Below are 56,531 nucleotides of genomic sequence, written 5' to 3'. Positions count from 1 at the left end.
CCGCGCCCACAGCCACGACGAGCCGTCCGGCTGACAGGTGGTCGATGGAGGCCAGCTCCTGCGCGGCGGTGACCGGGCGGCGGAAGGCGGGCAGCAGAGCCGCGGTGCCGAGCGTGACGCGTTCGGTGGCGGGGGCGAGGGCGGCGAGCATGGCCAGCGGCTCGATCCGCGCGCCGAGAAGGGTGTCATTGGCCCAGACGGAGTCGTACCCGAGCCGCTCGGCCCGGACGGCGAAGTCGACCAGGTGCCGGGCGTCGTTCCACTGGGTGCGGTTGGTGGGGAGCAGGACTCCCAGCCGTGCACGAGTATCGGTCACTGCTTCTCCTTGGTACGCGTTCGACCTTGAGAAGCCTGGGAGACGGGCCGCGGTCCGGCAATTCCTCGGAAGGTATGCCGCCACACTCGGTAACCCATTTGTTACATACTGCCCCTTGCTGGGATTTCTTGTGATATGTACGGTCCTTTCATTGCCACTTAACAACCTGTTCAGTGCAACCGATCAAGGGGTTCGATGACGGAGGCGGAGACCGAACACCTGGGCGTACGCATCCGGGCCTACCGGAACATGCGCCAGATGACCGTGCGCGGCCTGGCCGGCCAGGCCAAGGCGAGCGCCAGCTTCATCAGCCAGTTGGAGCGAGGGCAGACCAGCGCGAGCATCGGGATGTTGCGGCGGATCGCCGGAGCTCTCGGGATCACGGTGGCCGACCTGTTCAACGAACAGGACGAGGTCGGACACCGGGTGGTACGCCGCGCCGACCGTCCGGAATTACCCACGAAATCCGGCACCCGCAAGTACCTGATCTCCCAGCGCCCCCTGCAGAACCTGGAGATGTACGCCGGGGAATTAGACCCGGGCGCGTCCACCGGGGACGAGCCGTACACCCACGGCGACTCCCAGGAGATCTTCCTCATCCTGCGCGGCCAGGTCACGCTCTGGCTCGGGCCCGCCGATTCGGCCGCCCCGCACGTCCTCGGGCCGGGCGACAGCGTGGAATACCGCACATCGATGCCCCATCGCGTCGTCAACGACGGCGACGAGACGGCCGAGGTGCTCTGGACGATCAGCCCGCCTACGCCCGCCTGACTTACACCCACCCTTATCAAGGGGGTTCAACCATGCCGAACTATCCCAAACGACTGCCCGGTATGGCCGCTATCGCGGCTTCGCTACTGCTCTCCGCCGCATGTGGCGCCGGTTCCGCGGCGCCCGCGAGCATCGACCTCGGCTCCGGCCCCGCCAAGTCCGGCACCATCAAGAAGGACGCGCTCAGCGGCCTGAACATGACGTTCGTCTCCTATGGCGGCGCGTATCAGGAGGGCCAGCAGAAGGCGGCGGTCGATCCCTTCGCCCAGGAGTCGGGCGCGAAGATCCTCGAGGACGGCCCGACCGACTACGCCAAGATCAAGGCCCAGGTCGACTCCTCGAACGTCACCTGGGACGTGATCGACACGGACTCGATCTGGGCCCAGGCGCAGTGCGGCAAGCTGCTGCAACCGCTCGACTACACGATCATCGACAAGTCGAAGGTCCCCGAGGGCCTCACCACCGAGTGCAGCGTCCCCGCGATGCAGTACGGCATGGTGCTGGCGTACAACAAGGACAAGTTCGGCGCGAACCCGCCCAAGGGCTGGAAGGACTTCTTCGACACCGCGAAGTTCCCCGGCAAGCGCGGTATTTCCGGCAACCCCGGCGACTCGGCGCCCGGGCCGTTCGAGGGCGCGCTGATCGCCGACGGCGTCGCCCCGGACCAGCTGTATCCCCTGGACGTGGACCGCGCGACCAAGAAGCTGCAGTCGGTCCGCTCGAACCTGGTGTTCTGGAAGACCGGCGCGGAGTCGCAGCAGTTGCTGGAGTCCGGCGAGGTCGACATGGCGATGCTCTGGAGCGGCCGCGCGTACGCCGCCGTCAAGAACGGCGCGCCGTTCGACGTCTCCTTCGACCAGTGGATGCCGATCATGGACTCCCTGACCGTGCCGAAGAACGCCAAGAACCCCAAGGCGTCGATGGCGCTGATCAACTACTACCTGGGCGCGCAACAGCAGGCCAAGCTCACCGAGCTGACCTCGTACTCGCCGATCAACACCGACGCCAAGCCCAAGCTGGACGAGAAGGGGCGGTCGTTCCTGACGACCAGGCCCGAGGTGGCGGACAAGGCACTCAAGATCGACTCGAAGTGGTGGGCGGAACACCAGCCCGAGATGATCGAGAAGTGGTCGGCCTGGCTCGGCGGCTGATCCGAGATGGCCTCGACGCTCCAAGCGGTGTCCCTGCCGGCGACGGCGGGCAGGGATGACCGCGACCGCCGGCCGGCGCTGCTCATCCTGCCCGCGCTGATCGCGCTCGCTGTCTTCTTCCTCTACCCGCTGGTCTCCATGGTGGTCAGCGCGTTCACCGATCCCACGCCCGGGCTCGGGAACTTCGCCTGGTTCTTCGGTGAGCCGCAGAACCTGAGGGTGCTCGGCCGTACGTTCACCACGGGCCTGTGGGTGACGGTGATCGCGCTGGTCGTGTCATATCCGTACGCCTACGCCATGACGATCGCCGGGCCGCGGGCGCGCAACGTGCTGACGCTGCTCGTGCTCGTACCGTTCTGGACCAGCCTGATGGTGCGCACGTTCGCGTGGGTGATCCTGCTGCAGGACACCGGCGTGATCAACGGCGCGCTGCAGGCGATCGGGCTCGGGCCGTTCAACCTGATCCGCACCCAGACGGGGGTGGTCATCGGGATGGTGCAGTTGCTGATGCCGTTCATGGTGCTCCCGCTGTACGCGGTGATGAACGGGATCGACCGGCGGCTGCTGACCGCGGCGGGGAGCCTGGGGGCGCATCCGATCAAGGCGTTCGTGAAGGTGTATCTGCCGCTGTCGCTGCCGGGCGTCTCGGCGGGGTGCCTGACCGTGTTCATCAGCGCGCTCGGTTTCTACGTCACGCCCGCGTTGCTCGGTTCGCCCACCGACGCGCTGATCTCGCAGCAGATCTTCACGCAGGTCAACGGGCTGCTCAAGTGGGGACGAGGTGGCGCGATGGGCGTGGTCCTGCTCGGGCTGACGCTGGCGATGATCGCGCTGCTCGCGCTCACGCTGCGTCGTACCGGAAGGAAGGTGGCCGGATGACCGCCCGCCTCGGCCGCGCCGTGCTGTGGGCGTTCTGCGCGCTCGTGGGCGTGTGGCTGGTCGCGCCGGCGCTGATCGTGGTGCCGCTCAGCTTCACCTCGAAGGCTTCGCTGAAGTTCCCGCCCGACGGCTACTCGTTCCGCTGGTACGAGCACTTCTTCAGCGATCCGGCCTGGGTGTCGGCGCTGCTGACCTCGGTCGAGGTGGCGCTGCTCGTCACGGTCGTGGCCACAGTACTCGGCACGGCCGCCGCGATCGGGCTGACCAGGGCGCGGATGCGCGGCCTGGCGCTCGCGCAGGGGGCGATGCTGGCCCCGATGATCGTGCCCGGTGTGGTGCTGGCCGTCGGGACCTACGCCGTGTTCCTGAAGTTGCAGCTCGTGGGCACGCTGGCCGGGTTCGTCATGGCGCACACCGTACTGGCGCTGCCGTTCGTGATGATCCCGGTGGCCGCTTCGCTGCGCGGGTTCGACCGGCGGCTGGAGAGCGCGGCGGCCAGTCTGGGCGCCGGGCGGTGGGCCACCTTCCGGAGCGTGACGCTGCCCCTGGTCGCGCCCGGCGTCGCCTCCGGCGCGCTGTTCGCGTTCGTCACGAGCTTCGACGAGGTGGTCGTCTCGCTGTTCATCCAGAGCCCCTACCTGCAGACCCTGCCGGTCAAGATGTACGCGAGCGTCACCCGCGAGATCGACCCGACCATCGCCGCGGCGGCCACGATGATCCTCGTGCTGACCACGACCCTCGTGCTCGCCGCCACCTTCTTCGTCGCCAGGAGGTCCCGTGCCGCCGACCAGTAACGACCTCGCCGCCCGCGGCGGGGGCATCGAGCTCACCGGCCTGACCAAACGCTACGGGGACTTCGTCGCCGTGGACGACGTCTCGCTGTCGATCAACCCGGGCGAGTTCATCACGCTGCTCGGACCGAGCGGCTCGGGCAAGACGACCACGCTGAACGTCATCGCCGGCTTCACCAAGGCGACCTCGGGCGAGCTGACCGTGGACGGCACCGCCATCGCCGCCACCCCGGCCCACAAGCGGGACATGGGCATGGTCTTCCAGCACTACGCCCTGTTCCCGCACATGACGGTCGCCGAGAACATCGCCTTCCCGCTGAAGCAACGCAAGATCCCCAAGGCGCGCAGAACCGAGCTGGTCCAGGCGGCGCTGGCCACCGTCCACCTCGGCGAGTACGGCCACCGCTACCCGCGCGAGCTGTCCGGCGGGCAGCAGCAGCGGGTCGCGGTGGCCAGAGCGATCGTCTACAGCCCGCGGGTACTGCTGATGGACGAGCCCCTCGGCGCGCTCGACAAGAAGCTGCGCGACTGGCTCCAACTGGAGATCAAGCGCATCCACGGCGAGCTCGGCATCACGTTCGTCTACGTCACGCATGACCAGGACGAGGCTCTGGTGCTGTCGGACCGCATCGCGGTCTTCAACCAGGGCCGCATCGAGCAGCTCGGCCCGGCCGACGAGCTCTACGAGCGCCCCGCCACGCTGTTCGTGGCCCGCTTCCTGGGCGAGTCGACGATCCTGCGCGGCGACGTCTCAGCTGACGGCATCGGCGTCTGCGCGCGGCTGATGCGGGCGCCCGGTTCACTGCCCGACGGGCCCGGCGCGCTCGTCGTACGGCCCGAGCGGCTGGCCGTACGGCAGGCGGACCACTCCCCCGAGACCGGCTGGAACGCGCTGCCCGCCACCGTCACCAGCGAGATCTACCTCGGCTCCAGTCGCAAACTGGAACTGAGACTGCCGGACGGCTCGCCGGCGCTGGTCCGCGAACAGGCGGGCAGCCTCAGCGACGCCCGCCGCGGCGACGAGGTCACGCTCACCTGGCGCGTGTCCGACTCCGTACTCCTGGCTGATGAAAGTGATGTGGAGGCAGTTCTCACGTGAAAGGCATCCCGCTGACCACGGACTTCGCCAACGGCGGCGTCTCGTTCTGGTACCGGCAGATCGGCGTGCCGGATCGCCGGGCCGCGCTGCCCGGTCCCCGCTCGTATGACGTGGTGATCGTCGGCGGCGGCTACACGGGCCTGTGGACCGCGTACTACCTGAAGAAGGAGCAGCCCGATCTGCGGATCGCGATCCTGGAGCGGGAGTTCGCCGGGTTCGGCGCGTCCGGGCGCAACGGCGGCTGGCTGTCGGCCGAGTTCGCGGGGTCGCGGAAGCGGTATGCGGCGGCTCGGGGGCGTGAGGCGATGGTCTCCCTGCAGCATGCCATGTTCCGGTCCGTTGACGAGGTCATCCGCGTGACCCGGGAAGAGGGCATCGAGGCCGACATCCACAAGGGTGGCCTGATCCACGTCGCGACCAACCCCGCCCAGCGCCGCCGCCTGCGCGAGGAGCTGTCCGAGCTGCGTACCTGGGGGTACGGGGAGGACGACCTCAGGCTGATGTCCCGGGACGAGCAGCGGGAACGCGTGCAGGTGGCCGGGACCCTGGAAGCCACGTACTCGCCGCACTGCGCGCGCATCCAGCCCGCGAAACTGGCCGTCGGGCTCGCTTCAGTGGTCGCCTCGCTGGGCGTGGACATCTTCGAGAACACCACCGTGACCGAGATCCGCCCCCGCTCTACCGGCGGCAAGGCTTCAGCGGTCACCTCGCGTGGCGTCGTCTCGGCCGAGTACGTCATCCGCGCCACCGAGGGCTTCACCGCCAGCCTCGCCGGGCAGCACCGGCAGTGGCTGCCGATGAACAGCTCCATGATCGTCACCGAGCCGCTGCCCGCCGAGGTGTGGAAGCACATCGGCTGGTCGGGCAACGAGCTGCTCGGCGACGAGGCGCACGCCTACATCTACGCCCAGCGGACCGCGGACGACCGGATCGCGATCGGCGGGCGCGGCGTGCCGTACCGGTACGGCTCGCGGACCGACGACCGGGGCGCCACACAGGCACAGACGGTGGCACTGCTCTGGCGGATGCTGGTCAAGCTGTTCCCCGCCGCGGCCGACGCCCATGTCCAGCACTCGTGGTGCGGGGTGCTCGGCGTGCCGCGGGACTGGTGCTCGACCGTGCACCTCGACCACGCGACCGGGCTCGGCTGGGCTGGGGGTTACGTGGGCAGCGGCGTCACCACCACGAACCTGGCCGGCCGCACGCTGCGCGACCTGGTGCTGCGCCGCGACACCGAGCTGACGGCGCTGCCGTGGGTGGGCCGCCAGGTCAGGCAGTGGGAGCCGGAGCCGCTGCGGTGGACCGGGGTGCAGCTCATCTACGCGCTCTTCAGGACCGCCGACCGGCACGAGAACGACCGGGGCACCACCACCTCGGCCTACGCCCGCCTCGCCAATCTCATCTCCGGCCGCTGACTGCCGTTACTTCTCCTGTTAGGACGACTCTTGATCCAGCTCTCCCACCTGGCGCACGCCCCGTCGGTCTCCCTGCCCGCTGCCGAGCCCAAGCCGACCAGCTTGACCGGCCAGTCGGAGTCCACCTTGGAGGTGTGGGCCGACTCTCTGGCGGAGACGGGTGTCTGGGAGTGCGGGCCCGGCTCGTTCACGGCGGTCAGGGACGGCTTTCACGAGATCTGTCAGATCCTGGCGGGGCGGGCGACGTTGACGGGTGAGGACGGGCAGACCGTTGAACTGGCGCCGGGCTCGACGGTCGTGCTGCCGGACGGCTGGCGGGGGACCTGGGACGTGCACGAGACGATCCGCAAGACGTACGTGACCATCCGTACCACTCATTAGCCGCCTTCTATAAGAAATGCCCTCAGGGATAATTTCCCGATTTCCGCTATGGGCTCATTTCTTTAGACATGATCGGAATATGAACGCAGCGGCGCGGGCGGCGCTCGTCGGGGCGGTGGTCGGACTGGCCCAGTTCGTCATCTTCTACTGGCGGGGAGACGACCTGGGGTTCCTCGACGTCTTGGCGCTGATCCTCCTGCCCTATGGGCTGGGGTTCTTCCTGTCCTGGTGGGGCAAGTTACCGCGCTGGTGGGGGGTGGCCACGGCGGGCCCGGCCATCACCGCGGCGTTCCTCCTCGCCAACATTTTCGCCCTGCTCATGCCCAAGAGCGTGGACTTGACCGACTGGCAGACAGCACTGTGCCTCATGGCCCTGGGTGCGACCGCCTATCTGGCCGCGGGCGGCATATTCATGCCGGTGCACTCGGGACTTCGCGTCCTGCTGATCGCCGGCGTCGCCGTGGTGTACCTGGCCGTGTGGTCGGCATCGAACGTCATCGCCGACCCGACTCCGGCCAACCAGCCGGCCCGCGCCAAGGTTCCGCTCATCGCACCCACCCTGCCGGACCATCGGCTCTCGGATGTGCTCTATGTGGATGACTGGCTCGAGCTCTGGTACGAGGGTCAGGATGGTGACTCCCGCGTTGGCGTCACCGTCAGGCCAAGGAGTACGGCGAGCCCCAAGGCTGCCTGCAGAAATCCCGATCCGCGGGACGAGATCATGGAGCACACGGAGTGCCGCCAGGCGTCACCCGGCATATGGCTCCGTAGCGGTAAGCACGGGAAGATCATCTTCACAACGCACAGCACCGCCTTGGTGCGGATCGAAAGCCCAACGATGTCCATGAAAGAGCTGATCGCCGTACTGGACACGTTCCACCCCATCGACGCCGAGGAACTGGCCAGACTCGACGAGGAGTGAAGTCCCTCAGCCTCCGATGCAACAGTTCGCCACGTAAGTCCATCTGGGAGGTGACACGGACGACGAAAGGCGAAGGCTGTTGGAAGCAGACACCCGGTTCGCCGGGTTCGCCGCCGAACGTGGCGATGCGCTGTTGCGTTATGGCTACGTCCTGGCCGGGAACCCGCACGACGCGGCCGACCTGGTGCAGGAGGCGCTGCTGAAGTTACGCGCCTCCTGGCCGAGACTGCGCGCCAAGGACAATCCGGAAAGTTACGTACGTACCACCATGGCCAGGCTGCACATAGCGGCCTGGCGGTTGCGGCGGCGCGAGCTGCTCGCCTGGGACCCACCGGAGCACGGCTACCACGACGCACTGCCCAGCGAAGACGAGCAGGCGATGTGGGAGTCCCTGGCCGGGTTGCCCCGCAAGCAGCGGGTGGTGCTGGTGTTGCGCTACTACGAGGGGCTGAGCGACGAGGAGATCGCGGCGACCCTGGGGATCTCCCGTGGAACCGTGCGGAGCCAGGCGTCACGGGCGCTCGGCAAGCTCCGTTCCGCCGTGAGCGAGCACATCGAGTCAGGCGTCGGGTCGGATCGCGGGGAGCGGCGATGAGCGGTATCGAGGAGCTGTTGAGCAGGACCCTGGGACACGCGGCCGAGCAGGCGCCGCGGCTGGCCGCCCCGGCGGCGGAACGGCTGGAGACCGGCTACCGACAGCGCAGGCACAGGTCCCAGGCGCTGCTCGCGGCGGCGGCCGTGGTGGTGCTCGCCGGCGGGGTCGTCGTGGGCCTGCGGGCGGTCGGCGGCGGGAAGCCGCTGCCCGCTATCGGCCCGTCTGAAGTGCCGTCCGCGATGATCAGTGCCGCCACCACCGCGAAACCCATCGAGAAGCTGTGGCCGCAGGCTGTATGGAAGATTCCCATCGGGGACTCTCAGGGCAGGGAACTACACCCCGTCGCACTGACCGACGATGGGAAGCTGCTGGTCAAGGCATGGCGCGAGGTCGAGGAGCCCGAGGTGCTCTACCTCTACGACCTGGCCGGAGGGGATCTGCGAAAGATCGCGGACCTACCCACGTCGAAGAAGACCGGGATCGCCGCGAACTTCAGCATGGGTGAGGGCGTGGTGGCGTGGTGGACCTCGACGAAGACCTCCGTACGCCTCTGGACCGCGCCACTGACCGGCGGCGAGGCCAGACAGGTGGCCGAGCACAAGACCAGAGGCGACATGATCGACAGCCTCGCCGTGGCGAAGGGCACGATCGTGTTCTCCTTGGGGAAGGGCGGGGTGTTCAGCGTTCCTGTGGGCGGGGGCCAGGTGACGCCGATCGACCGCGGGACCGATCTGCACCTGCTGTCCTGGCCATGGGCGGGCTCGCCGAGCTCGTGGAGCCCCAAGGACGGAGCCCCGTTCACTCATCTGGTCAACCTGGAGACCGGGCAGACCAGCGACGCGGCCCCTGCCAGCCAGGGAGCGACGTTGCTCGCCTGCGGTGTGCGGTCTTGCCTCTCGACGATGAGCAACGGCGGCAGGGCGTTCACCCGGGCGCGTGACGGCTCGGAAGAGCAGGAGGTGCCGACCGGCTACCAGATCCCGGAGCCGCCCAGCCAGAGTCGCTTCTACGTGCGCAACCTCAGAAGCGACGCTCCGGGTCTAGGGCTCTACGACCTGAAGACCGGGGCGTTGGCGGACCTGGGCATCGGAGATGAAGCCAGTCAGGGCGAGGTGCCGGTCGCCGACCGGGCCGGACGGATGATGACGTACCGGATCAAGAGCGGCAGGTATGTGATCGACCTGTCCAGGATCCCCTGACGGGGCGGGCTCGGTAGTGAAGCGTGGCCCGAGTGGCGGGGACGGCGGGCAAGAACAGCCCTCAGGCCGCACACCCGCCGCGCGGCTCGCAAGCTCGGGCCATGCGGCGGGCGTGCAGCGCCGCCCTTGATCCTCATGAGAACAATTCGGGAAGATGTGGACCGATTTGAGCACCGGGCCGGCTCGGCGAGACTTGCGCCGGGCATCTCTCCGAAGGGCACCATGAGCGACACGCCTTCCACCGAAGATTGCAAACGAAGCGCTTCGTTCCCCGAGTCCATCGGCGAGTTCCTCGTCGTTTTGGTGATTCTCCTGCTGATGTGGGCAACCGGCTCATGGCTGGCCAAGAAGTACGACTGGGCCGATCACGGCTATTTCCAGGCGCCTCTCGGTCATCTCATGGGCACCTTCGCGGGTGGCGCGATGCGCACATTCGCCGTGTTCTCCTTACCGATGCTCCTGTGGCGATTAGGGCGGTCGATCCCCCGTCGTGCGTACATCCGCCTGAGCGCCGGACTCCTGCTCTGCGGACCGGCCAGTTTGATCTTCTTGCTCTGGATGTCCGACGGCGGTGGCCCGGTGCAGACCTGGCCTCAGTGGCTCTTGGTCGGGGTAGTGGTCGGGCTGACGTTTTGCGGCCTCGCGGGTCTCGGACACTGTGCCTTCCTTGCCCGCAGGGCGCGTGGGTCGGCCGGCTAGGCCGCGACCCGCTTGGTCACTGAACCGCGTATTGTGCCGACGTGGTCGCGCCGCAGTGCTCCCGGTAGCTGCGGCGCCATCTCGCCTGACGTAATCAAAGCTGCTCGCGCAAGCGACGGGGAAACTCTCTCTCCGACGAGAGTATTCAACGATCTTAATGAAACGGTGGCAGATGGCTACACTTGCTGATCTGGAGAGTCTCATTGGCCCTCCAGTCAGGCCTGCGCCTGCGAATGACTGGAATATGATTGAAGCGGATCTTGGGTTGCTGCTTCCAAGCGACTACAAGGAGCTGATGGATCGGTACGCCAGTCTGACGCTCGATGCGTTCCTGGGTCTGTTCATACCAAATCCGGGTGATCACCCAGGCGAGTCGATGCGTGACGGCATACTGGGCCTCTTGCATGACGTCGCACCGGATGACGACGAAGCACAAGAAGTGGTTGACGACGCCGGAAACGTTGTCGAAAAGCGCTACTTCTCGCACTATCCTGAGCCAGGTGGAATTATTCCATGGGGTTCCACGCAGAATGGGCATCTATGCCTGTGGGAGGCCGACGGTCATCCCGATTCGTGGAAAGTTCTCATCTCTTCGGATGGGGCGTTCATGTGGAGACACAATGGCGGCATTCTAGATTTCCTGATCAAAGCAAACCAGGGGCGCCTTCGTTGCCCTCTCATAAACAATGAGGGAAATTTGGACCGAACCTTCGATGATAATCTTCCGGGGCGGGCTTCCATATAGCTGCCGACGGTTCCGGGCCGCCCCCGGAAGCTGCGGCGCGCATGATGGATTCTTCACCATCGACCCCTCAGGCATTGCGGTTCGGTCCCCAGCGAAAGGGAGCGGCCCACGGGCGTAGCATATTGTCCGGAGCATGATCGATCTTGGCAGGCGCCGCTCAGCCGACAAATCCACTGCCATCTGGCGAGGAGCGACTCTCTGATCGCCTGTGCACCGGACGCGCCTGCCTCCGCCAGTTCGTGCGCGGCACGTCGGAGCTCGGCCACGGCGTAAGCGTTGACCGCCGCAGCGTCCGGGACCACGTTCAAGGCGAGGGCGGTTGCGGCCTCGGCATCGCCCCGCATGATGTGGGCTCGCGCCAGGCAGGCCCCGAAGGACCAGAGTCTGATCGGCGTACTGGAAGCAGGCACCGGGGTCGTGGTGGATGGAAAGGCAACCGACTCAGCAAACTTCGTGAGCAGCAACAATGAACTGCCTGCTCTGCCGAAGCTCCGGTCGTGGGGTTGCGCGCCGAAGGCGTGCCCAAGGAGGCAGTCCCAGCGAAGCGAGGCCCTCCAGGGGTCGCGGCTCCGGCGCGACTGGAAGCAGCGCCTGAGCTCCGAAAGCGCGAAGCGCACCCATAATGAAGCCCTTTTGTGCAGGAGCATGCGAAAAGGCCCTCCAGGATTATCCTGAAGGGCCTTTTCGACTTGGTAGCGGGGGCAGGATTTGAACCTGCGACCTCTGGGTTATGAGCCCAGCGAGCTACCGAACTGCTCCACCCCGCGTCGGTGTGTGTCTAAAGACTATAGGTGGCGCGGGGTGGACGCAAATCGAGGAACCTACGAGCTGGCCGTCGGTGTCGCCGTCGGAGTGCCTGATGCCGACGGCGACACCGAGGGTGACGACGACGGTGCAGCCGACGGAGAGGCCGTTGGTGACGGCGTCGGAGTGGTGGTGGTGCTCGGCAGAGCGCCCAGCCCCTCCAGAGCCTTCAGCGCCTCTTCCAGCTGCTTCTGCGCCTTGCCGTACGCCTCCCAGTTGGGCGGGTTGGCCTGCAGGGCCTTCTGGGCCTCGGTGTAGGCGTTCTGGGCGTTGTCGATCGCCGCCTTCAGAGCCGTGGTGTTCTGGTTGGGTTTTACTTGCTCGTTGTTGGGTGGCGTCTGCTGCTGCTGGCCGTCGCCGAAGACCTGTTTCAGAGCTTCAGGAAGGGTCCGGGCAACACCGATCTTGCTGCCGAACGACACCAGGACGCGCTGCAGGATCGGGTACGGCTCCTGCCCGCCACCGGCGGCGACCTGGATGTACACCGGCTCGATGTACACCAGCCCGCCCGCATAGGGCAGAGTCAGCAGATTTCCGTAGCGGACCGAGGAGGCGCCGACGCCCAGGAGGTTCAGTTCGCCGGCGAATCGGCTCTGGAAGGCGTTCTGTGCCTGGCCGGGGCCCGGGATGGGGGTGTTGGACGGCATTCGCAGGATGCGTAGCTTGCCGTAGTTGGGGCCGGCCACCGAGTCGACCGCCATGAAGGCCGCCAGGTTGGGCCCCTGTTTCGGGACGAACGTCGTCGTCAGCGAGAACGTCGGCGCCTGGTTCTGGACGGGCATCGTGGTCGTCACGTAGTAGGGCGGCTGCTTGGTGTTCTCGCCCTGTGACGGGTCGCTCGGGATGTTCCAGAAGTCCTGGCCGCTGTAGAAGGCGGCCGGGTTGGTGATGTGGTAGCGCGACAGGGTGTAGCGCTGCACCTTGAACAGGTCTTCCGGGTAACGCACGTGGGCCTGGAGGTCGGCGCTCATCTTCGACTTCGGCTGGATGATGCCGGGGAAGGCCTTGCTCCACGTCTTGAGCACCGGGTCGTTCTCGTCCCAGCCGTACAGGGTGACCGTGCCGTCGTAGGCGTCGACGGTGGCCTTGACCGAGTTGCGGATGTAGTTGATCTTGTCTTGCGGTTGCTGGGCGACCACGCCGCTTTTGGTGGTCGTGTCGCTGGTCATGTTGCCCAGGCTCTCGCTCTGCGCGTACGGGTATTCGTTGGAGGTCGTGTAACCGTCGATGATCCAGGTGATCCGCCCGTCGACGATCGACGGATAGGCGTTGCCGTCGAGGGTCAGGAACGGTGCGACCTTCTCGACCCGTTCGCGCGGGTTGCGCACGTACAGGATCTTGGAGTTGTCGTTGACGTCACCCGAGAGCAGGATGTTCTTCTCGCCGTACTTGGCCGCGTAGACGAGCCGGTTGAGGAACGAGCCGACCGGGACGCCGCCCTTGCCGGTGTATGTGGTGTTCTTCTGGCCGGTGCCACCCGTTTCCGGGTAGTCGAGCTCCTGCGGGTTGTTCGGGTTGCCACCGGCGATGACGTACTCGGAGGACGCCGGGCTCTCGCCGAAGTAGACCCGCGACTCCTTCAGCTTGGTCGTGTTGACCAGCGGGCCCATGACCGGCATGTCCTTGGCGTCGTAGTCGGGCAGACCGCCCGAGTCGACCTCGTTGCCGGGCGCCGCCACGATGCCGTAACCGTGGGTGTAGACGAGGGCGTTGTTGATCCAGTTGTTCTGGCCCTCGGGCACCCCGAGCAGTTCGCGTACACCGACGACGTGGTCGACCGACTTGCCGTTGGCGTCGGGGTAGCGGTCGACGTCGAGCTGGCCGGAGAAGCCGTAGAAGCCGCGGATGCGCTGAGTCTGCTCGTACGTCGCGGAGACCAGCGCCGGGTCGAGCAGCCGGACGCCGGACACCGAGGCGTCGCCGTTGGTCTCGACCTTGGTCGGGTCGGCCTCCGCGGTGTAGGGCAGGATCTCCGTCTTGTCGACGTCGTACGAGGCCCGCGTCGCGTCGATGTTGCGCTGGATGTAGGCCGTCTCCTTGAGCTGCTGGTTCGGCTTGACCTGGAACTGCTCGACCAGCGCCGGGTAGACGCCGCCGATCAGGATGGCCGAGAGCACGAGCAGGCCGAAGGAGACACCGGGCAGCATGCCGCCGGGCCGTATGACACCCGCGAAGAACAGCGCGGCGCAGATCAACGCGATGATCGCCAGGATGGTCTTCGCCGGGAGCACCGCGTTGACGTCCGTGTAGGAGGCGCCGTGCACGAAGCCGCGGTCGGAGAAGACCAGCCCGAAGCGGTCGATCCAGTAGGCGATGGCCTTGAGCAGCACGAACACGCCGAGCAGCACCGACAGGTGGGCACGCGCCGCGCGCGAGGCGTGCACGCCGGGTGACTGCAGCCGGAAGCCGCCGTAGAGGTAGTGCGTGATCCCCGCCAGGATGATCGAGATGATCACGGCGGTGAACAGGAAGTTCAGGACCATCCGAATGAACGGGTAGTCGAACATGAAGAACGAGATGTCCATCCCGAACAGGGGCTCGGTCTTGCCGAAGGGCACCCCGTTGATGAACTCCAGCCAGGTCTTCCACTGCCCGGCGAACGACGAGCCCGCGAAGAGCGCGAGCAGGCCCATGCCGACGATGAAGATCAGCTTACGATGGGGGTCGAGCGCCATCCGGTAACGGTCGGCGCCGCTGCCGCCGCCGAACATCGCGGGGCCGAACATCGGCCTCATCCGGAAGGCCAGCAGCATGTTGCCGCCGGCGATGCCGATCATCAGCACCGCTCCGACCAGGAACAGCACGATCTCCGTCAGCAGGACGCCCGAAAAGACGGACGTGTAGTCGACGGAAGGGTCGACCGTGTCGAACCACAAAAAATCGGTATAAATACCGGAAAATAGGAAAAATAGCGCCACAATCGCCACGAGTGCGATCGCGACCGGAAGAAGCAGTCGCGGTCGGCGGGGCAAACGCATTGCCCTGCCGCCGGCTCCTGGGGTCCGGAAGCTCAAGGCCAACCCCTCGTCGTGATGAACAAACGGTCCGTGTCTGGCAACCTACACCGCTGTGCCAGCCGTACGGCTAACGCATGGCGATCGCCAGAAGTTTCATCCAGCAGCGCAAGAGGGCACATCGCCTTTACCGGTGCGCAACGCGTCGAGCGCGCCGACCGCGGCGTGCAGCGTCTCGGCCTTGACCAGGCGGAGCCCGTTGGGGACTGCCTTCATGGCCTCGGCGCAGTTGTCGGCCGGGGTCAGGAACACCGTCGCGCCGGACTTGCGGGCGCCGACCATCTTCTGGGCGATGCCGCCGATGGGCCCGACCTCGCCCGATGGCTGGATCGTGCCGGTGCCGGCGATGTCCTTGCCCCCGGTGATCTCGCCGGGGGTCAGCTTGTCGAGGATGCCCAGCGAGAACATCAGCCCGGCGCTCGGCCCGCCGACGTCACCCACGTTGATGTCGACCTTGAACGGGAACTTGTAGCTCTCCTGCATGACCACGCCCACGACGGCCTGGCCCGAGGGACCCGCCACGGTCGGCAGGCTGATATCGGTCTTGTCCTTGCCCCTGATGACGGTAAATGCCACGTTTTCGCCAGTTTTGTGCGCCTTGACCGCGTCGCTGATGATCTTGACGTTCGCGGCTGGTTTGCCATCGACCGTACTGATCTCGTCGCCCTTGCGCAGCTTGCCGTCGGCCGGCTTGCCCTTCTCCGTGGACGCGACCGTCACGATCATGCTGAAGGGAATCTTGAGCTCGGTCAGCGCGGCCGCCGTGGCGAAGTCCTGGGAGTTGGTCATCTCGACCGTGTTCTCCTCCTCGACCTCTTTGGGCGAGCGGGACTTGGGGAAGATGGTCTCCTCGGGGACGACCGCGACCGTCGGATCGACCCAGCCGCGCAACGCGGTCAGCAGATCGATCCTGCTGCTCGGCCCGCCCTGGTAAGCCACCGTGACCAGCCTCAGCGCACCGTTCGTCGGGTAGGTCTGGTGCCCGCTGATCGTGATCACGGGCTTCTTCTCGACCTCGCCGATGGTGTTCTCGGTCGGTCCGGGACTCAGTACGACGTACGGAACGGGCAGGAAGGCCCCTGCGACACCGAGCGCTAGCACGAGGAAACCCGCAACCAGCAGGGTCAAGGCGCGTCGCGACATGAGGACGAGCTTATTGGCAGGCACCGACCCACTCGGCCGAGCCGTCGGCGAAGATCTGGTGTTTCCAGACCGGGACCTGCGATTTGAGGTCGTCGATCAGCCTGCGTGACGCCTCGAAAGCCTCGCCTCGGTGGGGGCAGGCGACCGCGACGATCACGGCGATGTCGCCGAGCTCCAGATCGCCGACCCTGTGGACGGCGGCGAGCGCGGTGACCGGGAAGTCGGCGGCCACCTTCTCCGCCACCTGGCGCAGCGCGTCGAGGGCAGAGGGGTGCGCCGAGTAGGAGAGCCTGGTCACGGGCTTGCCGTGATCCTGCTCTCGTACGGTACCGACGAAGAGGGTGGTGCCCCCTGCCGCGTGGTCCCCCACGGCGGCCAGCACCTCGTCGACGGAGAGCGAGGTCTCGCGAATCCCGAGCAACCGGATGACGTCCACGAAAAGAGCCTACATATTCAGAGTCGGCGCTTCTTGCGCACCTGGCGGACGATGGCGGCGGTGCCGATGACCGCGACCGTGGCACCGGCGGCCGTGAGTGTGGCCTCCTTGACCGGCAGTCGCCTGCCGACCACGGTGGTCCTGTTCTCGCGCAGCTCAAGGAGCTGCTCGAACGCGGCCTCGTTGGTCCAGACAGGCTTCCAGCCCGCCTCACGCAGCGCCGTGCAGTCGACGACCCACGGGTAGACGACGTAGTGCAGGTCCGTCGCGGGAGCTGGGGTGATGCCCAGCCGGTGCAGCCGCTGCGCCGTACCGAAGGTGAGGCCCGCGGGCAGCTCGAAGCGCCGCAGACCGGACAGCTCCTCGACCTGCTCCTGCTCCAGCCAGCCGTCGGAGCCGACGGCGGCCACACCGGTGACCACGCCGCGCGCGGCCAGTTCCAGCGCCGAGACCAGGTCGTCGACGTGGCAGAACTGCCAGCGCGGCGAGCAGCCCTTGACCGTGAGCAGCCTGGGTGACTCGAAATGGCGGGTGATGACCGTGTCGATGCCGGGACCGACCACGGCCGCGGGCCTCAGGACGGTCACTTCCAGGCCGGGGTGGCTCCGCGACGATCTGCGTACGAGCGCCTCGATCTCCAGATAGTCGCCCACGACCCCCGTGTCGGGCTCGGCGGCGACCGGGGCCGCCTCGGGCAGGGGCACGTCGTTCTCGGGGGCGGCGCCGTACACCATCGCGCTCGTGACGAGCACCACACGCCGGACGCGCGCGGCGGCGCTCGCGGTGAGCACCGTTTGCGCAGCTCGCAGATTGTACGCGCGCCGCTCTGCGGGGTCCGCGTCGACGGCGTAGTCACCGGCCAGGTGGACCAGGACGTCGATATCGGAAATGCGGTTCGCCAAGAGCGGATCCCGCACGTCGATCACTCTCCAGGTGGCCTCCTGGACGTCACCGCGCTCCTCGTCAATGGCCACCACCCTGCGGAAATCCGCGGAGGACACGAGCTTTGCGAGCAGCTCCCGGCCTATGCCTGAGGCGGCCCCGGTGACGGCGACGACGGGGTGGCGCGGGCGTTTCGAGGTAGGCACCAGGTCCTCACTTTGCACTGATCCGCCGTAGGACGACTAACGTGGCGGATGTGGACTCCTCCATCCTGCACGAGGTAGAGCGGTGACTGACCTGCCAGGTCGCGAAAACGACCCCAACGAGAACCCGTTCGCCATGTTCGGCAACCCTGAGCAGATGGCTCAGGCGATGCGCCAGTTCGCCGACATGCTGTCGGCGCCCCAGGGCTCCGGCCCTGTCAACTGGGACATGGCCAAGAACATCGCCCGTCACGCCGTGGTCGCCGAGAGCGATCCGAGCGTCATGGAAGGCGAGCGCCGCCAGATCGTGGAGGCGCTGCGCCTGGCCGACCTGTGGCTGAACGAGGCGACGACACTGCCCAGCGGCGTGTCCAACCCGCAGGCGTGGAGCCGGTCCGAGTGGATCGAGAACACCGTCCCCGTGTGGCGCACGCTCTGCGAGCCGATCGCCGCACGCATGGTCGAGACCATGGGCGGCGCGCTCGGCGGCGCGGGCCTGCCTCCGGAGGCCCAGCAGATGGCCGGGCCGCTGATGGGCATGCTCAAGCAGATGGGCGGCATGATGGTCGGTCAGCAGATCGGCCAGGCCCTCGGCTCGCTCGCCCGCGAGGTGATCGGCACCACCGACATCGGCCTGCCGCTGTCCGACACCGCCGCGCTGCTGCCCGGCGGCATCGCGTCGTTCAGCGAGGGCCTGGAGCATCCCGCCGACGAGATCCGGCTCTATCTGGCGCTGCGCGAGGCCGCGCACCACCGGCTGTTCCAGCACGTGCCGTGGCTGCGGGCCAACCTGCTCGGCGCCGTCGAGGAGTACGCCAGGGGCATCACGGTCGACACCTCGGCGCTCGAAGAGCAGATCCGCGGGCTCGACATCAACAACCCGGAGGCTATCCAGGAGGCGTTGAGCGGCGGCGCGCTGCTCAAGCCCGAGGAGACCGAGCGGCAGAAGGCCGCGCTGGCCCGCCTGGAGACCATGCTCGCCCTGGTCGAGGGCTGGGTGGCCACCGTGGTGGACGACGCCGCGGACGGCAAGCTGCCCTCGGCCGTCGCCCTGGCCGAGACCGTACGACGGCGCCGCGCGACCGGGGGCCCGGCCGAGTTGACCTTCGGCACGCTCGTCGGGCTGGAGCTGCGGCCCAGGCGGCTGCGCGAGGCGGCGACGCTGTGGCGGGCGCTGAAGGAGGCGCGCGGCATCGACGGGCGCGACGCGCTGTGGGGCCACCCCGACCTGCTGCCGCAGGCCGACGACCTCGACGACCCCGACGCGTTCATCCGCGGCGAGGCCGCCTGGGACATCTCCCAGCTGGACGCCAAACCCGACGAGGACGACCAGAGTTGAGCCTGCGCCACGACGCGGTGGCCGTGCTCTCCGGCTGGGCCGCGCCCACGCCCGGCGAGGAGTCACTGCGCACCGAGTTCCTCGATCACCTGCGTACGCACGACGACGCGATGCTGCGCGAGTGCGTGCCGGGGCATCTCACCGCGACGACCGCGGTGCTGTCGCACGACGGCGAGCGGGTGCTGCTGACGCTGCACCCCAAGGCAGGCATGTGGCTGCCGATGGGCGGTCACTGCGAAATTTCCGACACCTCCCTGGCGGGGGCCGCGTTGCGCGAGGCGGTGGAGGAGTCGGGCATTTCCGGCCTGGAGCTGTTGCCCGGCCCGCTGGCCGTCGACAAGCACCAGGTCTGGTGCCATCCCCCGTACAGCTGGCATCTCGACGTGGAGTACGCGGCCGTGGCGCCCGCGGACGCCGAGGCGGTGATCAGCGAGGAGTCCCTCGACCTGCGCTGGTTCCCGCTCGACGAGATCCCGGAGCTCTCCGATGAGGCGACCCGCCGGTTGGCGGCACGTGGCCGCGTGGCGCTTACGGCGAATACACGCGCGCTCGGTTAGAGTCCGCCTGGGCTTGTACCGTTCCAAGGGGGCAATGTGCACACCTCAGCCGAAGACTCGGTCGGCGGCACGATCGTTACGCCCCCTCGGAAACGGCGCAAGTTCCCCACCACCACGCTGGCCTGGCTGGCCGTGACCCCGTTCGCGGCCTGGGCGGTGACCAGGGTGGCGGGCCTCGAACGCGGCTCGCTGGCCACCCAGCTCATGACCGCCACACCATACGCCGCCGCGGGCTCGGTGGTCCCCCTGATGTTCGCCGCGCTCACCCGCAAGCGCGCCGCAACCGCGGTGGCGCTGCTCACGACGACCGCTCTCGGCTTCGCGGTCCTCCCCCGGGCCCTCGGTACGGCGGACGCCACGGTGGGCCGGCCGTTCCGGGTGCTCACCATCAACATGCTGTTCGGCAGGGCCGACCCGGAGACGATCGTCGGCCTGGTGCGCCGGTTCGACCCGGACGTGCTGAGCACTCAGGAGCTCACGCCCCCCGGCGTCGAAGCGCTCGACGCGGCCGGGCTGTCCAGCCTGATGCCGCACCGGGTGCTCCAGGATGAATGGTCCGCGAGCGGCAGCGGGCTCTACTCCAAGCATCCGCTCAAGCCGCTCTACAACCTGGTGCCGCCGATCGGGCACAACATGCCCGCGGCGATGGTCTCGCTGCCCGGCGGCAAGCCGGTCGAGTTCGTGGACATCCATCCGTTTCCGCCGCTCGGCCCCCAGGTGACGAACTGGATCGAGGCCCTGGACGACCTCCCCGCCGCCTCTGGCGACACCGTGCGGATCCTGGCGGGCGACTTCAACGCCACGCTCGACCACACGCCCATGCGCCGACTGCTCTCGCGCGGCTACAAGGACGCTGCCGACCAGGTCGGGGCCGGGCTCCTCCCGACCTGGCCGGCCAACAAGCGGGTGCCGCCGATCATCACGATCGACCATGTGCTGGTGGACCAGCGGGTGGGCGTGAAGGAGGTCAGCGTGCACACCGTGCCCGACACCGACCATCGGGCGGTGTTCGCGGAGCTCAGTGTGCCTTGAGCAATGCCCTGAGGTTGTCCCAGCCCTCCAGTCCGGGATCGAGGCGGGTGACGTCTTCGGGGGTGCGCAGGCGGTGCCAGCCGGGGCCGGTGGCCACCATGCGGCGACCGGGCGCCTGGGCGCGCAGGGTCGTCACCGGGTCGGGGTCGTCGAGATCGGGATCGGCCCATCCGGGCATGGGCAGGCCGCAGGCCAGCGCCACGGCTCCGCCGTCCTCGGCCGGGCAGAGCGTGATCTGGGCCCGGCCGAGCTCGCGGAAGAGCTTGCCGACCAGCAGGGGCGGCAGGTCGGGCGCGTCGGCGCCGATCACCACGGCCTGGTCGCCGGCGAACCGGCCCATGATGGCCTTGAGCGGCTCGCCCTCGTCGATCATGATCACTTCGGTGCCGGGCCAGACGATCTCGTCGAGGCCGGGAACGCTGGTGACCAGGACGGGGGTGACGAGTTCGAGGCCGGCGACCATCTCGTAGGTGTCCTCGGCCATGGCCTCCAGGAACTCGTCCGGGTCCACGCCCTCAGGGGCCGCCTGCGCCATGCTCTGCCGTACGAGAACCGCGGCGATGCGCGTCAACACTCCTCCGGTGCCGTGTGGGCTGCGGCGGAGAATCCTTCGAGGAACCCGCGCGCCCGTTCTGCTTTGGGATACTGTTCGACCAGCGCCCAGAACCTGGCGCCGTGACTGGGAACGAGCAGATGAACGAGCTCGTGGATGATCACGTAGTTGATGACCCACTCAGGGAGACCCTTGAGGCGGGTCGAGATCCGGATCGTGCCGTTCTCCGGGGTGCATGATCCCCATCGATGCTGCTGATTGTCCACCCAGCGCACGCTGTCCGGCATGGCCCTGCCGTTGAGATACTTCGCCGACAGCTCCTTGGCCCGCTCCAGGAGGATTTCGTCGGTCGGTCTTCGCCGGCTCTCCTTGGCCGCGAGCCGATCGAGCATCCGGCTCACCCATTCATCAGCGTCTTCGCCGCTCAGCCAGGCGGGCAGGAGCACGATCGTCTTGTCGCCGTCGCGGTAGGCGGAGACCGTACGCCGGCGACGAGAACTGCGACGGACCTCGACTGTCTCGGGGGGCACATATGCACGGTAGCCGAGACTGGCGGAATTCCACAGAGGGGGAGACGTTGTTTCTGCTGGTCAGATGATTAAGACCCGGTGAATTTGGGCATGCGCCTTTCCCGATGCGCGGCCAGCCCCTCGATCATGTCGGCGGATGCCATGGTCACCGGCTGGGCGAGGGACTCCCAGCGCAGCGCGGCTTCCAGGTGTGGATGATCCTGGTTCAAGGCGACCTTGGTGAGTCTTGTGGCAATCGGGGCGTTCTGTGCAATCGCCTGGGCGAGGGCCTCTACTTCCGCCAGCAGGTCATCTTTCGGGAAAGATTGATTTACCAGACCTTTAATCGCGGCTTCCCGTCCCGTGACCGTGCGGCCGGTGAGCAGCATCTCCCTGCCGAGGGCGCCCGCCCGCTTCGGCAGCAGGTACGTGGCCGCCATCCCGGGGTGCAGACCGAGCTTCGTGAACGGGACCAGCAGCTTGGCGTCGTCGGCGGCGTACACGAGATCGCAGGCCAGCGCCACGCACAGGCCCGCCCCCACCGCCGGGCCGTTGACGGCGGCGATGGTCGGCACCTCCAACTCGGTGATGGCCAGCCAGGTGCGGTAGAAGGCAAGCATCCGGTCGCGCAGCTTCGGCACGGTCTCCGCGCCGCGTTCGCCTAGCCAGGACAGATCGCCGCCGGCGGAGAACGCGGTGCCGGCGCCCGTGACGATCACGCAGCGGACACCGGTGTCGCTGGCCAGGTCGGCCATGGTCTCGCGCCATTCGCCGGTCATGCCGTCCGTCATGGCGTTGCGCCTGTCGGGGCGGTTGAGGGTGATCAGTACGGTCCCGTCGTCTCTGCGGTCCACCAGGAGTTCGTTCATGAAGGGAGCGTAACGGCGGAGAGTTATCCACAGGCGGCTCATAAGGTGCTCGGGATCTTGGATCGGGGTGGCAGGCTTGCGCGCCATGAGGCCACGTGTGAAACCCGCGCTCCGGCGGATCGTCCGTGACGAGCAGACCTTGCAGTTGGGGGCGCATCCCCTGCGTTCCGTCCTGGTGACGGGCTCGGAGCACCAGTGGGTGGCGGGGCTCGACGGGACGCGCGATCTGGGGCAGGTTCTGCATGACGGCGCCGCCGTTGGACTGGGCGAGGCGGCCTGCCGGGCGCTGCTGGATCGGCTCGCCGAGCGGGGGGTGCTGGATGACGCGGCGGTCCCGCCCGTCCGTCTTTCCCTCGGTGAGCGCGATCGTCTGGCTCCCGATCTGGATGTCCTCGATCTGGCCGGTGGCGGGGCCGAGGTGTTCGCGCGGCGGCGGCGGGCGCGGGTCCGGGTCCACGGGGCCGGGCGGGTGGGTGCGCAGGTGGTGGGGCTGCTGGCGGCGAGCGGGATCGGGGCGATCCGCGTCTTCGACGAGGGTCCGGTGCGGCCGTGTGATCTCGCGCCTGGTGGGCTGACGTGGTCGGAGCTGGGGATGAGCCGCCAGGACGGGGCGGTGGCGCTCGCCCGACGCCTCACCTCCGGCGGCCCGCCGCCCCAGGACACTCCGGCCGGCGACTCCGCGATTCCCGGGACGGCCTTGATGCCGGCGACGAACGCGCAGGCCGGTGGCCCTTACCTGGGCGACGGCTACGACCGTCCCGATCTGGTGGTCCTGGCACCGGTCGCCCCGCTGGACGGTGTGCTGGTCAACGAGTTGACCGCTCTGGGCATCCCCCACCTGCTCGTGTCCGCCTTCGAGGGCCACGGTTCCGTGGGGCCGCTCGTCCTTCCGGGCGAGAGCGCCTGCCTGCACTGCCTCGACCTGACCAGGCGCGATGCCGACCCCGGGTGGCCCATCGTCACCGCGCGGCTGGGCGGCTATCCGCCCGGCGAGATCGCCTGCGACACGACCATGGCCACGCTGGTGGCGGCCTCGGCCACGGGCCACGCGCTCGCTCACCTCGACGGACGCGACCCCGTTGTGACCAATGGCACATTGGACATCATGCCTGATTGGCGATGGAAAACCAGGTCATGGACACAGCATCCGCAATGTCGTTGTATGCGAAACCATCCTTATCGCCCAGAATGGTCATGTCAGTCACCAGCAATGGGCACTGACGATGGGTCTGGGGAACCTCGAAGGGGGGAAGCGGTGTCTCAGCCAGGATGCCGCGCATCAGTGTGAGCGATCTGCCGCGCCGCGCCGTAACGCGTTCCGCCAAGCTTGCCACCCTTCCACTCGGCTTCGCCGGCCGTGCCGCCCTGGGGCTCGGCAAGCGGATCGGCGGCAAGCCCGCCGAGATCGTCGCCCAGGAGATCCAGCAGCGCACGGCCGAGCAGATCTTCAAGGTCCTCGGCGAGCTCAAGGGCGGCGCGATGAAGGTCGGGCAGGCGCTGTCCATCTTCGAGGCGGCCCTTCCTCAGGAGATCGTCGGGCCCTATCGCGCCACGCTCACCAAGCTGCAGGAATCGGCCCCGCCACTGCCGGTCGCCACGGTCCACAAGGTGCTCACCGAGCAGCTCGGTGACGGCTGGCGAGACTACTTCGAGTCCTTCGACGACCGGCCGACCGCCGCCGCCTCGATCGGACAGGTGCACCGGGCGGTCTGGCACGACGGCCGCGACGTGGCGGTGAAGATCCAATATCCGGGTGCGGGCAAGGCCCTGCTCGGTGACTTCACCCAGCTGGCGCGGCTGGGCAAGCTCTTCGGCGTGATGCTGCCCGGCCTCGACATCAAGGCGGTGCTGGCCGAGCTCCGTGAGCGCATCGCCGAGGAGCTCGACTACCTGCGCGAGGCCGAGGCCCAGCACGCCTTCGCGGTAGGTTTCCAGGACGACCCCGACTTCCACGTCCCCGACGTGGTCGCCGCCAACGAGATGGTGCTGGTCACGGAGTGGATGGACGGCACTCCCCTGTCCCGCATCATCGCCGACGGCACCAAGGAGCAGCGCGACCGCGCGGGCCTGCTCTTCGTCCGCTTCCTGTTCTGCTCACCGGCCCGGGTCGGCATGCTGCACGCCGACCCGCACCCCGGCAACTTCCGCATGCTCGACAACGGCAAGCTGGGCATCCTCGACTTCGGCGCCGTCAACCGCCTGCCGGACGGCTATCCCCGGTCCTTCGGCCAGCTGACCCGCATCTTCAACCAGGGCGACATGGACAGCGTGGTCGCGGGGCTGCGTGCCGAGGGCTTCATCCGTCCCGACATCGAGGTGGACGGCGACGCCCTGCGCTCGTTCCTCTCTCCCTACGTCGAGCCGACGGCGGTCGAGGAGTTCACCTTCAGCCGCGAATGGTTCCAGGCTCAGGCGGCCAGCGTCACCGACCTTCGCCCCACGAACGTGGTCCGCCAGCTCAACCTGCCGGTCTCGTACGTGCTCATCCACCGCGTACACGCGGCGGGGGTCGGCGTCCTCTGCCAGCTGGGCACCACGGCGCGTTTCCGCGACGAGGCGATCCGCTGGGTTCCGGGCTTCGCCGACGACCCCGAGGACGAGGCACTGCCGGTGAGCTGAGCTGGGAGCGGGGCCCGCCGTCGTGATCCACGACGGCGGGCGCCGGTCACACGTAGCCGGTCGAGCCGTCGGGGCGGATGGGCAGGACGCGTCCCCAATGGACGTAGTCGTCCGCCTTCAGCGCCGACTCGTCGATCTCCACTCCCCAGCCGGGCCGATCCGGGCGCAGTTCCAGATACCCGTCCACAGGCAGGTACGGATCCGGGCACCAGGTCGTCTCGTCGGGTTTGTACTCCAGCAACTTGAGCCCGTGATGCGTGGCGGCGAAGTGCGCGTTCACCGCGGTCGCCAGCGGGCCCATCGGGTTGTGCGGGGCCACGCTCACGAAGTGCGCCTCGGCGATGGCCGCGATCCTGCGCATCTGCGCGAGGCCGCCGACCACGCAGATGTCCGGCTGGACGATGTCGGCGCCACCCGCCGTCAGCAGGGCGAGGAAGTCCTGCGGCAGGAAGAGCGACTCGCCGGTGGCCAGCGGCACGTCGAGCTGGGAGCGCAAGTGACCCCAGGCGGGGATGTACTCCGGCCGGATGGGCTCCTCGAACCACAGCGGGTCGTACGGGGCCAGCGCGTTCCCGAGCTGGATCGCCTGGCGCGGCTCGAAGATCCGGGCGTGCCCCTCGAAGGCGAACTCCCACTCGGGCGGACTGATCGAGCGGATCTCGGCGAAGTAGTCCGCCGCCTCCCGGCAGAGGTTGCCCCAGCGCCCGGCGTACAGGTCGCGGCGGTACGGGCTGAGTTTGAAGGCGGTGAACCCGTACCGCTCGTTCAGCGACTGGGTCAGGTCGCGGCAGGCCGGCGGATCGGGGGCGGTGTAGACGCCGCAGTAGACCGGGACGCGGTCGCGTACCTGCCCGCCGAGCAGCATGTACACCGGCAGCCCCGCGGCCTTGCCGGAGATGTCCCACAACGCCTGGTCGATGGCCGCGATCGCGGCCAGCCCGATCGCGCCCGGCGGGAACCGGGCCTCCTGGATCAGCCTGCGCACCACGTATTCGACCCGCCGCGGATCGACGCCCTCGATCTGCTGGAACATGTACTCCAGCACCGGGATCAGCGCGTGGTCGGGGCCGTGGTTGTACGCCTCACCCCAGCCGGACACCCCCTCGTCGGTATCGATCTTCACGAGCAGGCGCGGGCGCTCTCCGACGCGCTGCATGTAGGTCTTCAATGCGGTGATCTTCATGTCTGCCCTCCCCAGGTCGCCAGCACCGAGGCCACTTCCTCCCGTACGGCGGGCGGCAGCAGGCGGCTCGGCGGGCGCACGTCGCGGCGGCACAGGCCGAGCTGAGCCAGCGCCTCCTTGACGACCGACACGTTGTCGGCCGAGGCGTCCGCGCCGCGCAGTTCCTCGAACCTCCTGATCAGTTCCCATACCTCCATGGCGGCCGGGAAGTCGCCCGCGCGCAGTGCGTCGCGCATCCGCAGCGTCAGCTCCGGTGCCGCGGTGACCAGGCCGGAGGTGAAACCGCGCGCGCCGACCGCCCAGTACGCCGGTGTGTACGGCTCGGCCAGCCCGCACAGCCAGGCGAACCGGTCCAATCCGCCATCACGGGCGACCGAGGCGAAGCGCACCGGGTCGGGGACGGCGTACTTGACGCCGATCACGTTCGGGCACACCTCGCCGAGGCGCGCCACCTGCGCCCCGGCGACGCGCGGGCTGCGGATGTAGGGGACCACACCCATGTCCGGGACCGCGTTCGCGATCTCGCGGTGGTAGTCCACCCAGCCCTCCGCCGACAGGTACGGGTGGACGGGCTGGTGCACCATCACCATGCGTACGCCGTGGTCACGAGCGTGCCGGGCGGCCTCGACGGCACTCCCGACGTCGAGGCCGACCCCGGCGAGCACGGCGGCGTCGTCCCCGGTGGCGGCCACGGTGGACTCCAGCACCCGGCGCCGCTCGTCCGGGGTGAGGGCGTAGAACTCGCCGGTGTTGCCGTTGGGCGTGACCACGTTGACGCCCGCCTCGACGATCCTCCGTATCAGCTTGGCGTTCGTGTCGAGGTCGACGGAGCCGTCCGCGTCGAAGGGCGTCACGGTGACGGCCACGACGTCGGCCAGCTTCTCGGTCAGGTCGAGCATCGATCAACCCCTGCTCTCTGCGGGCCCAACCGGAACCGCGCCCTCGTTGAGCGGCCGGATCTTCACCACGAACCCGTAGATCAGCGTGCCCAGGATCGCCATCGCGCCCGCGAAGAGCATCGGCCCGGTGTAGGAGTTGCCGCTGAACGTCAGGAAGACGCCGATGAGGATCGGGCTGATGATGTTGCCGATCTGCGAGCCGAAGTTCTGGAAACCGGCGACCGAGCCGACCACCGTGGATGACGGGGCCACCTCGGCCGGCAGGCTGAGAATGGCCGCGCCGGCGAAGGAGTGGGCGCAGTTGCTGATGGACAGCAGGACCATGACGGCCACGTTCCCGGGGACGAACGTCGTCAGCGCGATCGTGGACGCGAGCAGCATTCCGCTGATGATCGGGATCTTGCGGGCCCGGGCGATGGGCACGCCACGCCGGACCAGCCAGTCGGAGAAGGCGCCGCCCGCGATCGTGGCGCCTATCCCGAGCACGGCCGGGATGGAGCCGAACACCCCGAGCTGGAGGATGGTGAAGCCCCGGTCCTCCACCAGGTAGCTCGGATACCAGGTGAGGAAGAACGCGCCGGTGGCCGAGCGGCAGATGTAGCCGAACACCAGCCCCCACACCGTGGGATAACGCAGCAGGGACAGCCAGCGCATCGGCGGGCCGGTCTCGGGCACGGCCGCATCGCCGGCCTCGATGTAGTCGAGCTCCGCCTGGGAGATCTTCGGGTGCTCCTGCGGCGCACGGTAGATCATCAGCCAGCCGATGACCCACACCATGCCGGTCAAACCGATCACGATGAAGGCCGCACGCCATCCGAAGGCGGCGATGAGCCCCGTGACCACCGGGACGGACAAGGCGACGCCGACCTGTTGCCCGGTGTCGAACAGGCTGGAGGCCAGCGCGCGTTCCCTGCGCGGGAACCAGGCGGAGACCACCTTGATGTTGGAGGGTTGCACCGGGGCCTCGCCCATGCCGAGGCCGAGCCGGCAGATTATCAGCGTGCCGAACCCGTGGGCCAGCGCGGTGGCGGCCGTCCAGAGCGACCACCACACGACGGCGATCGGATAGATCACCCGCGGGCCGAAACGATCGAGCAGCCAGCCGGAAGGCAGCTGGAAGATCGCGTACGTCCAGAAGAACGAGGAGAGCAGGATCCCTTTCATGGTCTGGTCGAAGCCCAGGTCTCGCTGCATGTACGTGCTGGCGACGCTGAGGCTGGACCGGTCGAGGTAGGCGATCGCGAGACCGGCGCCCGAGAGCGCGACGATGGTCCAGCGGAGTCGGGACCGTGCGGGCCGCGCTGTCGCGGGGACGGTCTGGGCGGGCATTGCCGAGTTAGACTGCATTCAAGCTCCATGCTGCAGGTCAGTGCAGTGGCCACGCCGGACCGGCCGGAATGCGTTCCCGGCCACGCCGCGCCAACGGCGTTCCCGGGGTCCGTGCGGTCCGGTGTGTGGTTCAAGGAAGCGGAGCCGTTGTGCCGGTGTGGTCCGTGTCCTCGGGCCACACCGGACGACCCCGTCACGATCTCCCTTCTCGGTACGGGGAAGTCCCTGAAGTCCTAATTCACGCGACTGTAACCTAGATTCCGGTCATATACGAGATGCGATGTAAGATATCTTTGGGGCCATGAGCGCATCACCGGTGTTCGCCGGACAGGCCAGGTCCATGTCCTCGCGGGGCACGGTCGCCCTGGAGGTGATCAAGCACGCGATACTGACCGGCGCGCTGCAACCCGGCCAAGCTCTGGTCGAGACCGAGCTGGCCCAGCAGCTCGGCGTGTCGAAGACCCCTGTGCGCGAGGCGCTCAAGACCCTCGCGGGCGCCGGGCTGGTCACCATGAGCGAGTACAAGGGCGCGTCGGTGCGTCAGGTCGACACCGCCCTGATGGAATCGGTCTACGACCTGCGCCTCCTGCTGGAGCCGGAGGCGCTGTCACGTACGGTCCAGCGCGGAACGGATCTCACCCCCGCCGCCGAGGCGCTGCACCGCGCCGACGAGGCCGCCGACCGGGCCGATCGCAGCCTGGCCAACCGCGACTTCCACCGCGCGTTGTACGCGGGCTGCGGCAACCCCCTGCTCGTCAGCACCCTGGACGCCCTCCGCGACCAGACCGCCCTGATCTCCGCGGCGGCCTGGGTTCGGGTGCCGACTTGGGAATCGGAGGCCGAGGAACACCGTCGGATCCTCCAGGCCGCCCAGTCCGGCTCCGCCCCCGAGGCCGCCGCCCTGCTGCGCGACCACATGAGCTGCTTCGTCGACCGCGTCAAGAACAGCGGCGGCCTGGAGGGATAGAAGTCTCGACCGGCAGAGACCGGTCGAGCTCCCGGGCGGCAGACCGGCCAGGACCTTCCCGACGGCGAGTCCATCACGATCGGCTGGGCGTGGGCGCTCCCGCTCAGCCGATCAGGGCCGATCGGACAGTGGCCGATCAGACAGTGGCCGATCGGCCCTGATCAGACAGCGGCCGATCGGACAGCGGTCAATCGAGCAGCAGCCGATCGAGCAGTCGGTCAATCCCCGTCCGGTTGGCGCATGCCTCTGAGCAGGGTGCTCACCCCGTCGGCGAGCACGCGCCCGCCCTCCTCCCGCGAGTCGATGAACCAACCGGGCAGCGGGCTGCGCAACGAGCAGGTGAGCTCGATGCTGACGAGACCGTGGATCGTGGTCCACACCAGGTATGCCATCCGGGTGGGCTCCGCGGAACCCGCCATGGCCTCCGTAAGCAGGCTGAACGTCCGCCCAAGCGCTTCCTGCCGCAGCTCGGGCGAAGGGTCGAAGTCCGGCAGCGGCCGCTCGAACATCAACGCGTAGAGCGCCGGATCAGCCAGCGCGAACTCCCGGTATCCGTAGGCCACCGCCATGATCCGCTCGAACGACCCCGCGTGATGGTCGAGCAATGTGTGACTGTCGAACGAGGCGCGACCGTCTGAGGCGTGAGCATCGATCGAGCCCAGCAGCATCTCTTGCAGGACGTCGAACCCGTACCGATAAACCGCCTCCAGCAGCCCTGCCCGCCCGCCAAAGCACGTGTAGATGCCCATCGTGGACGTCCGCGCCTCCTCAGCGACGCGCCTGAGCGTCAGGTGCAGCGCCCCTTGCTCCCGGAGAACGCGAACAGCCGCCTCCAGCAGATCGCCACGCAGCTCGCCGACTTCTTTCGAGGTGCTTACGTCTCTCGGCACCCTCTCACCCTAGCGGCTCATAACGCGCATGATAACGAGCGTTATCGCCTACCGAGAAGGGACTCCGAGATGCGTTCATCGGCTCTCTACCGGGCCACCGCCACGGCCGGGTTTGCCTGCGCCGTACTGCTGGTGGTCAACGTCCTCCGCCGCGCCGGCCTGCTGCCGGAAACCACACTCACCCACGCCATCGCCCCCTTCGGGGCGTTGACCGGCTTACTCGCGATCACCGGCCTCTACCTGCTCATTCGCGGCACGGCCGGCACCCTCGGCCTGATCGGCTACCTGCTCAACGCCGCCGGGCTGGCCGGGGCCTACGCGATCGAGTACACCCTGCACTACGTCTTCCCGCTCCTGGGCGCCACGGCGGTGAACGGGCTGCTGGCCGGAGGCACCGGGCGGGCGTTCCTCGTCACTTCGGTCGTACTGCTGGCGGGGGTGGTGACCTTCAGCGCGGCGGCCCTGCGCGCGGGCACGCTGCCGGCCCTCGCGGTCGTGCTCTACGCGGTCGGCATGATCCCCGGGGCGCTGCGGAACATGGTCCCGGCCCCGGTCTACCTGCTCGGCCTGGTGGTGGCGGCGGTGGGAATCGCCTGGATGTCGGCCCGTCTCTGGTCGGCCCAGGAGGAACCGGCGCTCCTTCCCGCCGGACGGCGAATGACCGCTTAGTCCGCCAGTGAGCCTCGGGTCTGGTCCCCGGCCTCGGCAGAAGGCCGGGGACCGGACACCAAGGCCGTCCAGCCCAGCCTGGACTCCAGTCACGACAGCGGCTCGGCACCCTCGATGCGGTGAAGCGGGCGCTCATCCGGCTCTTGATGAGCTCATCGCCCCAGCCATGGACAGCGCGCGGACGGTAGGCCTAGCCCTACCAGCAAGATGGGAAAGTACGTCCTGCGCGGTGGGCGCACACCCATCGAGATCGGCCGGCCGAGCGGCGAGGCTGGCGACCGTGATCGAAGTCAATGAACTGACCATGAGATACGGGGACAAGGTCGCCGTCGACGACCTGACCTTCACCGTGAAACCGGGGCTGGTGACCGGCTTCCTCGGCCCGAACGGCGCCGGTAAGTCCACCACCATGCGGGTCGTCCTTGGCCTGGAGGTGCCCAGTGCGGGCAAGGCGCTGGTGAACGGCCGCCCATACGCTTCGATCCCCCGCCCCATGCGGTCGATGGGGGCGCTGCTCGGCGCCGGGGCGGTGCACGGCGGCCGCAGCGCGTACGCGCACCTGGCCTGCCTGGCTCGCAGCAACGGCATCGGCCCCGCCCGCGTGAGCGCCGTCCTCGACCAGGTCGGCCTGTCGGACGTGGCCGGCAAGCGGATCAGCGGCTTCTCGCTCGGCATGCGCCAGCGCCTGGGGATCGGCGCGGCGCTTCTCGGAGACCCGGGGGTGCTGATGCTGGATGAGCCGCTGAACGGGCTGGACCCGGAGGGCATCCGCTGGCTGCGCGACCTGCTGCGTTCTCTGGCGCGCGAGGGCCGTACCGTACTGCTGTCCAGCCACCTGATGAACGAGATGGCGCTCAGCGCCGACCACGTCATTGTCATCGGCCAGGGCCGGCTGATCGCCGACACCGCCATGAACGCCCTGGCCGAGCACGTCAAGGGCGACGTGCTGGTCCGCACGCCCCACCCGGAGCAGCTCACCGCCGTCATGCGCGCGCACGGGGCGACGGTGGTGGCCGAGGACGACGGCGCCCTGTCCGTCCGTGACCTGGACGCGGCCCGGATCGGCGTGCTGGCGCTGTCCGCGGGAATCGCGCTGACGGAGCTGGCTCCGTGCGGCGCGTCCCTGGAGGAGGCGTTGGTGAGTCCGGCTACGAATAACGGCCGGGCGCTGGATGCGCCCGGCCGTTCACTTACTCAGACTGTCACTCACGCGGTGCGAATCAACGGGAGATCCTGCGCCGGCGGCAGGATCTTCCGTCTCAGACCTCCTGGCTCAGAGCCCGGGTGAGGCGCTCATTCGCCCGCTCGACACTGCGGCGTGCACGCTGCACACGACGGATGCGCGTCGCGAGACGTTGCTCCTCGGCCTCGCGGTGGAGCGTTTGTATTCGGTCGTTTACCAGTTCATGGGAAAGATACGGCACTTTGAGACTCCCGGTGGAGAACGGATTCATCTGTCTGTCTGCTTTCTGCTCGTAGCGATTGGGGGTTGGGGGTTAGGGGTTAGGCAGCGACCGGGTGCTTCCGCGGACGGCCGCGGGGCCGCTTGCGCGGAACGACGGTTCCCCGGAGGATCAGTTCGCCGCCCCAGACGCCCCACGGCTCCTCGCGCTCGAGCGCGCGAGCCAGGCAGGCCTTCTGGATCGGGCAGCTGCCGCAGAGCGCCTTCGCGAACTCCACGTCCTCCGGCGACTCGGCGAACCACAGGTCCGGGTCGGTACGACAGGGGATCTTGGCTTCGTCGATCAGGTCCATGATCGTCTTCGCCCCCATCACGTTCTCCTTTTGATCGATCTTTTTGATCTTGGTCGGGCACCTCGTGGGTGGTTGGGGGATCACGGACAAACAAAGAGGCCGCGGATCCTGTTTGCGGATCCGCGGCCTGGAGGTTATGTACCGGTCAGGTTGTGACCGGTATATCCCTCCAGGGATGCGGACCGCGCAGTCCACCCTTGGGGTTCTGCTGGGTCGGCAATTCACTGCCTGCGACGTAGACAGGAGCGATCGGTGCGGCCACGCCATAGTGGGCGTGCGTGAACGCGGCGGGCTCCTGGCGACGGGCAGACTTCTGGTGCCGTAGCTTGGCCGGCCCATCGACGAGCCTCACCAGGTCACGGCATGCGAAGGCGAGCCACTGCGTGGCCGACATCTTGATGCTGATCACTGGGACTCACCTCCACTCATGAGATCGTCAGACAGGACCTGTCCGACTCGCTTGACCATGACCCTAAACCGGGAACCGAAGAACCGGCAACATATTTTCTACCTGCGATGTTGTTACTTTTTCACACGGATCATGGCCTCCTGAACGACCGACACGACGAGGTCACCGGACGCAGTGAACATCTCACCCCGCGCTAGCCCCCTCGCTCCCCCGGACCAGGGTGACTCATGTGCGTAGAGCAACCAGTCGTCCGCCCTGAACGGCCGGTGGAACCACATCGCGTGATCCAGCGAGGCTCCCACGACATCGGAGGCGCCCCACGCCATGCCGTGCGCGAGCAGGATCGTGTCGACCAGCGTGAAGTCGGACGCGTAGGCGGCCAGCACCACGTGCAGCAGCGGATCGTCGCCGAGCTCCGCGTCGTAGCGGAACCACACGTTGGTCTCGGCGCTGCGCAGCTCGGGGTTCTGGAACGCCTCCCACGTCAGGGGCGAGGCGTAACGCGCGTCGACCGGTCGCGGCCGGCTCAGCCACTCCTTGAATTCGGAGTTGACGCCGACGATCTCCGTCATCCGCTCCTGGAAGGTGGAAAGCGTCTCGGGATCGGGCACGGCCGGCTTCACGGACGCCTGGTGCTCGACGCCCTCCTCGAAGATGTGGAACGACGCGGACATGGTGAAAATGGCCTTGCCATGCTGGATCGCCTGGACCCTGCGCGTGGTGAACGACCGCCCGTCACGCAGCCGCTCGACGTTGTAGACGATCGGGATGGACGGGTCGCCGGGGCGGATGAAGTAGGCGTGCAGCGAGTGCACGTTCCGGTCGGACGGCACGGTACGCCCGGCGGCGACGAGCGCCTGCGCGGCCACCTGGCCACCGAAGACCCGCTGGATCCGCTCCTCCGGGCTACGCCCGCGAAAGATGTCGAGCTCGATCTGCTCCAGGTCCAGCAGATCGAGCAGCTCCTTCAACGCCTCGTTCACAATCCCCCCAAACAGCAACCATTGGCCCCAAGTCTGGCGTGCTCCCCAACCTCCCACCAACCCGGTACCTATCCCAAAGGCTGAGCAGGAGTAAGTCCTGTTGCCAGGACTCATACTCAGCCGCCCGCCCGCCCGAACGGTCGTGGGCGCGCTGGTGCCCATGTTCTGGCCGCGTCCGGGCTGCAAGGATCGAGCCCGTGGTCCGTGGTCCGGGTCCGTGGCCCGTGGCCCGTGGCCCGTGGTCCGGGTCCAGGGTCCCGGCACGCGGAGACGGGGTCCCTCGCGCCCAATCGTCTCCGATTCGGCCTGGATGCTCCGATTCCCGCGACGATCACTCTGGTCGTCGCGAGGCGGTTTCTTCGGGGCAACGGACGAAGTAACCGGGCAGAGAACCCACGGACCTGGCCGATCGACGCGACGTGACGGCGGCCGACCGGTAACCGTATCCCTGGAAGGTCCTCGGCCATGGACGGTGGTTGGCGCCCTCCCGGGCTTGCCGTACAAAAGAGCAGGTTTCAGGAGCGGCACAGCGCGAGGACGGCATCCCCGTAGCGGTCGAGTTTGACGCGGCCGATGCCCGTGATGGACAGGAGGTCCTGCTCGGTGACCGGCGCGCGCTCGGCGATGGCCTGCAGCGTCACGTCGGTGAAGACCACGTACGGCGGCAGCTTGGCCTCCTTGGCCGTCGCGGCGCGCCAGGCCTTGAGCCGCTCCAGCAGCGCCTCGTCATAATCGGCCGGACAGGTGGCGCACCGCCCCAGCTTCTGTTCCGTGGCCGCGACCAGCGTCTTGGCGCAGACCCGGCAACTGACCGGAACGGCGACCGAGCGACGCTCCCGTGTAGGAGACCCGGAGACAGCGCCGGGAACGGCGCCGACACGCGTGGGACGGCCGGTGAGGCCGTCGAGGAAGCGCGACGGGCGGCGCCCCTTGCGGCCGCCGGGCGCGCGCGCCAATGCCCACGAGACCGACAGATGCTCGCGCGCCCGCGTCACCCCAACATAGAGCAGCCGCCGCTCCTCCTCGATCTGCTCGGGCGTCTCCGCGTACACGATGGGCAGCATCCCGTCCGTGACCCCGACGAGGAAGACCGCGTCCCACTCCAGGCCCTTGGCGGCGTGCAGAGAGGCCAGGGTCACCCCTTCGACGGGCGGGGCGTGCTGCTCGGAGGCGCGCCGCTCCAGCTCCGCGACGTAGGCGGCGAGGTCGGCGCCGTCGGCGGCCATGTCCTCGGCGAGGTCGGCGAGCGCCTTGAGCGACTCCCACTTCTCGCGTGCCTTGCCGCCGCCCGGCACCGTGGGCGTCAGGCCGATGCCCGCCAGGATGTGGTGGACCTCCGTGGCCAGCGGCTCTTCGGAGGCGGACCTGGCCGCGCCGCGCATCAGCACGACCGCGTGGCGTACTTCGGGACGTTCGAAGAAGCGCTCGGCGCCGCGCAGGACGTAGGGGATCTCGGCCTTGGACAGGGCCTCCTCGTAGGCCGCCGACTGGGAGTTGACGCGGAACAGCACGGCGATCTCGCGGGACTGGACGCCCTGGTCGAGCAGCTTCCTGATCGCCCTGGCGACGCCGGCGGCCTCGGCGGGCTCGTCGTCGTAGTCGACGAAGGCCGGCCGGGGGCCGTCGGGCCGCTGGGCGACGAGGTCGAGGCGGTGCGCGGAGCGGCCCTTGGCGATGAGCAGGTTGGCCAGGTTGACCACCTGGGGGGTGGAACGGTAGTCGCGGACCAGCTTGATGACGGCGGCCTTCGGGTGTTCGACGGCGAAGCCCGTGAGGTAGCGCGGAGAGGCGCCGGTGAAGGAGTAGATGGTCTGGTTGGGGTCGCCGACCACGCACAGGTCGTCGCGCCCGCCGAGCCAGGTGTCGAGCAGGAGCTTCTGCAGCGGGTTGACGTCCTGGTATTCGTCGACGACGAAGTAGCGGTATTGCTGCCGGATCTGCGCGGCGACCTCCTGGTGCTCGGTCATCACCGCGGCCGTCAGCTCCAGGATCGTCTCGAAGTCGACCAGGTGCCGCTCGCGCCTGATCCGCTCGTACGCCTCATAGAGCCGGGACACCTCCTCGGCGGGCACCGGGGGCGTCCTTGCGGACTTGGCGGCGGCTGCTGCGTAGTCCTCGGGACCGACCTGGGTGACCTTGGCCCACTCGACCTCCGCCGCGATGTCCCGCAACTCGGACCGATCCGGATTTTTCCGGATCTGGCGGCAGGCTTCGATCAGGATCGGCAGCTTGGATTCGATCACCGCAGGCGCCTCGCCGCCGATGACCCGTGGCCAGAAGTAGGTGAGCTGCCGCAACGCCGCGGCGTGGAACGTACGCGCCTGCACCCCCGGCGCCCCCAGCGCCCGCAGCCGCTGTCTGAGCTCTCCCGCCGCCCGTGTGGTGAATGTCACCGCCAGCACGCTCGGCGCGTCGACGACCCCGCTGCGCACGGCGTGGGCGATCCGGTGGGTGATCGCCCGGGTCTTACCCGTGCCCGCACCTGCGAGAACGCACACGGGACCACGCACGGCCTCGGCCACCTCGCGCTGCTCCGGGTCGAGGCCGGACAGGACATCGTCCACGTTGGTCACCGGTCAATCCTCCCAGCCAGTGGCGGTGAAGGGCTCCATTCTGGCAACATGCCGCCCGTCGTCCGAATCATCGCCGAGATGCGAAGAACGGGTCTCTTCCCCCACAATGGGGCCCGACTAACTGCATGGGGGAAAGGGCAGGCCGTGCGAACAGCGGTTTTCGTGAGCGTTTGCGCGCTCGCCGCCGTCGTGTTGACGCCGATGACGGCGCAGGCGACGAAGGACCCCACCCCGGGCCCCGTGTCGACCACATCTCCCGACCCGTACGGGCTGAGCGGTTTATCAACCGAGACCATCTCGTACGGCGCGCGCCGCCGCCAGGACATGGACATCTGGTGGACCTCGGACGGCACCAAGCGCCCCGGCGTCTTCCTGATCCACGGCGGCTGGTGGTCCAGCGGCGACAAGAAGCAGATGACCGAGATCGCCCGTAGCTACGCCGACCTCGGCTACACGGTCTTCAACATCAACTACCGGCTCTCCGGCGAGGCGGCGTGGCCCGCGCAGCGGGTGGACGCGCTGGCCTCGATCGCCCTGGCGCGCAAGCACGCCGAGCGCTGGTCGTTCGACCCGAACAAGTACGTCGTGGTGGGCTTCTCGGCGGGCGGGCACATCGCCGCGTCGATCGGCACGTACGGCGACGGGCAGCGGGGGCTCAAGGGAGTGGTCGGGCTCTCGCCGATCATCTCGCCGCTGCGCGCCTACGCCGACGGCGCCAACTCCCCGGACCCGTACAAGCGCAAACTGCGTAACTCGGCGATCCAGCTCGCCGGCGGCTGCCTGCCCAGGGGCAAGTGTTCGCGCGTCTGGGCCAGCATGGAAGTGGCCTGGCACGCCAGCCACAACGACGCGCCGGTGCTGACCGTTCACTCCACGGACGAGTTCGTGCCGCCGTCGCAGAGCCAGCTGCTCAAGGAGATGCTGGGCCAGGTGGGGGTGCCGGTGACGATCTTCACCTCGCCGGGTGTCGCGCACAGCGCGCCCCTGTATCGCGAGATGGGCATCGCCGAGCGCGTGCAGCAGTGGATCGCCGAGCGCATCGGCTAGGGATTACCGGAGCCTTCCAGGTTGTTGCAACGACCGCCTGCTTTCGCCTCGAAGGGATGTCCACATGGCGCTCACGGTTTACAGCACAACCTGGTGCGGTCCCTGCAAGCGACTCAAGTCGCAGCTCACCCGCGAAGGGATCAGCTTCGACGAGATCGACATCGAGCGGAATCCCGATGCCGCCGAGTTCGTGATGAGCGTCAACAACGGCAACCAAGTGGTGCCCACCGTGGTGATCGAGACGCCCGCGGGGCGGGTCGTCCGTACCAACCCGTCGGCGCGTGAGGTGAAGGCGCTCCTCCAGGCGGCCTGAGGCTTTAACGAACTCGGGCTCCAGCCAGAGACTGGAGCCCGAGAAAGTGGTTAACATGGCCACGAGGACCTGGGTGCTAGTTTCACCCAGGTCCCCTTTAGTTCAGGTGGTTGTCGATCTTGTGCTCCAGGCGCACGATCTCGGCCTTGAGCTCGGTGCGGACGTCCTGGATCTCGGTCTTGAGCTCTGTGCGGACACCATGGATCTCAACCTTGAGTTCCGTGCGGACGTCCTGGATCTCGGCCTTGAGTTCGGCGCGTGTCCCCCTGAGCTCGGATCGCACGTCCATGATGTCGCTCTTGAGCTCCACCACCGCGTTGGTGATGGCGCCCGTGACCGCTGCGATGATGCGGCCCTCCGAGGCCTTGACCTTGTCGTCTATCCACACCTCCGTGGCGGCGATCTGGATGGCGAGCTTCTGCCGTTCGAGATCCAGGAGTTGCTGGATGTGTGTCTCTTCCATGGGCATGAGCATAGCCTTTCGCTACCGAAGGTGTCTTCGAATTTACGCTAAGTGACCGTGGCTTACCAGTCCCCCGAAAGTGGTCCGCCGTACCAGGTCTCGATGAGGCGGCGGGCGATCGAGACCGGTGGGGGGAGGCGGAGGTCGCCTGATCGCAGGGCTTTCACCAGTTGGTCGCGGGAGAACCAGTGGGCCTCGGCGATCTCTTCGGCGTCGGGGGTGAGGGTGGTCGTGGTGGCGCGGGCGAAGAAGCCGAGCATCAGGCTGCGCGGGAAGGGCCACGGCTGGCTGCCGAGGTAGCGCGGTTCGACGACGGTGACGCCCACCTCCTCGGCCACCTCGCGGATGACGGCGTGCTCCAGCGACTCCCCCGGCTCCACGAACCCGGCCAGGATCGACAGCCGGCCCTCCGGCCACTGCGGGCCGCGGGCCAGCAGGCAGCGGTCGTCCTCGTCGCGGATGAGCATGATCACCGCGGGGTCGACGCGCGGGAAGTGCTGGCTGGCGTCGCGCGGGCAGACCCGGATGTGGCCGCCCGCCTGCACGTCCGTACGGCTGCCGCAGCGCGGGCAGAACTCGTGTGTCGAGTGCCAGGCCTCCAGCGCCACCGCGTAGACCAGCAGGCCCGCGTCGCGGTCGCCCAGCAGGCCGCCCACCTGGCGCAGGCCCGCGACGACGAGTTCGCCCTCGCCCGTGTCGCGCAGGCTCATCGGCATCGTGACGCGGCCGTTGGCGTCGCCGGCCCGCGAGCCGGGCAGCGGCGCGGCGACCGCGAAATAGGCGACTCCGTCCTCGACGCCCAGCAGGTAACGTTCGCCCGGTGGTGCCTCAGATGTGGCGTAAAGGACCGCGTGCACCTCGTCGCCGACGCGCTTGACCAGAGTCTGGCCGTCGTCGATCACCAGCACTCTGGTCGCCGGATCGGTCCAAGCGCGCTCCAGCCAATCGGCGTTCGCCCGCAGCGCGGACGATCTGTCGATGGTGCCGCGTGCGAGGAGCAGCGGTCCGATGAGTTGCTCTTCCGCTCGCGTCTCCACGGGCCCCACCCTTCCCAAATCCCATGTCATCCTATGACCGCCACCGAATGCGGGGTCTGGTATCCGAGATGATCGCCCACGGGCTAGGATCGGCGGGTTAGGTTAGCCTTACCTGATACTCGGGGGTGCCTTCGCGTTGCGGCTCTACCTGACCGCGCTCAAACCGACCGATTCGGTGACTTACGGGTTCCTGCCCGCTGCCGAGGCTCTGGGCTGTCGTGTGACGATTCTCACTGACCGGCCGGAGCGGCATCCGGGCGCCGTCGCGTGCGACGTGCGCGACCCGCGGGCGGTGATCGACGCGATCGAGCAGCTCGGCCGGCCGGACGCGATCTTCTCCAACTCCGACCACCTACAGGTGGAAACCGCGCTGGCGGCGGCCTACTTCGGGCTGCCGGGCAAGGACTGGCGGGCCTGCCTGGCGGCCAAGAACAAGTTCCTGATGCGCCGCCGGCTCGCCGAGGCCGGGGTCGAACAGGTCTCGTCGCTACGCCTGACGCCCGGCGACCCCGTGCCCGACGGCCTGCCGTACCCGCTGGTCGTCAAGCCGCGTGAGGGAGTCGCGAGCGAGGACGTGCTGCTGGTCGAGCGGGACCTGGCCGGCGCGGTGGCGACGGTCAGGAAGCGGCGGCCCGGCGAGGCGCTGGTCGTGGAGGAGTACCTCGAGGGGCCGCTGCGCACGCTGGAGACGCTCGGGGACGCCGAGAAGGTGCGGGTGCTGGGCGGGTTCGGGACGACGCTGGGGCCGTTGCCGTACTTCGTCGAGGAGCGGCTGGACTGGGCGCCGGACGGGCCTCGTGAGCATGTTCTGGCCGCGTTGGCGGCGCTCGGGGTGGGGTTCGGCGCGTGCCACACGGAGTACGTCGTCACTCCGGCCGGGCCGCGCATCGTCGAGGTGAACTATCGGGTGATCGGCGACCACTGCGACTTCCTGCTGGCCGATGTGCTCGGGGTGCCGGTGTTCGAGTGGATCTTGCGGGTGCACCTGGGTGAGACGGTGCCTGCCGTGCCGGATACCTCCAGGTTTGGCAGCGCGGTCAGCCTGGTCGCCGACCGGTCGGGGACCATCACGTCGGCGCCCGGCGCGGAGGAGCTGGTCTCCCAAGGCGTCAGGCTGTGGCACCGGCCGCTGCGGGCGATCGGTGACGTCGTCGAACAGACCCATACGAACCGCGACTACCTCGGCGTCATCAGGGCCGTCGGCCCGGACCGGGCGCGGGTGGACGCGGCCATCGAGGGCTTCCGGGCTGCCAGGCCGTGGGTCGTGGGATGAGCTCGCGGGAGGCGTACCTGGCCTCGCGGGTGCTGGACGCGCTGCTGCGCGAGGACTACGGCGGGCTGTCCGCGCGGGTGGCCAGGAGTCGTGACGGCGTGGAGTTGGAGCTGGCCGGCGGGCGCCGGGTGCGGCTGGTGCCAGGGCTGCTGTTCCAGGACTTCGTGGTCGGTCCCGGCGAGCGGCTGGGGCTGGCGGAGGTGCTCGGCACGCTGGCCGAGGTGGCCGATCCGGCCGACGCGCAGGGGGTGGCGGCGTTCGCCGAGGAGTGCGCGCAGGCGCTGGCCGCGCTGGAGCTGCACGACGCGCACAGAGCCGAGGTCCTCGGCAGGGGGCCGTCCTACGAGTCGCTGGCGGCTTTCGTCGACCATCCGGTGTATCCGACCTCACGGGCGCGGCTGGGAGTGCCCGCCGCCGCGCTGCCCGCGTACGCGCCCGAGTTCGCGCCGTCGTTCGAGCTGCGCTGGGCGGCGGTGCCGCGCGGGCTGCTCGCGCCGGGCTCCGCGGTGCGTCCGCCGCACGCGGCCCATGAGGTGGAGCCGGACGAAGCGCTGTTTCCGGTCCATCCGCTCGCCGTCGACGAGGTGCGGAAGATCGACGGGGTACGGCTGTTCGACGAGCCCTGGCTGACCGTACGGCCCACGCTGTCGATGCGGACCGTGGAGCTCGACGCCCGCACCCACCTCAAGCTGCCGCTGCCCACCAGCACGCTGGGGGCGCGGAACCGGCGGTCGATCAAGCCCGGCACCCTCCACGACGGCGCCCTGGCCGAGCTGCTGCTGCGCCGCCTGGCCGATCCCGATGTGCTGATCGCCGACGAGCAGACCTACGCGCACGCCGGGCACGAGTATCTCGCCTGGATGGTCAGGAGGCTGCCGGAGGGACGGGTGGTGCCGGTCGCCGCGCTCAACGCTCCCGGGGTGCTCCAGGAGGTGGGCGACGTGCTGCCCGGCTATCTGCGCCTGCTGCTGCGCTGGAACGTACGGCTCTTCGTCCGGTACGGCGTCGCGCTGGAGGCCCATCAGCAGAACCTGTCGCTGGTGTTCCGGGACGGGCGGATGAAGCTGCTGGTCAAGGACAACGACGGGCTGCTGGCCTCTCCTTCGAGGCTGGCCGCGGCGGGCGTCGAGGTGCCCGCGTTCCACGACGAGCGGATGCTCACCGACGATCCGCATGCCCTGGCCGACGTGTTCGTGACCATCACGCTGCACCTGGCGGCGGCCGCGATCGTGTTCGGGGCCCTGCCGCCCGCCCAGGCGTCCGCGCTGCTGCGCGACACGCTGGCCGAGGCGCTCGACGAGTACGGCGACGACCCCATGGCCAGGCTGCTGCGGGCCAGGACGCTCGACGCGGCCAGGCTCACCGGCAAGTCGATGATCACCGCGGGGACCCTCGTGGCCAAGGAACGTTCCGGGGCGCGGGACATCAACAAGTTCTACGGCACCAGCGGGCCCAACTATCTGAGGAGAGCTTGAATGCACGGTCTGGTCCTCGACTCGCCGGCCTCGCTGGCGGAGGAGGCGACGCTGGGCGCCCTGCTGCGGTGCTGCGTGCGGGAGGTGGCCGGGCCGCGCGGCCTGGTCTGGCCCGCGCCGCCGTACCTGCTGCTGCGGGTCGGGGGCGCGCTGCTGCGGGTCCGTACGCACGGCGGGGCCGCGCTGCGCTTCGCCGGGCCGCCCGAGCGGCTGGACCGCGGCACCTGGCAGCCCCTCACGACCGACGAGCTGGTACGGCTGGCGGAGACCGACCTGACCGGGAAGGGTGCCCCCGAGCCCAACGGCGAGTTCGCCGGGCAGGTGGCCGCGAGCAGGGACGCGGTCGCCGCGATCCTGGCGGCCCGGGCCGAGGCCGTGGCGCCCGCCGATCCGTGGCTGGCCTCCGAGCAGGCGCTGGTTCACGGGCATCCCTTCCACCCGAGCCCCAAGTCGCGCGGCGGCGCCGATTGGCTGCGCTATGCGCCCGAGGCGCACGCCGAGTTCCCCCTCCGGCTGCTCGGCGTCCGCGCGGACGTGGTCGCGGAGGAAGGCGACGCGTCGGCCCTCGACCTTCTGGGCGAGGCGCCGCCCGGCTACCGGCTGCTGCCCGCCCACCCGTGGCAGCTCGACCTGCTGCACCCGGCCTTCGGCGGGGAGCTGATCGATCTGGGTCCCGGCCCGGTGGTCGTGCCCACCTCGTCGGTGCGGACCGTCTACGCGCCCGCGGCGGAGTCGTGCCTGAAGTTCAGCCTCGATGTCCGCATCACCAACTGCGTGCGCAAGAACGCCTGGTACGAGCTGGCCGGCGCGGTGGAGCTGACCTCGCGCCTGGCGCCGGTGTTCGACGCGGTCTCGGCCGCGCATCCGGGCACCCGCTGGCTGCCCGAGCCGGGCTACCGCTCCGCCGCGCTCGGCACCCGCCTGCTCGAAGGGCTCGGCGTGATCGTCCGGGCCAGCCCGTGGTCCGTGTGCTCCCCCGGCGTCACCCCGGTCCTGTCCGGCGCCCTCGCGCTCCAAGCGCCCGCGGGCGATCCGCTCGCCTGGTGGACCGCCTACGTCTCGGTGGTGGCGCCACCGGTGCTGGAGCTGTACTTCACGCACGGCGTGATACTCGAACCGCACCTGCAGAACGTCCTCGTCGGCCTGGACGCCTCAGGGCTGCCCGTGGAAGCGGTCTTCCGTGACCTGGAAGGTACCAAGCTCGTCTCCGGCCGCCACTCGCTCGACGGTGTGCCCGCGAAGGTGGCGCAGGCCCTGAGCTACGACGCGGAGCGCGGCTGGGCCCGCGTCGTCTACTGCCTGCTGGTCAACCACCTCACCGAGATCGCCGCCACGCTGGCGGGCGACGACGACGAGCTGCTGCGCGAACTGTGGCGGATCGCCCGGGACGTGCTCTACCACCACGCCGGAACGCTCGGCCGGCCGCTCCCGCTGTCCGATCTGCTGGCCGGCGCGCCGCTCCCGGCCAAGGCGAACCTGACGGTCCGCTGGGCCAGGGCCGCCGACCGGACCGCCGGATACGTCCCGATCGCGAACCCGCTCGCGTGATCACCCCGAGAGATCGCCAACCCGCTCACGAGCTCGCCCCGAGAATCCGCGAGGCCGCCCTGCGGCTCGGTGACGTGCCCGCCTACGTCTACGACCTGCCCGCGCTGCACGAGCACGCCTCAGGGGTACGTCAGGCGCTGCCCGGCGTGGAGCTGTACTACGCCGTCAAGGCCAATCCGGCCGCCGAGCTGCTCCAGACGCTGGCCGCGCACGTGGACGGCTTCGAGGTGTCCTCCGGCGGCGAGCACGCCCACGTGGCGGCCCTCCTCCCCGGCAAGCCGCTGGCCCTCGGCGGCCCCGGCAAGACCGACGCCGAGCTACGCCTGCCCTGCCACCGCCTGCACGTCGAGTCGCCCAACGAGCTGCGCCGCCTGCTCGCCACCGGCCGCGAGGCCGACGTCCTGCTCCGGCTCAACCCGGACCTGCCGGTCGAGGGCGCGGCGCTGACGATGAGCGGGCCGTTCGGCATGGACGAGGCGGGCGTACGCGAGTGCCTGCCGCTCTTCACCGACCGCGTACGGCTGCGCGGCCTGCACAGCCACCTGGCCAGCGGCCTGGACGCGCCCGAGCTGCTGCGGCTGGCCGGGACGCTGCTGGACACCGAGCACGACGAGGTCAACCTGGGCGGCGGCATGGCCGTCTCCTACGCCTCGCCGGAGTCCCGGTTCGACTGGCGGGCCTACGGCGCCGGTCTGGCGGCGATGCGCCGGGACGGGCAGCGGGTGCGGGTCGAGCCGGGCCGGGCGCTGACCGCGTACTGCGGCTACTACGTCACGAAGGTCGTGGACGTGAAGCGGGTCCGCGGCGAGGCGTACGCGATCGTGCTGGGTGGCACGCATCACCTGCGCACTCCTGTCACCAAGGGCCACGACCAGCCGTTCACCGTGCTGCCCACCGGCGACGGCCCCGTCCTGACGGACGAGCCGGTGACCGTGGTCGGCCAACTATGCACCCCGAAAGACGTTTTCGCCCGAAAAATCGTGACTTCGGTGCGAGTGGGGGACACGGTGGTGTTCGAGATGGCCGGGGCCTATGCCTGGAACATCTCCCACCACGACTTCCTGATGCACCCCAAACCGGGCTTCCACTACGTGCGGGACTAGACGACGGGTACGGCCTCGATCAGCGCGACCAGGCCGTCGGCGTCGAGCAGGTCCACCGGGCGTACTGTCTGGTTCGCCCGGACATAGTGGAAGGCCGCCCCCACCCGCTCCAGCGGCACCGCCGCCAGGTGCGACCAGGCTAGCCGGTAGGCGGCCAGCTGCACCGAGGCGGCGCGGGCGGCCTTGCCGCGCGGCGGCGCGCCGGTCTTCCAGTCGACGACCTCGTAGCGCCCGTCGGACAGCTCGAACACGGCGTCCATCCGGCCGCGTACCAGCCGGTCGGCGATCATGGTCTCGAACGGCACCTCCAGGTCGAGCGGCCGGCGCCCGGCCCATTCGCTCTCCTCGAAGCGTTCCTGCAGCTCCGCCAACCGTACATCGGCCTCTTCCGGCTCGGCCACCAGGTCGAGGTCGAAGTCGTCGAGCAGGCGCTGCTGGTCCCAGCGCGTCTCCAGCCACTTGTGGAACGACGTGCCGCGGCGGGCCAGCGGCGCGGGCTTGACCGGGACCGGACGGCGGATCCTGCGGGCCAGCTCGCGGGCGTCGGCCGCCAGCGTGACCAGCGACGACACGGTCAGCTTCGAGGGCAGCTCGACGGTGGTGGAGCCGCGCCTGCGGTGCAGCTCGCGTTCGCGGAGCAGCAGGTCGGTGTCGCGCTCCCAGGCGCGGACGCGTTCCTCCTCGAAGGCGCGCAGCGTCTCGTCCTCGGCGGGGGCGAGGGTGCCCGCCAGGGCGTCCTCGACCAGGCGCGCGCCGTCCAGCACCGACTCGTAGCGCAGGCCCTCCGGCGTGACCGGCCACACGGCCTCGGCGGGCTCGGCCAGCAGCGGGTTGGTCACCCCGGCCGCCAGCTCCGGCGCCCAGAACGCGACCCGGTCGCTGGTGTCGCGGATCTCCAGCAGGAAGTCCGACGGCTCCAGCGGCTTGGAGGCGCTCCCCCAGCGGTAGCCGGAGGCGATCAGGTGGTAGTGGGCCCGGGTGACGGCCACATAGGCCAGCCGCCGCTCCTCCATCAGGTCGCGGTCGCGGCAGCTCTCGTCGAACGCGGCCAGCTCCTCCTTGGTGAGCCCGGTCAGGCGCGGCAGGTCGGCGGCGTCGCCGCGGAGCGGGAAGGGGAGCTTGCGCGGGTTGTCGGTCCAGCGGCTGTTCATGACCGGCGTCGCCGGGAACATGCTGCCGGTCGCGATCGTCCCCTTCGAGCTGAGCAGCTGCGACAGCCCGGGCACGACCACGATCGGCCACTCCAGGCCCTTGGAGGCGTGCACGGTCATCAGCTTGACGCTGTTGCTCTCGCCGACCCGCCCGGCCTCCAGCCCGAACTCCTCGCTCTCGGCCGCCTGCAGATAGGCCAGGAACGCGCCGAGCGTCGGATCCTCGGCGTCGCCGGCGAACCGGGAGGCCGCGTCCTGGAACGCGTCGAGGTCGGCCCGGGCGGCGAAGGCGCTGACCGTGCCGCCCCGGGCCGCCACCTCGATGTCGAGACCCAGCCGCCGTTCGACCTCGGTGATCAGATCCGGGAGCGGCTGCGCGGTGTGCGCTCTGAGCTGCCGCAGCTCGTAGGCCAGCGCGACGAGCCTGGTCCTGGCCAGCGGCGAGAACGACTCCAGCCACGCCTCCCGATCGGGCAGCTCGTCGAGCGCGTCGATCAGGCTGCCGCGCTCCTCCGCCAGGTCGGCGACCACCTGGTCGAGCGGGTCCTGCTCGCGGCGCGTCTCGCGGGCCTCGCGGGTCAGCTCCCTGGCGTACTCGCCCAGCACCCGCAGGTCGGCCGGCCCGATCCGCCAGCGCGGCCCGGCCAGCAGCCTGGCCAGGGCGTCACCGGCAGTCGGATCGTAGAGGGCCCGGAGCGTGGCGACGATGTCGTTGACCTCGGGCACGGTCAGCAGCCCGCCGAGACCGACCACTTCGACCGGGATGTCGCGCTCTTCGAGCGCTCTGCGCAGCGCGGGGAACTGCGACCGCTTACGCGCGAGAATCGCCACATCCTGGGGTTGTACGGCGAGCGTCTTCTTGCGTTCCTTCTCGCCCCAGGGCAGCCCGTCGGGTGCGACCTCCTGGCCGAGAATCTTGTGGATGCCGTCGGCGATCCACTTCGCCTCGTCCTCCGCGGTCTCGTGGAAGGCGCAGGTGACGCGTCCCCGGTCGACGCGGTTGGCGCCGGGGACGAGGACCGGCACCTCGCGGGCCTCCATGCGGAGGGGCAACTGGACGCGGGCGGCGACGTCGAGGACCCGGTCTCCGTTGCGGAAGCTGACGCTGAGCTGGCGTACCGGGGCCAGGTCGCCGGAGCTGGTCCGGAAGTCCTGGGCGAACCGTCGCAGGTTGCCCGCCGAGGCGCCGCGCCAGCCGTAGATGGACTGGCAGGGGTCGCCCACGGCGGTGACCGGGTGGCCGCCCGCGTACAGGGATCTGAGCAGCACGAGTTGGGCGTGGCTGGTGTCCTGGTACTCGTCGAGCAGCACCACGGAGAAGCGGGACCGCTCGATCTCGCCGACCTCCTTGTGGCGGGCGGCGATCCTGGCGGCCAGCGACATCTGGTCGCCGTAGTCGATGACCTCCCGGGCGCGCTTGAGCCGCTCGTACGCCTCGACCAGGGGCAGCAGTTGCCTCCTCGCGGCCTGGACGTTGATCGGCTTGCGCTGGGCCAGCGTCGTCCGGCCGCTCAGCCCGGCGTACCTCTCATCGAGCCACTCGCCCACCCGCCGCACGTCGGAGGCGGTGCGCAGGTGCTCGGACAGCTCGCCCGCGAGCTCCAGGACGGCGGCCGTGACGGACGGCGGGCCGAGCTCGATCTTGTCCATCGGCCCGTCGTACATCGCCACCACCCTGGACGCGAGCTGCCACGAGACGGCGGGCGTGACCAGGCGCATGGTGGGTTCGAGGGCCTCGCGCAGGGCGTGGTCGGTGACCAGGCGCGCGGCGTAGGCGTGGTAGGTGGAGACGGTCGGCTCGTTGTCGAGCAGCCCGGGTTCGACCAGGCCCGCCTCGGCCAGGCCGTTGAGCCGTTCGCGGACCCGGGTGGCCAGCTCGGCGGCGGCCTTGCGGGTGAACGTCAGGCCGAGCACGTTCTCGGGCTTGACCAGGCCGTTGGCCACCAGCCAGACCACCCGGCCGGCCATGGTCTCGCTCTTGCCCGAGCCCGCTCCGGCCATGACGACCATGGGTTCGAGCGAGGCCTCGATGACGCGGGACTGTTCGGGGGTGGGGGGCAGGATGCCGAGCTTCTCGGCCAGCTCGACCGGGTTCAGCACACCTGTCCCCCGTTGTCGTTGACGGGGCAGCTGGATCTGGCCGCGCAGGTGCGGCAGCCGTCGTTCACCTTGGCCTGGAAGAACGGGCCCGACATGCCGATCGCCACGGTGTCGACCAGATCTTTGGCCCAGCCGGGGTTCCTGTCCTCGGCCAGCGCGCCCTGCTGCTGCTCCAGCGCGTCGTGCTTGCCCGCCGCCTTGCCGACCTGGACCAGCGCGGCGCCGCCCGGCTCCGTCATGCCGTGCCTGGCGAACGCGCCGAGCAGCGCGGCGAGCTGGTAGACGCCGAGCTGCGGGTGACGGTCGAGCTCGCCCGCCTTGGGCTTCGCGCTGCCGGTCTTGAGGTCGATGATCACCGCGCGGTTCTCCGAGTCACGCTCGACGCGGTCCACCCGGCCCTTGATCTGCACGCCGTCGGAGACCGTGGCGGTGAACGCCTCTTCGAGGGCGACGAGCTCACGTGGGTTCTCCTGGTGCCAGCGCCAGAACTTGGTGATCATCTGTTCGGCCACCTGGCGCTGCTTGCGATTGAACCAGACGCCGCCGAAGTCGAGCTCGTTCCAGATCTCGTCCAGGCGCTTGCCGAGCAGGTCCTCGTTGGGCAGGTCGGTGGCGGCGAGCACGGCCAGCGCGTGGATGACGGTGCCGAGGCCCTGGGCCGAACTGGTGCCCGCGGCGCCGACGGCCGTCTCCAGCAGCCATCTCAGGCCGCACTTGGTGAAGCTCTCGACCGCCGAGGGTGAGATCCTGACGATGTCGTCAGGCCAGCTCAGGGGGCGATCGTCGGTCATGGGGGTGAGGGCGTACCAGTCGTTGGGGTGGGCGCCCTGGACTCCGGCCGCGGCCAGGCGGGCGAGGTGGTGGGCGGCCTTGCCCCGGATTTTTGCCGATTTAGTGGGATCGGTCACTGCGCTGCGGAGGTCCGCCACGAGCGCGGACATGTTCAGCCACCGCGCCCTGTCGTCAACCGTGGCGGCCTCGACGGCGCCCGGCATGAGCTCGCTGAGGAACCTGGACGGCCGTTCGTCGGTGTCCTCCCCGCCGACGGCCGTGACGACCAGCCGGCGGCGGGCGCGGGTGGCGGCCACGTAGAACAGCCGCCGTTCCTCGGCCAGCAGCTTGGAGGCCAGCGACGCCGCGTTCGGCCGGCCGCCCTCGACCAGCTCGACGAGGTCCTCCACGCCCAGCATCGAGCCACGCAGCCGCAGATCGGGCCACACGCCCTCCTGCACGCCCGCGACCACCACCACGTCCCACTCCAGGCCCTTGGACCGGTGGGCGGTCAGCACCCGGACGGCGTCGCCGTCGGGCGCCCGCTCGGCCAGCGTGTCACCGGGGATCTCCTGCGCGGCCAGGTCGTCCAGGAACACCTCGGGGCCCGCCTTGGGCATCCGGTCCACGAACCTGGCGGCATGGTCGAACAGGGCGACCACGGCGTCGAGGTCCCGGTCGGCCTGCGCCCCCCTGGCCCCGCCCGACAGGCTGAGCTCGGTCCACTTCTCGGCCAAGCCGCTCTCGTGCCAGACGGCCCACAGGACCTCCTCGGCGCCGGCATGGTCGCGTACGGCCTGGCGGGCCGCGGCTAGCAGCCTGGCGACGCGTTCGGCGGGGAGGGCGACGTGGGGCTCTATCCGGGTCAGCTCCCGCGGGTCCTTCACGGCTGCGACCAGCAGCTCTCCGGAGGTGCGCGCTTGGAGGGGAGAGTACGGCGGCGGCGGTGTGGCGTCGGCCGTCGCCTCCGTGCCCGCGGCAGTCGCCTCTGCGTCCGCGGCAGTCGTCTCCGCGTCCGCGGCCGTCGTCTCGTCTCCCAATGCGGCCATCGCCTCGTTTTCGGCGATCTTCAGTGCCCGCCGCAGGCGTCGTACGCCGATCATGTCGGTGCCGCCGAGGGGGCCGGTCAGTAGTTCCTCGGCCACCCCCTCGTCGAGTTCGGCCGCGTCGATGGCGACCCTGAGGATCGTCAGCAGCGGGCGTACCCCGGGCTCCTGCGCGATCGGCACCTCGTCACCGGCCACCATCGTCGGCACGCCCGCGCCGACCAGGGCGCGCCGCAACAACGGCACCTGACGGGTCGCCGAACGGACGAGCACCGCCATCCGATGCCAGGGCACGCCGTCGATCAGGTGGGCCCGGCGCAGCGTGTCGGCTACGACGGCCGCCTCCTGGCTGGTGCTGTCGGCCAGCAGCACCCGCACCTCGCCGGCCTCCATCTCGGGCAGCGACAGCAACTCCCGATGCCCGTGCGAGCGCCGCTCCCTGGGCTGAGCAGCGTCGGGGCCCGGCGCCGCGGGCGTGACGGTGTCGAGGGTCGGCGCCGCGGGCGTGACGGCGTCGGGGGTCGGGGCCGCGGGCAGTCGGTCGGCCACGCGTCTGGACGCCGTCAGGAGATCGGCCCCGCTCCGGCGACACACCCGCAGCGCCATCACCGGCGCGTCCCGCCCGTCACGGGTCGGAAACCGCTGCGGGAACCCCAGGATCCCCCGCACATCGGCCCCCCGGAAGCCGTAGATCGACTGGTCCGGGTCGCCCACCGCGATCAGGTCGCGCCCGTCACCGGCAAGCTGGCGCAGCAGGAACTCCTGCGCCGGATCGGTGTCCTGGTATTCGTCCACGAAGATCACGTCGTGCGCCGCACGTTCCCTCCGGCGCACCTCCGGGTCGGCGAGCACGCCCGCCGCCGCCCTGATCAACTCGGCGTAGTCGAGCGCCGGCTCGGGATCGAGGTCGAACCGCACCTCGTACCGCTCTAGGAACCGGCCGACCGCCACCCAGTCCGCCCTGCCGTACTGCCTGCCGAGCTCCTGCAGCCGTTCGCCGCCGAGCCCGCGCTCGCCCGCGCGGGACAGAAAGTCGCGGAGTTCCTCGGCGAACCCGCGCGTCTTGAGCGGCTCGCGCAACGCGACGGGCCACTCCCGGGCGCCGTCCTCCAGCTCGCCGTGCAGCAGCCGCCGGATCTCCAGCAACTGCTCGGGCCCGGTGAGCAGCCGCGGCGGCGCCTCGCCGGCCAGCACCGCCTCCCGCCGCAGCAGCGCGTAGGCGTAGCTGTGGAAGGTGAGTGCCAGCGGAGTCCTGGTCGTGCGGCGCAACCGCCCGGTGACCCGTTCGCGCAGCTCACCGGCCGCCTTGCGGCTGTATGTCAGGATGAGCACGCGTTCGGGATCCATCCCGCGTCGCTCGATCCGGTCGACCACGCTCTCGACGATCGTGGTGGTCTTCCCGGTGCCGGGACCGGCCAGGACGAGCAGCGGTCCGTGTCTGTGCTGAACCACGGCACGCTGGTGCTCATCGAGCACAGGGGCCGCCACGGGTCCCCCGCGCCCACGCCGCACCAACCGCCAGGTCTGAGCACTCACAACACTAGATTCCACCAGACCACAGGGGTAGATCGTGCCGAGTTGACCTCTCTACCACGCGATCGGCCAACGCTATCGGGGGAAACGTAGCGGCACCCACCGACACGCCGCAGCCTCGCCGACAGTGGCGCCTGATGCGTGATGGCAACGTCCCAAACATCATGCGCGTGTTCGACCGGCTGGGCCTGGACATCAAACCTCAGGACCGGCGGCGGCTTAACACGCTGGCCGGGATGGATCCGCAGGACGTGCGCATGGTCGTCGGTCTGGTGCTGAAGGCGTTCGAGGCGGGACACTCCGCTGGCGAGGCGTCGGCCCGCGCCGAAGAGTACGCCGACGCGGAGTCACGGACGTGACCGCTGAGCTGGTCCGCGAGCCGAGCGGAGGAGGCGGGATCGCGTTCCCGCCGACCCTGCTCGGCTACGCCCAGGACCTGACGATGGCGTGGCTGCTGTCGTACGAGTCGCGCAACACCCGCGACGCCTATCAGCGCGAAATCGAGCGGTGGTTCGCCGTCTGCACGGAGACCGGACTCGACCCGCTCCAGGCCCGCAAGCCGCACGGCGACGTGTACAAGCGGTGGCTTGAACTTCAGGCCGGGAAGCCGATCCCCGCCAAGACGATGGCGCGCAGGATCTCGGCGGTGTCGTCGTGGTACGACTACCTGGTCGACGAGGACCTCGTCGAGGCCAACCGGTTCAAGGCGACGCGGCGGCCGAAGGTGCGGCGCAACCACTCGGAGACGACCGCGCTTTCCCGCGACGAAGCTCGCCGCCTGGTGGCCGCGGCCGACGCCGACCACGGGCCGGCCCGGCTGCGGACCTCGGCGTTCATCCGGGTCCTGGTGCACACCGGCATCCGGGTGGAGGAGGGAATCGCCGCCGAGCTCGGCGCGCTCGGTTGGGCGCGCGGGGTGCGGACGCTGCGGATCGTCGGTAAGGGCGGCAAGCCGAAGACGCGTCGTCTGCCGTTGGAGACCGCGTACGCGCTCGACCGCTACCTGGAGGATCGGGCCCGCCGAGCCGGCGTCGAGGTGGCCGAGCTGGAGGGGCGGATCTTCGTCACGGACACTGGCGGCCGGTTCCACCGATCGTCGGCGTCGGAGCTAGTGGAGCGGATCGGTCGTCAGGCGAGGATCGAGTCGAAGGTGACGCCGCACGTGCTGCGGCACACCTGGGCGTCGATCGCGAAGGACTTGGGCGCGAACCCGATGGACATCAAGGAAGCTCTCGACCACGAGGACCTGAACACGACGATGATCTACCTGCACACGGCCAACCAGTTGGAGCGGGACCCGTCTCAGCTGGTGGCTTCCGCGGTGGAGTGATCAGTGGACGGCCTATCAGATTCATCTGGTAATACCTATTTCCCGAATTGAAGCATTTTTTTTATTCAAATTGAGGCTGGCTGGCATCACAGCCCACCCTGTCGCCATAACGGCGAGGGCTAAGGCGATGATCTGGGCGGGGTTCGGGGCTTCGCCCCAGCCGCTGACGCCCGCAGCGCCCACTCCTGCGCAGGCTGTCACGACCGCAAGTGCGGTGGTGCACCGTGTGGTGGGCTCGGGCACGTGTCCTCCTGGCCGCATGTCCTGAGCACCAGGCTACGTCCGATCTGTGCCATCTGTGCTTTTCTTGGACCAAGACGTGCAAGCTAGGTATGTCAGGATCAAGGCTGACTGTCTTTCTCGCGCGTTCGCATGTAAGGCATAGGTCCACGCTGGGACGTCTCAGAATCGACCAGAGCGCGTTTTCCCTGGTCGGATGCATGCAGATTCACTGCTTGAAGCGAGGAACCTTGCCGTAGCGCTTCCGCAACGCCTCAGCCCGGGCCTGGTGCAGCTCGTGGCCGGGCACCCACTCGACGAACTTGGTGTGCATCTCCACGGCCTCTGACCGCGTAGTGACCACCCACGTCACCAAGCCCTCCTACCCCTTCGGGCCAACCTGTCGCCACGCGAGCAGGAAGGCACCTCGATCGTGGAACTCACCGGACAGTGCGTACGTGAGCAGCGGCGGAATCGGGACGGGGTAAGCGTCCTTGTCGTACGGGTTCTGCCTGCTCGCGCGATCGTACACCTGATCGAATCGTCCACTCCGTCACCATAGCGAGGAGAGTCCGCCCGTGGCTGCTCTGCGCCCTCCGTTCCAGTACTACGGAGCCAAGGGAAGGCTCGCGCCCTTTCTGGCTGGTCTGCTCGGGCCACACGAGGTGTACGTCGAGCCGTTCGCCGGGAGCGCCGCTGTCTTCTTCGCCAAGGACTCCGTCCCCATCGAAACGATCAACGACATCAACGGCGACCTCATCGCCTTCATGCGCGTGCTGCGCGACCGCCCGCGTGCTCTGATCCGCGCCGTCGAGCTCACCCCGTACGCCCGCGCCGAGCACGCCGCGGCGAAGCTCGGCGACCAGTCCGCATCCGACCTGGAGCGGGCCCGCCGCTGGTGGATCCAATGCACCCAGTCGCGATCCGGTGAGGCAGGCGCCTCCTGGAGAAGGCCGACATCGAGAACGCGGGTGAACAACCCGGCCGGCGCGAAGCGGGCGTCGGCGGCGCTGCGCTGGCACGCAGCGCGGCTGCGGAAGGCGTTCATTGAGCAGGTGGACGCGTTCGAGTTGATCGAGCGCATGGATTCGGCGAAGACTGCGATGTACGTGGACCCGCCCTACCTGCGGAGCACGAGGAACGTGTTCGGGAGCGGCCACTACGTGAAAGAGATGGATCGCGAGCCCGAACACCGCCGCCTCCTGGAAGTGCTCGTCGCGTGCAAGTCCGCGATCGTGCTGTCCGGCTACCGGTCGCAGCTGTACGACGAGCTGCTCGCCGACTGGCGCCGCATCGACTACCGTGTCCGCAACTCCGCCTCCGATGAGCGACGGCATGCGATCGAGTCAGTGTGGATCAATCGCTGATCGACTAGCGATTGGATCACCAGTCCTCCGGTGGAGGAATATCACAAGCCTCAGTCATCGCAGTTGCGGCCTCGCCAAATCGTTGGAGGCTCTCCAGTACGACGGCCAAGCATGCCAGTGACACGACTAACAGACCACCTCAAAATAAGCGCTGTGTACCGAAGGGAATGTTGACCATGGACATCAAGGAGTACCAGCCGACACCGGACCTCGTCGAGGCCGTGCAGGTCCTCGGCGGCCAGGTCGAGGACGTCGTGTCATGGATCAACGCCTACTCGAACCTGCGCGGAATCGTCGGGCAGACCGCGCTCCGAGGCCGCAGCGCCGAGTACATCGATGTACAGACCCCGGAGGGCATGCGGCGCGCGGCCCTGGGCGACTACATCGTTCACGACGGCAACGGCGCGTTCTGGCCGACGCCACGGCCGATCTTCGAGCGCGGTTACGTCGCGGTGGCCGAGTAGTGCGCATCCAGGTGCTTCGCCTTCCGCTGCTGGAGTTGCCGGGTCTATGACCCGGCAACTCGAGTCGCTGAGGCCGGACGCAATGTAGCTCTGCGTAGTATCGACGACCGTACGTGTTCTCAGAAATGGTCGGACGCGGGCCTCTACTTTGTTGGTCACCGTGGTCACCAACAAGGTAGAGGCATGCAACGGGTTCGCTGAGTGGTTGCGCTTCGGCAACCACGGGGTTTACGGGGTATCAGCGGACCGCTCGGGTCAGGCGCTGCCGCCGCCTTGTTTCCCCCAGCCCGTCAGCGTGTATCCCAGTGGGCATGAAACTTGTGCCCAGGAGCCGGCGCTGGTCCAGGGCGACTCGAACCACTTGTCTTTGTAGAACTTGTTGGAACAGAGGGCGATTGCCTTGTACGGTCCGGTCGTGGCGCAGCGTACATGCACCTCGGGCGGTATCCGGTCCTTGTATGGGTTGATGACGCAGTCAGCGGCGGCGAGCGCCGAGGATGCCGAAGCCGGAGCCGCCGTGAGCGGCCCGGCGGTGAGCGCGAAAGCGATGCCCATGAGCGGCACCCATTTCGTGGCCCGTCTCATCATTGTCAGACCTTTCGTGAAGGGACCTGGCAGGGGCGGCACAGTGGCAGGGCCGGCATCACCAGCGGAGACCTATCCGTGCCGCCTCGTAACCCCTTGGCACCGAGAGAGTGGGGTAACCCGCTCGCACGTTTCTGCAGACCCATGACCGGGGCGGGTCACTGTAGGCAAAGTCCGCCCCGCATACCGAACCGCCATCGATGTAGAGAGTCCAGTGCCCGACGACGGGATTGGGTCCGGTTACGTCGACGTCGACCGAGATCGTCCCGCCAGGGAATCGGGTCGGATAGAGTTGAAGGTCGCACCATGGCTCTAGAGTGCCGCTTACCGGGCAGTATTTCGTGCCTCCAGCGGCGTAGGCCGGCGTGGTAAGTGCGGCTGCGATGGTGATACCCGCCACGACGGCGGTTGCCAGTTTCTGTGGTAGTCGCATACGACGGTTTCCTTTCCTTCAGGGCCGACTAACGAACCATCGCTGTGGTGATAACGGGCTGCGCTCCGTAGGGTGCAAGAAACTCTTCTCCTTACTCATTAGTGCGTCGTACGCTGGATATGGGCGCCGCTACCGACCCGGTGCGCGCCATCGATGAACGGGCTCAAAGTTCGCGCACTGCGATTCCGAAGAGACGCGATGGCACGCGGGAGTAAGAGAATCGCCCGCAATAACTGTTGGTGACGATCGCTGGGGCGCTCAGTATTTCACTTGCCCGATCAACGGAAGTCCTTCCTGTATCAGGATGCCACCGGTTCATTAACTGATCCAGGACAGTCTCCGGACATTTGCCGGGCATATCCGATTGCTTCGGTCCGGATGGTTATCCGCTGTCCGGCAACCTGGACATCAGGGTGACGGCAGCGACCAGGGCTTGCCTGGTCGACTCGTTCCTCTCGATCCCGTTGTCAGATCAGACGGGCTCGGCTAGTTGTTCTGTCCTGTGAGGTTGGGTACGCGGCTGGCGGGTGGCAGGCCGTTCAGCGAGGTGTGTCCGCGGTGGTGGTTGTAGGTGTGTAGCCAGGCCGGTAGGGCGGCGCGGTCACGTCCGAGATGCGGTGTAAAAGAGAACGAGCGTAGGTTGCCGTGCTGAACCGACCAAAGTTCGCACTACGCAAGGACCTACGCTCGTGG

At 68.8% G+C, this 56,531-nt stretch carries 52 protein-coding genes, 1 tRNA gene and 1 pseudogene (1 of these 54 running past the window's edge); 30 read left to right on the top strand and 24 right to left on the bottom strand.

Translation table 11 applies throughout. The features are described from left to right. Nucleotides 1-316: the start of an LLM class flavin-dependent oxidoreductase gene (locus ACGFNP_RS60675; RefSeq protein ID WP_358341843.1), read on the bottom strand. 629 nt of this gene lie to the left of the window's left edge; only the first 316 of its 945 coding nucleotides appear in the window; its start codon is at nucleotides 314-316; its stop codon lies beyond the left edge, outside the window. Nucleotides 317-511: 195 nt separating this feature from the next. On the opposite strand from ACGFNP_RS60675, the gene ACGFNP_RS60670 reads away from it, so the two are divergent. From ACGFNP_RS60670 to ACGFNP_RS60615, 12 genes are all read left to right on the top strand, one after another. Beyond that, entirely contained in the window at nucleotides 512-1,087 is a 576-nt protein-coding gene (locus ACGFNP_RS60670) for a cupin domain-containing protein (RefSeq protein ID WP_358341841.1), read from the top strand. Nucleotides 1,088-1,119: 32 nt separating this feature from the next. Next, nucleotides 1,120-2,238 (top strand): ABC transporter substrate-binding protein, encoded by a 1,119-nt coding sequence (locus ACGFNP_RS60665; RefSeq protein ID WP_358341838.1) that lies wholly within the window; start codon nucleotides 1,120-1,122, stop codon nucleotides 2,236-2,238. Nucleotides 2,239-2,265: 27 nt separating this feature from the next. Further along, a complete protein-coding gene (locus tag ACGFNP_RS60660; RefSeq protein WP_358341835.1) occupies nucleotides 2,266-3,117 on the top strand; it encodes an ABC transporter permease in 852 nt (283 codons plus the stop codon). Beyond that, nucleotides 3,114-3,911, top strand: coding sequence for an ABC transporter permease (locus ACGFNP_RS60655; RefSeq protein WP_358341832.1), 798 nt, complete (start codon nucleotides 3,114-3,116; stop codon nucleotides 3,909-3,911). Before ACGFNP_RS60660 ends, ACGFNP_RS60655 begins: the two co-directional genes overlap by 4 nt. After that, entirely contained in the window at nucleotides 3,895-5,007 is a 1,113-nt protein-coding gene (locus ACGFNP_RS60650) for an ABC transporter ATP-binding protein (RefSeq protein ID WP_358341829.1), read from the top strand. The genes ACGFNP_RS60655 and ACGFNP_RS60650 overlap by 17 nt, the downstream gene beginning before the upstream one ends. Beyond that, complete coding sequence (locus tag ACGFNP_RS60645) at nucleotides 5,004-6,422, top strand: NAD(P)/FAD-dependent oxidoreductase (RefSeq protein WP_393334267.1); 1,419 nt, start codon at nucleotides 5,004-5,006, stop codon at nucleotides 6,420-6,422. The genes ACGFNP_RS60650 and ACGFNP_RS60645 overlap by 4 nt, the downstream gene beginning before the upstream one ends. A 30-nt stretch (nucleotides 6,423-6,452) precedes the next feature. Further along, nucleotides 6,453-6,803 carry a cupin domain-containing protein gene (locus tag ACGFNP_RS60640; protein ID WP_393334265.1) on the top strand — a complete coding sequence of 117 codons (351 nt, stop codon included), beginning with the start codon at nucleotides 6,453-6,455 and terminating at the stop codon, nucleotides 6,801-6,803. A gap of 79 nt (nucleotides 6,804-6,882) precedes the next feature. Further along, nucleotides 6,883-7,725 (top strand): hypothetical protein, encoded by an 843-nt coding sequence (locus ACGFNP_RS60635; protein WP_393334262.1) that lies wholly within the window; start codon nucleotides 6,883-6,885, stop codon nucleotides 7,723-7,725. 79 nt (nucleotides 7,726-7,804) lie between these two features. Continuing rightward, a complete protein-coding gene (locus ACGFNP_RS60630) occupies nucleotides 7,805-8,320 on the top strand; it encodes a SigE family RNA polymerase sigma factor (RefSeq protein ID WP_393334260.1) in 516 nt (171 codons plus the stop codon). Beyond that, nucleotides 8,317-9,519: a hypothetical protein gene (locus tag ACGFNP_RS60625; RefSeq protein WP_393334258.1), complete on the top strand. Its 1,203-nt coding sequence runs from the start codon at nucleotides 8,317-8,319 to the stop codon at nucleotides 9,517-9,519. Before ACGFNP_RS60630 ends, ACGFNP_RS60625 begins: the two co-directional genes overlap by 4 nt. A gap of 135 nt (nucleotides 9,520-9,654) precedes the next feature. After that, nucleotides 9,655-10,218: a hypothetical protein gene (locus tag ACGFNP_RS60620; protein ID WP_393334255.1), complete on the top strand. Its 564-nt coding sequence runs from the start codon at nucleotides 9,655-9,657 to the stop codon at nucleotides 10,216-10,218. A gap of 244 nt (nucleotides 10,219-10,462) precedes the next feature. Beyond that, nucleotides 10,463-10,963: a hypothetical protein gene (locus ACGFNP_RS60615; protein ID WP_393334252.1), complete on the top strand. Its 501-nt coding sequence runs from the start codon at nucleotides 10,463-10,465 to the stop codon at nucleotides 10,961-10,963. A gap of 690 nt (nucleotides 10,964-11,653) precedes the next feature. On the opposite strand, the gene ACGFNP_RS60610 is transcribed toward ACGFNP_RS60615, so the two are convergent. From ACGFNP_RS60610 to ACGFNP_RS60590, 5 genes are all read right to left on the bottom strand, one after another. After that, a tRNA-Met gene (locus ACGFNP_RS60610) sits at nucleotides 11,654-11,730 on the bottom strand. A 54-nt stretch (nucleotides 11,731-11,784) separates the two neighbouring features. Beyond that, nucleotides 11,785-14,745 carry a UPF0182 family protein gene (locus tag ACGFNP_RS60605; protein ID WP_393334249.1) on the bottom strand — a complete coding sequence of 987 codons (2,961 nt, stop codon included), beginning with the start codon at nucleotides 14,743-14,745 and terminating at the stop codon, nucleotides 11,785-11,787. A gap of 132 nt (nucleotides 14,746-14,877) precedes the next feature. Beyond that, nucleotides 14,878-15,924: a PDZ domain-containing protein gene (locus tag ACGFNP_RS60600; RefSeq protein ID WP_393334246.1), complete on the bottom strand. Its 1,047-nt coding sequence runs from the start codon at nucleotides 15,922-15,924 to the stop codon at nucleotides 14,878-14,880. A 10-nt stretch (nucleotides 15,925-15,934) separates the two neighbouring features. Continuing rightward, complete coding sequence (locus ACGFNP_RS60595) at nucleotides 15,935-16,360, bottom strand: molybdenum cofactor biosynthesis protein MoaE (RefSeq protein ID WP_358341803.1); 426 nt, start codon at nucleotides 16,358-16,360, stop codon at nucleotides 15,935-15,937. Nucleotides 16,361-16,377: 17 nt separating this feature from the next. Next, nucleotides 16,378-17,451, bottom strand: a complete 1,074-nt coding sequence (locus tag ACGFNP_RS60590) for an NAD-dependent epimerase/dehydratase family protein (RefSeq protein ID WP_358341880.1) — start codon at nucleotides 17,449-17,451, stop codon at nucleotides 16,378-16,380. A gap of 130 nt (nucleotides 17,452-17,581) precedes the next feature. Here ACGFNP_RS60590 and ACGFNP_RS60585 point away from each other — a divergent pair, with 130 nt between their 5' ends. The 3 genes from ACGFNP_RS60585 to ACGFNP_RS60575 are packed head-to-tail and all read left to right on the top strand — an operon-like array spanning nucleotide 17,582 to nucleotide 20,373. Then, nucleotides 17,582-18,784, top strand: a complete 1,203-nt coding sequence (locus ACGFNP_RS60585) for a zinc-dependent metalloprotease (RefSeq protein WP_393334284.1) — start codon at nucleotides 17,582-17,584, stop codon at nucleotides 18,782-18,784. Next, a complete protein-coding gene (locus tag ACGFNP_RS60580) occupies nucleotides 18,781-19,341 on the top strand; it encodes an NUDIX domain-containing protein (RefSeq protein ID WP_358341797.1) in 561 nt (186 codons plus the stop codon). The genes ACGFNP_RS60585 and ACGFNP_RS60580 overlap by 4 nt, the downstream gene beginning before the upstream one ends. Nucleotides 19,342-19,377: 36 nt before the next feature. Beyond that, nucleotides 19,378-20,373 (top strand): endonuclease/exonuclease/phosphatase family protein, encoded by a 996-nt coding sequence (locus ACGFNP_RS60575; RefSeq protein WP_393334242.1) that lies wholly within the window; start codon nucleotides 19,378-19,380, stop codon nucleotides 20,371-20,373. On the opposite strand, the gene ACGFNP_RS60570 is transcribed toward ACGFNP_RS60575, so the two are convergent. From ACGFNP_RS60570 to ACGFNP_RS60560, 3 genes are all read right to left on the bottom strand, one after another. Continuing rightward, the gene (locus ACGFNP_RS60570; RefSeq protein ID WP_393334239.1) at nucleotides 20,360-20,944 is read right to left on the bottom strand and encodes a DUF2064 domain-containing protein; all 585 of its coding nucleotides are present in this window, start codon (nucleotides 20,942-20,944) and stop codon (nucleotides 20,360-20,362) included. The genes ACGFNP_RS60575 and ACGFNP_RS60570 overlap by 14 nt on opposite strands. After that, the gene (locus tag ACGFNP_RS60565) at nucleotides 20,941-21,456 is read right to left on the bottom strand and encodes a M48 family metallopeptidase (RefSeq protein WP_219539286.1); all 516 of its coding nucleotides are present in this window, start codon (nucleotides 21,454-21,456) and stop codon (nucleotides 20,941-20,943) included. The genes ACGFNP_RS60570 and ACGFNP_RS60565 overlap by 4 nt, the downstream gene beginning before the upstream one ends. A gap of 68 nt (nucleotides 21,457-21,524) precedes the next feature. Then, nucleotides 21,525-22,304, bottom strand: coding sequence for an enoyl-CoA hydratase-related protein (locus ACGFNP_RS60560; protein ID WP_358341788.1), 780 nt, complete (start codon nucleotides 22,302-22,304; stop codon nucleotides 21,525-21,527). Nucleotides 22,305-22,389: 85 nt separating this feature from the next. On the opposite strand from ACGFNP_RS60560, the gene ACGFNP_RS60555 reads away from it, so the two are divergent. Together ACGFNP_RS60555 and ACGFNP_RS60550 are read left to right on the top strand one after the other, a co-directional pair. Further along, nucleotides 22,390-23,592 carry a ThiF family adenylyltransferase gene (locus ACGFNP_RS60555; RefSeq protein WP_393334234.1) on the top strand — a complete coding sequence of 401 codons (1,203 nt, stop codon included), beginning with the start codon at nucleotides 22,390-22,392 and terminating at the stop codon, nucleotides 23,590-23,592. Continuing rightward, entirely contained in the window at nucleotides 23,589-24,923 is a 1,335-nt protein-coding gene (locus ACGFNP_RS60550; RefSeq protein ID WP_358341782.1) for an AarF/UbiB family protein, read from the top strand. Before ACGFNP_RS60555 ends, ACGFNP_RS60550 begins: the two co-directional genes overlap by 4 nt. 46 nt (nucleotides 24,924-24,969) lie before the next feature. Here ACGFNP_RS60550 and ACGFNP_RS60545 read toward each other — a convergent pair whose 3' ends face one another. The 3 genes from ACGFNP_RS60545 to ACGFNP_RS60535 are packed head-to-tail and all read right to left on the bottom strand — an operon-like array spanning nucleotide 24,970 to nucleotide 28,352. Beyond that, nucleotides 24,970-26,106, bottom strand: coding sequence for a mandelate racemase/muconate lactonizing enzyme family protein (locus tag ACGFNP_RS60545; protein ID WP_358341779.1), 1,137 nt, complete (start codon nucleotides 26,104-26,106; stop codon nucleotides 24,970-24,972). After that, the gene (locus tag ACGFNP_RS60540; protein ID WP_393334230.1) at nucleotides 26,103-27,005 is read right to left on the bottom strand and encodes a dihydrodipicolinate synthase family protein; all 903 of its coding nucleotides are present in this window, start codon (nucleotides 27,003-27,005) and stop codon (nucleotides 26,103-26,105) included. Before ACGFNP_RS60540 ends, ACGFNP_RS60545 begins: the two co-directional genes overlap by 4 nt. 3 nt (nucleotides 27,006-27,008) lie before the next feature. Further along, a complete protein-coding gene (locus tag ACGFNP_RS60535) occupies nucleotides 27,009-28,352 on the bottom strand; it encodes an MFS transporter (RefSeq protein ID WP_393334227.1) in 1,344 nt (447 codons plus the stop codon). Nucleotides 28,353-28,635: 283 nt separating this feature from the next. Here ACGFNP_RS60535 and ACGFNP_RS60530 point away from each other — a divergent pair, with 283 nt between their 5' ends. Then, complete coding sequence (locus ACGFNP_RS60530; protein WP_393334224.1) at nucleotides 28,636-29,301, top strand: GntR family transcriptional regulator; 666 nt, start codon at nucleotides 28,636-28,638, stop codon at nucleotides 29,299-29,301. Between the two features lie 218 nt (nucleotides 29,302-29,519). Here the strand turns inward: ACGFNP_RS60530 and ACGFNP_RS60525 are convergent, their stop codons facing one another. Further along, a complete protein-coding gene (locus ACGFNP_RS60525; protein ID WP_393334221.1) occupies nucleotides 29,520-30,191 on the bottom strand; it encodes a TetR/AcrR family transcriptional regulator in 672 nt (223 codons plus the stop codon). Nucleotides 30,192-30,260: 69 nt separating this feature from the next. Between ACGFNP_RS60525 and ACGFNP_RS60520 the strand changes: the two genes are divergently transcribed. Together ACGFNP_RS60520 and ACGFNP_RS60515 are read left to right on the top strand one after the other, a co-directional pair. After that, nucleotides 30,261-30,860, top strand: coding sequence for a hypothetical protein (locus ACGFNP_RS60520; protein ID WP_393334218.1), 600 nt, complete (start codon nucleotides 30,261-30,263; stop codon nucleotides 30,858-30,860). 280 nt (nucleotides 30,861-31,140) lie between these two features. Beyond that, the gene (locus ACGFNP_RS60515; protein ID WP_393334215.1) at nucleotides 31,141-32,148 is read left to right on the top strand and encodes an ABC transporter ATP-binding protein; all 1,008 of its coding nucleotides are present in this window, start codon (nucleotides 31,141-31,143) and stop codon (nucleotides 32,146-32,148) included. A gap of 215 nt (nucleotides 32,149-32,363) precedes the next feature. Here the strand turns inward: ACGFNP_RS60515 and ACGFNP_RS60510 are convergent, their stop codons facing one another. From ACGFNP_RS60510 to ACGFNP_RS60495, 4 genes are all read right to left on the bottom strand, one after another. Beyond that, entirely contained in the window at nucleotides 32,364-32,633 is a 270-nt protein-coding gene (locus ACGFNP_RS60510; protein ID WP_358341759.1) for a WhiB family transcriptional regulator, read from the bottom strand. A 127-nt stretch (nucleotides 32,634-32,760) separates the two neighbouring features. Beyond that, entirely contained in the window at nucleotides 32,761-33,024 is a 264-nt protein-coding gene (locus ACGFNP_RS60505) for a hypothetical protein (RefSeq protein WP_358341756.1), read from the bottom strand. A 113-nt stretch (nucleotides 33,025-33,137) separates the two neighbouring features. Continuing rightward, on the bottom strand, nucleotides 33,138-34,007 hold the full coding sequence (locus tag ACGFNP_RS60500) for an acyl-CoA thioesterase (RefSeq protein ID WP_393334210.1): 870 nt from the start codon (nucleotides 34,005-34,007) through the stop codon (nucleotides 33,138-33,140). Between the two features lie 515 nt (nucleotides 34,008-34,522). Continuing rightward, nucleotides 34,523-36,571, bottom strand: coding sequence for an ATP-dependent DNA helicase UvrD2 (locus ACGFNP_RS60495; protein WP_358341877.1), 2,049 nt, complete (start codon nucleotides 36,569-36,571; stop codon nucleotides 34,523-34,525). Between the two features lie 153 nt (nucleotides 36,572-36,724). Between ACGFNP_RS60495 and ACGFNP_RS60490 the strand changes: the two genes are divergently transcribed. Both ACGFNP_RS60490 and ACGFNP_RS60485 read left to right on the top strand, forming a co-directional pair. After that, on the top strand, nucleotides 36,725-37,627 hold the full coding sequence (locus tag ACGFNP_RS60490; protein ID WP_358341750.1) for an alpha/beta hydrolase: 903 nt from the start codon (nucleotides 36,725-36,727) through the stop codon (nucleotides 37,625-37,627). 64 nt (nucleotides 37,628-37,691) lie between these two features. After that, nucleotides 37,692-37,940, top strand: coding sequence for a mycoredoxin (locus ACGFNP_RS60485; protein ID WP_219539322.1), 249 nt, complete (start codon nucleotides 37,692-37,694; stop codon nucleotides 37,938-37,940). A 97-nt stretch (nucleotides 37,941-38,037) separates the two neighbouring features. Here ACGFNP_RS60485 and ACGFNP_RS60480 read toward each other — a convergent pair whose 3' ends face one another. Then, nucleotides 38,038-38,403, bottom strand: coding sequence for a hypothetical protein (locus ACGFNP_RS60480; RefSeq protein WP_393334206.1), 366 nt, complete (start codon nucleotides 38,401-38,403; stop codon nucleotides 38,038-38,040). A gap of 62 nt (nucleotides 38,404-38,465) precedes the next feature. Next, entirely contained in the window at nucleotides 38,466-39,440 is a 975-nt protein-coding gene (nudC, locus tag ACGFNP_RS60475) for an NAD(+) diphosphatase (protein ID WP_393334203.1), read from the bottom strand. A gap of 136 nt (nucleotides 39,441-39,576) precedes the next feature. On the opposite strand from nudC, the gene ACGFNP_RS60470 reads away from it, so the two are divergent. The 4 genes from ACGFNP_RS60470 to ACGFNP_RS60455 are packed head-to-tail and all read left to right on the top strand — an operon-like array spanning nucleotide 39,577 to nucleotide 44,839. Then, on the top strand, nucleotides 39,577-40,713 hold the full coding sequence (locus ACGFNP_RS60470; protein ID WP_358341742.1) for a siderophore biosynthesis protein: 1,137 nt from the start codon (nucleotides 39,577-39,579) through the stop codon (nucleotides 40,711-40,713). Further along, nucleotides 40,710-42,188, top strand: a complete 1,479-nt coding sequence (locus tag ACGFNP_RS60465) for an IucA/IucC family protein (protein ID WP_358341739.1) — start codon at nucleotides 40,710-40,712, stop codon at nucleotides 42,186-42,188. The genes ACGFNP_RS60470 and ACGFNP_RS60465 overlap by 4 nt, the downstream gene beginning before the upstream one ends. After that, nucleotides 42,189-43,736 carry an IucA/IucC family protein gene (locus ACGFNP_RS60460; RefSeq protein ID WP_393334198.1) on the top strand — a complete coding sequence of 516 codons (1,548 nt, stop codon included), beginning with the start codon at nucleotides 42,189-42,191 and terminating at the stop codon, nucleotides 43,734-43,736. Further along, on the top strand, nucleotides 43,733-44,839 hold the full coding sequence (locus ACGFNP_RS60455; RefSeq protein ID WP_393334195.1) for a type III PLP-dependent enzyme: 1,107 nt from the start codon (nucleotides 43,733-43,735) through the stop codon (nucleotides 44,837-44,839). Before ACGFNP_RS60460 ends, ACGFNP_RS60455 begins: the two co-directional genes overlap by 4 nt. On the opposite strand, the gene ACGFNP_RS60450 is transcribed toward ACGFNP_RS60455, so the two are convergent. Further along, on the bottom strand, nucleotides 44,836-48,090 hold the full coding sequence (locus ACGFNP_RS60450; RefSeq protein WP_358341730.1) for an ATP-dependent DNA helicase: 3,255 nt from the start codon (nucleotides 48,088-48,090) through the stop codon (nucleotides 44,836-44,838). The genes ACGFNP_RS60455 and ACGFNP_RS60450 overlap by 4 nt on opposite strands. After that, nucleotides 48,084-51,443, bottom strand: coding sequence for an ATP-dependent helicase (locus ACGFNP_RS60445; protein WP_393334191.1), 3,360 nt, complete (start codon nucleotides 51,441-51,443; stop codon nucleotides 48,084-48,086). The genes ACGFNP_RS60450 and ACGFNP_RS60445 overlap by 7 nt, the downstream gene beginning before the upstream one ends. 134 nt (nucleotides 51,444-51,577) lie before the next feature. Between ACGFNP_RS60445 and ACGFNP_RS60440 the strand changes: the two genes are divergently transcribed. Both ACGFNP_RS60440 and ACGFNP_RS60435 read left to right on the top strand, forming a co-directional pair. Continuing rightward, nucleotides 51,578-51,799, top strand: coding sequence for a hypothetical protein (locus tag ACGFNP_RS60440; RefSeq protein ID WP_358341727.1), 222 nt, complete (start codon nucleotides 51,578-51,580; stop codon nucleotides 51,797-51,799). Continuing rightward, nucleotides 51,796-52,770: a tyrosine-type recombinase/integrase gene (locus ACGFNP_RS60435; protein ID WP_358341726.1), complete on the top strand. Its 975-nt coding sequence runs from the start codon at nucleotides 51,796-51,798 to the stop codon at nucleotides 52,768-52,770. Before ACGFNP_RS60440 ends, ACGFNP_RS60435 begins: the two co-directional genes overlap by 4 nt. A 448-nt stretch (nucleotides 52,771-53,218) precedes the next feature. Here the strand turns inward: ACGFNP_RS60435 and ACGFNP_RS60430 are convergent, their stop codons facing one another. Continuing rightward, a complete protein-coding gene (locus ACGFNP_RS60430) occupies nucleotides 53,219-53,362 on the bottom strand; it encodes a hypothetical protein (protein WP_358341724.1) in 144 nt (47 codons plus the stop codon). Nucleotides 53,363-53,567: 205 nt separating this feature from the next. On the opposite strand from ACGFNP_RS60430, the gene ACGFNP_RS60425 reads away from it, so the two are divergent. Beyond that, nucleotides 53,568-54,356: a DNA adenine methylase gene (locus ACGFNP_RS60425; RefSeq protein WP_358341721.1), complete on the top strand. Its 789-nt coding sequence runs from the start codon at nucleotides 53,568-53,570 to the stop codon at nucleotides 54,354-54,356. 176 nt (nucleotides 54,357-54,532) lie between these two features. Then, the gene (locus ACGFNP_RS60420) at nucleotides 54,533-54,820 is read left to right on the top strand and encodes a hypothetical protein (protein ID WP_358341718.1); all 288 of its coding nucleotides are present in this window, start codon (nucleotides 54,533-54,535) and stop codon (nucleotides 54,818-54,820) included. A 255-nt stretch (nucleotides 54,821-55,075) separates the two neighbouring features. Here the strand turns inward: ACGFNP_RS60420 and ACGFNP_RS60415 are convergent, their stop codons facing one another. Together ACGFNP_RS60415 and ACGFNP_RS60410 are read right to left on the bottom strand one after the other, a co-directional pair. Next, nucleotides 55,076-55,375, bottom strand: coding sequence for a hypothetical protein (locus tag ACGFNP_RS60415; RefSeq protein ID WP_358328874.1), 300 nt, complete (start codon nucleotides 55,373-55,375; stop codon nucleotides 55,076-55,078). Nucleotides 55,376-56,324: 949 nt separating this feature from the next. Continuing rightward, nucleotides 56,325-56,426 (bottom strand): annotated as a pseudogene (locus ACGFNP_RS60410) (IS481 family transposase); the annotation flags it as partial. Nucleotides 56,427-56,531 lie beyond the last annotated feature (105 nt).

This window comes from Nonomuraea sp. NPDC049269, assembly GCF_043197155.1.
In the GTDB taxonomy this organism is placed as follows: Bacteria; Actinomycetota; Actinomycetes; order Streptosporangiales; family Streptosporangiaceae; genus Nonomuraea.
Note: the sequence above shows the minus strand (reverse complement) of the source record. Positions and strands in the feature narration are given on the sequence as shown.

Excerpts from the sequence above, each read along its gene's own strand:
- ACGFNP_RS60440 (WP_358341727.1), top strand. The coding sequence starts at position 51,578 with ATGCGTGATGGCAACGTCCCAAACATCATGCGCGTGTTCGACCGGCTG.
- ACGFNP_RS60635 (WP_393334262.1), top strand. The coding sequence starts at position 6,883 with ATGAACGCAGCGGCGCGGGCGGCGCTCGTCGGGGCGGTGGTCGGACTG.
- ACGFNP_RS60465 (WP_358341739.1), top strand. The coding sequence starts at position 40,710 with ATGAGCTCGCGGGAGGCGTACCTGGCCTCGCGGGTGCTGGACGCGCTG.
- ACGFNP_RS60615 (WP_393334252.1), top strand. The coding sequence starts at position 10,463 with ATGATTGAAGCGGATCTTGGGTTGCTGCTTCCAAGCGACTACAAGGAG.
- ACGFNP_RS60520 (WP_393334218.1), top strand. The coding sequence starts at position 30,261 with ATGCGTTCATCGGCTCTCTACCGGGCCACCGCCACGGCCGGGTTTGCC.
- ACGFNP_RS60600 (WP_393334246.1), bottom strand. The coding sequence starts at position 15,924 with ATGTCGCGACGCGCCTTGACCCTGCTGGTTGCGGGTTTCCTCGTGCTA.
- ACGFNP_RS60535 (WP_393334227.1), bottom strand. The coding sequence starts at position 28,352 with ATGCAGTCTAACTCGGCAATGCCCGCCCAGACCGTCCCCGCGACAGCG.
- ACGFNP_RS60625 (WP_393334258.1), top strand. The coding sequence starts at position 8,317 with ATGAGCGGTATCGAGGAGCTGTTGAGCAGGACCCTGGGACACGCGGCC.
- ACGFNP_RS60605 (WP_393334249.1), bottom strand. The coding sequence starts at position 14,745 with ATGCGTTTGCCCCGCCGACCGCGACTGCTTCTTCCGGTCGCGATCGCA.
- ACGFNP_RS60540 (WP_393334230.1), bottom strand. The coding sequence starts at position 27,005 with ATGCTCGACCTGACCGAGAAGCTGGCCGACGTCGTGGCCGTCACCGTG.
- ACGFNP_RS60620 (WP_393334255.1), top strand. The coding sequence starts at position 9,655 with ATGAGAACAATTCGGGAAGATGTGGACCGATTTGAGCACCGGGCCGGC.
- ACGFNP_RS60655 (WP_358341832.1), top strand. The coding sequence starts at position 3,114 with ATGACCGCCCGCCTCGGCCGCGCCGTGCTGTGGGCGTTCTGCGCGCTC.
- ACGFNP_RS60510 (WP_358341759.1), bottom strand. The coding sequence starts at position 32,633 with ATGGGGGCGAAGACGATCATGGACCTGATCGACGAAGCCAAGATCCCC.
- ACGFNP_RS60460 (WP_393334198.1), top strand. The coding sequence starts at position 42,189 with ATGCACGGTCTGGTCCTCGACTCGCCGGCCTCGCTGGCGGAGGAGGCG.
- ACGFNP_RS60560 (WP_358341788.1), bottom strand. The coding sequence starts at position 22,304 with ATGAACGAACTCCTGGTGGACCGCAGAGACGACGGGACCGTACTGATC.
- ACGFNP_RS60670 (WP_358341841.1), top strand. The coding sequence starts at position 512 with ATGACGGAGGCGGAGACCGAACACCTGGGCGTACGCATCCGGGCCTAC.
- ACGFNP_RS60530 (WP_393334224.1), top strand. The coding sequence starts at position 28,636 with ATGAGCGCATCACCGGTGTTCGCCGGACAGGCCAGGTCCATGTCCTCG.
- ACGFNP_RS60585 (WP_393334284.1), top strand. The coding sequence starts at position 17,582 with ATGTTCGGCAACCCTGAGCAGATGGCTCAGGCGATGCGCCAGTTCGCC.
- ACGFNP_RS60555 (WP_393334234.1), top strand. The coding sequence starts at position 22,390 with ATGAGGCCACGTGTGAAACCCGCGCTCCGGCGGATCGTCCGTGACGAG.
- ACGFNP_RS60420 (WP_358341718.1), top strand. The coding sequence starts at position 54,533 with ATGGACATCAAGGAGTACCAGCCGACACCGGACCTCGTCGAGGCCGTG.
- ACGFNP_RS60665 (WP_358341838.1), top strand. The coding sequence starts at position 1,120 with ATGCCGAACTATCCCAAACGACTGCCCGGTATGGCCGCTATCGCGGCT.
- ACGFNP_RS60485 (WP_219539322.1), top strand. The coding sequence starts at position 37,692 with ATGGCGCTCACGGTTTACAGCACAACCTGGTGCGGTCCCTGCAAGCGA.
- ACGFNP_RS60415 (WP_358328874.1), bottom strand. The coding sequence starts at position 55,375 with ATGGGCATCGCTTTCGCGCTCACCGCCGGGCCGCTCACGGCGGCTCCG.
- ACGFNP_RS60480 (WP_393334206.1), bottom strand. The coding sequence starts at position 38,403 with ATGGAAGAGACACACATCCAGCAACTCCTGGATCTCGAACGGCAGAAG.
- ACGFNP_RS60545 (WP_358341779.1), bottom strand. The coding sequence starts at position 26,106 with ATGAAGATCACCGCATTGAAGACCTACATGCAGCGCGTCGGAGAGCGC.